The sequence below is a fragment of the Rhodopseudomonas rhenobacensis genome (assembly GCF_014203125.1).
GTDB classification, from domain to species: domain Bacteria; phylum Pseudomonadota; class Alphaproteobacteria; order Rhizobiales; family Xanthobacteraceae; genus Rhodopseudomonas_A; species Rhodopseudomonas_A rhenobacensis.
In genome coordinates this window covers 1-57,671 of record NZ_JACHIH010000005.1, presented here as the reverse complement: position 1 = coordinate 57,671, position 57,671 = coordinate 1, and the positions used below count along the sequence as shown (strand labels likewise).

The 57,671-nt window shown below is 66.0% G+C and carries 46 protein-coding genes (1 of these 46 running past the window's edge); 14 read left to right on the top strand and 32 right to left on the bottom strand.

From position 1 onward, the window contains the following. Positions 1-2,110: the 5' portion of an ATP-binding protein gene (locus tag HNR60_RS24380; RefSeq protein ID WP_184255632.1), read on the bottom strand. Its footprint begins 659 nt before the window's first position; 2,110 of the gene's 2,769 nt are visible here — the first part of the coding sequence; its start codon is at positions 2,108-2,110; its stop codon lies off the left edge, out of view. A 433-nt stretch (positions 2,111-2,543) separates the two neighbouring features. Here HNR60_RS24380 and HNR60_RS06575 point away from each other — a divergent pair, with 433 nt between their 5' ends. Beyond that, on the top strand, positions 2,544-4,514 hold the full coding sequence (locus HNR60_RS06575; protein ID WP_184255630.1) for an AI-2E family transporter: 1,971 nt from the start codon (positions 2,544-2,546) through the stop codon (positions 4,512-4,514). Positions 4,515-4,553: 39 nt separating this feature from the next. Here HNR60_RS06575 and HNR60_RS06570 read toward each other — a convergent pair whose 3' ends face one another. Further along, positions 4,554-6,416: a potassium transporter Kup gene (locus tag HNR60_RS06570; protein WP_184255628.1), complete on the bottom strand. Its 1,863-nt coding sequence runs from the start codon at positions 6,414-6,416 to the stop codon at positions 4,554-4,556. Between the two features lie 301 nt (positions 6,417-6,717). Between HNR60_RS06570 and HNR60_RS06565 the strand changes: the two genes are divergently transcribed. The 7 genes from HNR60_RS06565 to HNR60_RS06535 all read left to right on the top strand — a co-directional run bounded on the left by HNR60_RS06565 (position 6,718) and on the right by HNR60_RS06535 (position 16,640). After that, positions 6,718-7,413 carry a GntR family transcriptional regulator gene (locus HNR60_RS06565; protein WP_184255618.1) on the top strand — a complete coding sequence of 232 codons (696 nt, stop codon included), beginning with the start codon at positions 6,718-6,720 and terminating at the stop codon, positions 7,411-7,413. Between the two features lie 64 nt (positions 7,414-7,477). Continuing rightward, the gene (gene frc, locus HNR60_RS06560; protein WP_184255616.1) at positions 7,478-8,755 is read left to right on the top strand and encodes a formyl-CoA transferase; all 1,278 of its coding nucleotides are present in this window, start codon (positions 7,478-7,480) and stop codon (positions 8,753-8,755) included. A gap of 378 nt (positions 8,756-9,133) precedes the next feature. Beyond that, a complete protein-coding gene (oxlT, locus tag HNR60_RS06555; protein ID WP_184255614.1) occupies positions 9,134-10,420 on the top strand; it encodes an oxalate/formate MFS antiporter in 1,287 nt (428 codons plus the stop codon). Between the two features lie 152 nt (positions 10,421-10,572). Next, positions 10,573-11,547, top strand: a complete 975-nt coding sequence (locus HNR60_RS06550; RefSeq protein ID WP_184255612.1) for a 2-dehydropantoate 2-reductase — start codon at positions 10,573-10,575, stop codon at positions 11,545-11,547. 178 nt (positions 11,548-11,725) lie between these two features. Further along, positions 11,726-12,499 (top strand): fumarylacetoacetate hydrolase family protein, encoded by a 774-nt coding sequence (locus HNR60_RS06545; RefSeq protein ID WP_184255609.1) that lies wholly within the window; start codon positions 11,726-11,728, stop codon positions 12,497-12,499. Between the two features lie 227 nt (positions 12,500-12,726). After that, a complete protein-coding gene (locus tag HNR60_RS06540; RefSeq protein WP_184255607.1) occupies positions 12,727-14,109 on the top strand; it encodes a cation diffusion facilitator family transporter in 1,383 nt (460 codons plus the stop codon). Positions 14,110-14,315: 206 nt separating this feature from the next. After that, positions 14,316-16,640, top strand: coding sequence for a PAS domain-containing sensor histidine kinase (locus tag HNR60_RS06535; RefSeq protein ID WP_184255605.1), 2,325 nt, complete (start codon positions 14,316-14,318; stop codon positions 16,638-16,640). 201 nt (positions 16,641-16,841) lie between these two features. Here HNR60_RS06535 and HNR60_RS06530 read toward each other — a convergent pair whose 3' ends face one another. After that, positions 16,842-19,808 carry a bifunctional [glutamine synthetase] adenylyltransferase/[glutamine synthetase]-adenylyl-L-tyrosine phosphorylase gene (locus HNR60_RS06530; RefSeq protein ID WP_184255603.1) on the bottom strand — a complete coding sequence of 989 codons (2,967 nt, stop codon included), beginning with the start codon at positions 19,806-19,808 and terminating at the stop codon, positions 16,842-16,844. Next, complete coding sequence (locus tag HNR60_RS06525) at positions 19,805-21,265, bottom strand: ATP-binding protein (RefSeq protein WP_184255601.1); 1,461 nt, start codon at positions 21,263-21,265, stop codon at positions 19,805-19,807. The genes HNR60_RS06530 and HNR60_RS06525 overlap by 4 nt, the downstream gene beginning before the upstream one ends. A gap of 335 nt (positions 21,266-21,600) precedes the next feature. Here HNR60_RS06525 and HNR60_RS06520 point away from each other — a divergent pair, with 335 nt between their 5' ends. After that, entirely contained in the window at positions 21,601-22,977 is a 1,377-nt protein-coding gene (locus HNR60_RS06520) for a diguanylate cyclase (protein ID WP_184255599.1), read from the top strand. Positions 22,978-23,049: 72 nt separating this feature from the next. Here the strand turns inward: HNR60_RS06520 and HNR60_RS06515 are convergent, their stop codons facing one another. From HNR60_RS06515 to HNR60_RS06505, 3 genes are all read right to left on the bottom strand, one after another. Next, positions 23,050-24,756 (bottom strand): methyl-accepting chemotaxis protein, encoded by a 1,707-nt coding sequence (locus tag HNR60_RS06515; protein WP_184255587.1) that lies wholly within the window; start codon positions 24,754-24,756, stop codon positions 23,050-23,052. A 358-nt stretch (positions 24,757-25,114) separates the two neighbouring features. After that, positions 25,115-25,837, bottom strand: coding sequence for a response regulator transcription factor (locus HNR60_RS06510; RefSeq protein WP_184255585.1), 723 nt, complete (start codon positions 25,835-25,837; stop codon positions 25,115-25,117). Between the two features lie 208 nt (positions 25,838-26,045). Continuing rightward, positions 26,046-27,632 carry a Do family serine endopeptidase gene (locus HNR60_RS06505; protein WP_184255583.1) on the bottom strand — a complete coding sequence of 529 codons (1,587 nt, stop codon included), beginning with the start codon at positions 27,630-27,632 and terminating at the stop codon, positions 26,046-26,048. 328 nt (positions 27,633-27,960) lie between these two features. Here HNR60_RS06505 and HNR60_RS06500 point away from each other — a divergent pair, with 328 nt between their 5' ends. From HNR60_RS06500 to HNR60_RS06490, 3 genes are all read left to right on the top strand, one after another. Next, positions 27,961-28,869, top strand: a complete 909-nt coding sequence (locus tag HNR60_RS06500) for a ferritin family protein (RefSeq protein WP_184255581.1) — start codon at positions 27,961-27,963, stop codon at positions 28,867-28,869. Between the two features lie 175 nt (positions 28,870-29,044). Further along, on the top strand, positions 29,045-29,533 hold the full coding sequence (locus HNR60_RS06495) for a ferritin-like domain-containing protein (RefSeq protein WP_184255579.1): 489 nt from the start codon (positions 29,045-29,047) through the stop codon (positions 29,531-29,533). A 189-nt stretch (positions 29,534-29,722) separates the two neighbouring features. Beyond that, a complete protein-coding gene (locus HNR60_RS06490) occupies positions 29,723-31,210 on the top strand; it encodes an amino acid permease (protein ID WP_184255577.1) in 1,488 nt (495 codons plus the stop codon). Between the two features lie 70 nt (positions 31,211-31,280). On the opposite strand, the gene HNR60_RS06485 is transcribed toward HNR60_RS06490, so the two are convergent. The 15 genes from HNR60_RS06485 to HNR60_RS06415 all read right to left on the bottom strand — a co-directional run bounded on the left by HNR60_RS06485 (position 31,281) and on the right by HNR60_RS06415 (position 44,913). Then, on the bottom strand, positions 31,281-31,781 hold the full coding sequence (locus tag HNR60_RS06485) for a cytochrome c-type biogenesis protein (protein ID WP_184255575.1): 501 nt from the start codon (positions 31,779-31,781) through the stop codon (positions 31,281-31,283). Between the two features lie 91 nt (positions 31,782-31,872). Further along, on the bottom strand, positions 31,873-32,451 hold the full coding sequence (locus HNR60_RS06480) for a hypothetical protein (RefSeq protein ID WP_184255573.1): 579 nt from the start codon (positions 32,449-32,451) through the stop codon (positions 31,873-31,875). Then, a complete protein-coding gene (locus tag HNR60_RS06475) occupies positions 32,448-32,786 on the bottom strand; it encodes a hypothetical protein (RefSeq protein WP_184255571.1) in 339 nt (112 codons plus the stop codon). Before HNR60_RS06475 ends, HNR60_RS06480 begins: the two co-directional genes overlap by 4 nt. Before the next feature lie 131 nt (positions 32,787-32,917). Continuing rightward, positions 32,918-34,900: a heme lyase CcmF/NrfE family subunit gene (locus HNR60_RS06470; protein ID WP_184255569.1), complete on the bottom strand. Its 1,983-nt coding sequence runs from the start codon at positions 34,898-34,900 to the stop codon at positions 32,918-32,920. Then, positions 34,897-35,418, bottom strand: a complete 522-nt coding sequence (ccmE, locus tag HNR60_RS06465) for a cytochrome c maturation protein CcmE (protein WP_184255567.1) — start codon at positions 35,416-35,418, stop codon at positions 34,897-34,899. Before ccmE ends, HNR60_RS06470 begins: the two co-directional genes overlap by 4 nt. Positions 35,419-35,420: 2 nt before the next feature. Further along, positions 35,421-36,524 carry a c-type cytochrome biogenesis protein CcmI gene (gene ccmI, locus HNR60_RS06460; RefSeq protein WP_184255565.1) on the bottom strand — a complete coding sequence of 368 codons (1,104 nt, stop codon included), beginning with the start codon at positions 36,522-36,524 and terminating at the stop codon, positions 35,421-35,423. A 131-nt stretch (positions 36,525-36,655) separates the two neighbouring features. Continuing rightward, on the bottom strand, positions 36,656-38,059 hold the full coding sequence (locus HNR60_RS06455; protein WP_184255563.1) for a hypothetical protein: 1,404 nt from the start codon (positions 38,057-38,059) through the stop codon (positions 36,656-36,658). A 238-nt stretch (positions 38,060-38,297) separates the two neighbouring features. Continuing rightward, entirely contained in the window at positions 38,298-38,768 is a 471-nt protein-coding gene (locus HNR60_RS06450; protein WP_184255561.1) for an RT0821/Lpp0805 family surface protein, read from the bottom strand. A gap of 148 nt (positions 38,769-38,916) precedes the next feature. Next, positions 38,917-39,783, bottom strand: a complete 867-nt coding sequence (locus HNR60_RS06445) for a hypothetical protein (protein ID WP_184255558.1) — start codon at positions 39,781-39,783, stop codon at positions 38,917-38,919. A gap of 15 nt (positions 39,784-39,798) precedes the next feature. Continuing rightward, positions 39,799-39,978, bottom strand: coding sequence for a hypothetical protein (locus HNR60_RS06440; protein ID WP_184255556.1), 180 nt, complete (start codon positions 39,976-39,978; stop codon positions 39,799-39,801). Between the two features lie 179 nt (positions 39,979-40,157). Further along, positions 40,158-41,534 (bottom strand): sensor histidine kinase, encoded by a 1,377-nt coding sequence (locus HNR60_RS06435; RefSeq protein WP_184255554.1) that lies wholly within the window; start codon positions 41,532-41,534, stop codon positions 40,158-40,160. A 72-nt stretch (positions 41,535-41,606) separates the two neighbouring features. Beyond that, the gene (locus HNR60_RS06430; protein ID WP_184255552.1) at positions 41,607-42,290 is read right to left on the bottom strand and encodes a response regulator transcription factor; all 684 of its coding nucleotides are present in this window, start codon (positions 42,288-42,290) and stop codon (positions 41,607-41,609) included. Between the two features lie 97 nt (positions 42,291-42,387). Further along, positions 42,388-42,960 (bottom strand): 3TM-type holin, encoded by a 573-nt coding sequence (locus HNR60_RS06425; RefSeq protein WP_184255550.1) that lies wholly within the window; start codon positions 42,958-42,960, stop codon positions 42,388-42,390. Positions 42,961-42,962: 2 nt separating this feature from the next. Then, complete coding sequence (locus HNR60_RS06420) at positions 42,963-43,796, bottom strand: glycoside hydrolase family 19 protein (protein WP_184255548.1); 834 nt, start codon at positions 43,794-43,796, stop codon at positions 42,963-42,965. 148 nt (positions 43,797-43,944) lie between these two features. Further along, on the bottom strand, positions 43,945-44,913 hold the full coding sequence (locus HNR60_RS06415) for a class I SAM-dependent methyltransferase (RefSeq protein ID WP_184255546.1): 969 nt from the start codon (positions 44,911-44,913) through the stop codon (positions 43,945-43,947). Between the two features lie 273 nt (positions 44,914-45,186). On the opposite strand from HNR60_RS06415, the gene HNR60_RS06410 reads away from it, so the two are divergent. After that, entirely contained in the window at positions 45,187-45,921 is a 735-nt protein-coding gene (locus tag HNR60_RS06410) for a class I SAM-dependent methyltransferase (protein ID WP_184255544.1), read from the top strand. A gap of 329 nt (positions 45,922-46,250) precedes the next feature. Further along, positions 46,251-47,480 (top strand): acyltransferase family protein, encoded by a 1,230-nt coding sequence (locus tag HNR60_RS06405; protein ID WP_184255542.1) that lies wholly within the window; start codon positions 46,251-46,253, stop codon positions 47,478-47,480. Here the strand turns inward: HNR60_RS06405 and HNR60_RS06400 are convergent. The 10 genes from HNR60_RS06400 to gp17 all read right to left on the bottom strand — a co-directional run. After that, entirely contained in the window at positions 47,457-49,493 is a 2,037-nt protein-coding gene (locus tag HNR60_RS06400; RefSeq protein WP_184255540.1) for a DUF2793 domain-containing protein, read from the bottom strand. The genes HNR60_RS06405 and HNR60_RS06400 overlap by 24 nt on opposite strands. Positions 49,494-49,680: 187 nt before the next feature. Then, positions 49,681-53,520: a baseplate multidomain protein megatron gene (locus HNR60_RS06395; protein ID WP_184255538.1), complete on the bottom strand. Its 3,840-nt coding sequence runs from the start codon at positions 53,518-53,520 to the stop codon at positions 49,681-49,683. Beyond that, complete coding sequence (locus HNR60_RS06390; RefSeq protein WP_184255536.1) at positions 53,520-53,963, bottom strand: C40 family peptidase; 444 nt, start codon at positions 53,961-53,963, stop codon at positions 53,520-53,522. The genes HNR60_RS06395 and HNR60_RS06390 overlap by 1 nt, the downstream gene beginning before the upstream one ends. 5 nt (positions 53,964-53,968) lie before the next feature. Next, positions 53,969-54,868, bottom strand: coding sequence for a DUF2163 domain-containing protein (locus tag HNR60_RS06385; protein ID WP_184255534.1), 900 nt, complete (start codon positions 54,866-54,868; stop codon positions 53,969-53,971). 134 nt (positions 54,869-55,002) lie between these two features. Beyond that, positions 55,003-55,641 (bottom strand): DUF2460 domain-containing protein, encoded by a 639-nt coding sequence (locus HNR60_RS06380; protein ID WP_184255532.1) that lies wholly within the window; start codon positions 55,639-55,641, stop codon positions 55,003-55,005. A gap of 190 nt (positions 55,642-55,831) precedes the next feature. Then, positions 55,832-56,416, bottom strand: a complete 585-nt coding sequence (locus tag HNR60_RS06375) for a phage tail tape measure protein (RefSeq protein ID WP_184255530.1) — start codon at positions 56,414-56,416, stop codon at positions 55,832-55,834. Continuing rightward, positions 56,413-56,640, bottom strand: a complete 228-nt coding sequence (locus HNR60_RS06370; RefSeq protein ID WP_184255528.1) for a rcc01693 family protein — start codon at positions 56,638-56,640, stop codon at positions 56,413-56,415. Before HNR60_RS06370 ends, HNR60_RS06375 begins: the two co-directional genes overlap by 4 nt. Then, positions 56,637-56,975, bottom strand: coding sequence for a gene transfer agent family protein (locus HNR60_RS06365; protein ID WP_184255526.1), 339 nt, complete (start codon positions 56,973-56,975; stop codon positions 56,637-56,639). The genes HNR60_RS06370 and HNR60_RS06365 overlap by 4 nt, the downstream gene beginning before the upstream one ends. 37 nt (positions 56,976-57,012) lie before the next feature. After that, the gene (locus HNR60_RS06360; protein WP_184255524.1) at positions 57,013-57,420 is read right to left on the bottom strand and encodes a phage major tail protein, TP901-1 family; all 408 of its coding nucleotides are present in this window, start codon (positions 57,418-57,420) and stop codon (positions 57,013-57,015) included. A 14-nt stretch (positions 57,421-57,434) separates the two neighbouring features. Further along, positions 57,435-57,671 (bottom strand): DUF3168 domain-containing protein (gp17, locus tag HNR60_RS24080; RefSeq protein ID WP_246432837.1); only part of this gene is annotated, 237 nt, incomplete at its 5' end.

The following is a 57,671-nucleotide window of genomic DNA, read 5'->3' as shown; positions in this document are numbered from 1 at the left end:
CGAGCGCCGCCGCGGTCAAGCCGTGCGCCGCGTGATCGACGGTGTGGCCCATCTTCTGCAGCATCGCGCGCGCCACCGCGGCGTTCACCTCGTTGTCTTCCGCGAGCAGGATCGACAATTGCGGCATCGCCTCGAACGCGGTCGCTTCGGCGCCTTGCAGCACAGGCGGCGCCACCACGAAATCCAGCGCCACGGTGAACACGCTGCCGCAACCGAGCGTGCTCTCCACCGAAATCCTGCCGCCCATCGCGTCGATGATGCGCTTGCAGATCGCGAGCCCCAGACCACTGCCGCCGAACCGGCGCGTGATCGAGGAATCGCTTTGCGAGAACGGGTCGAACACGTGGCGAACCGCCTGCCTGGAAATGCCGATGCCGGTGTCGGTGACCTTGAATTCCATCCGCCCGCGATCCGGATGCTCGACGTCCGGCTGCCAGTTGACGCTCAGCACCACCTCTCCGGAATGGGTGAACTTCACCGCGTTGCCGACCAGGTTGAGCAGCACCTGGCTGATCTTCGCCGGATCGCCGATCAGCCGCGCCGGCAACGCCGGATAGTCGGTGAGGAACGCCAGCCCCTTTCCGGCGGCCTGCGGCGTCATCGCCGCGGCGATGGTGTGTAGCAGCTCGTCGGGGCTGAACGCGATCGACTCCAGCTCCATGCGGCCGGCTTCGATCTTGGAGAGGTCGAGAATGTCGTTGAGAATCGACAGCAGCAACGAACCGGATTGCGCCACCGCGTCGAGCCATTGCCGCTGCTGCGCCGACAGCGGGCTGTCGTCGAGCAGCTGCGCCATGCCGAGAATGCCGTTCAACGGGGTGCGGATCTCGTGGCTCATGGTGGCGAGGAAGTCGGTCTTGGCGCGGCTCACCTCGTTGGCGCGCTCGATTTCGACCTCCTGGGCTTTTTCCAACAGCCGCTGCAGGTGCTGCGCCTTCAACGCGCCGACGCGGAGGTCTTCCAGGGCGCCGGCCATCGCCCCCATCTCGTCCGGATAGCCGGTGGCGGGCACCGGCACGGCGAATTCACGACGCGACAGCCGGCCGATGGTGTCGACCAGCATCTTCATCGGCGCCGAGAGCCGGCGCCGCACCGTCAGAATCCAGAAGCCGACCAGCAGGATGCCCGCCGTCACGACCACCGCCATCGCCGCCAGCATCAGCGAGGCTTGGGTCTTGCGCTGTTCGGCGTGGGCGATCGCCTGATCGAGCGCGTCGTTGCCGAGCTTCAGGATCGGTCCATAGGCGGAGATGCACAGCTGCGACCATTCGGCGGCGGGCATCGCCGGCTCGCCGGAGCCGTCGAGGCCATACAGCACGTCATCCATCTGCTTCTGCACGGTCTCGGTGGCGATGCGGCCGTTGGTGACGTCGGCGACCAATTGCGGCGAGGCGCCGGGCCGGTTGAGATAGGATTCCAGATAGCGCCAGCGCGCGGTGTATTCCCCGACGCCTTCGCGCCAGCTGGCGAGCTTCTCGCGGTCGAGCGGCAGGCTGCGCTGGACGTTGGCGCGCAACGCCGAACACGGCCGCCCATAGCGCTCGCGGATCACGTAGGAGGCTTGCCGCAGCTGCACCAGCTCGGCGATCTCGGGATCGAGCATGCGGGCGCTGTTGCCGACTGCGATCGACGCCTGCTGCAGCCGCTCGGCGACGTCGTACATCGCCATCAGCCAAGGATCGGCGGTCGCCATGTCACGCGCGGCCACCGGCTGCGCCGTCATCGCCGACAACAACGGCCGGCTGCGCTCGAGGTCGGCATAGGCGTCCCGCGCCGCCGCCAGCAACTGGCCGCGGCTTTCGAGCTGGCTCGCTTCGATCGCGGCGATCGCCGATGTGAAGAGCCCGTCGACCTTGCGGTTCGAGGCCTCCACCATCGCATCGGGCTGATCCTGCGACAGCACCGCGACGCCGGCGACGCCGACTTCGAAACGAATCCCGGTCATCGATGTGAACAGCACGCGGTCGGCCCGGGTCAAGACCACGATGCGGTCGGCGTCGACGAAGGCGAACCATTCCTGCGCGGCCAGCAGCGAGGTGATGGTGACCAAGGCGAGGATCGACGTCCAGTGCAGCACCAGAACCAGTTTCGCCAGCGAGTGCTTGAACACGCAGATCCCTTCCGCCCGCGCGCCAGGCGCGCCGGCAACAGTGGCGCGATCGTCTGGGATGAGGTTTCGCGCCACGATCACGAGCGCGGCGATTGAGTCGGCCCGCGGCGACGCAACCGCAAAGATCGCCTTGCGTCGGTCCGCGGCCTTGTCGGCTGCCTTCGGCAAGTTTAGCAGCGACGCGGCGTTCGTCACAAGGCTAGGGCGGTCCCGGAGGCCCGTCGCCTGTGGCAGCGCAATTTCGCAACCGCGGGGAACAATCAGCCGCAGCTTCGATTGTCTGCCGTAGCCCATCTGAGCGCTTTGCATGAGACGTTTGATCCGCGGCAGCAGCCACGTAAGGAGACGCTGCGGGAGATCCCCGGCGACGCTCCCGACGCGCTGTGGCCCGGCGTCCGTCGATCCGAGCGGCCACGCGAGACGAGTCTAAAAAATGGTCGCAAAATTGCCGACGGCGAAGACGCTGGAAGACGTGGTGCCGTTGGTCGGCGCGGTGGCGCTGGCGATTCTGGCGGTGATCATCGTCATGGCGCTGTATCTGGGGCGCGAAATCTTCGTACCCGTCGCGCTGGCGATCCTGTTGAGCTTCGTGCTGGCGCCCCCGGTCGCGATGCTGCAGCGAGCGCATGTGCCGCGCGGCGGCGCGGTGGTCGGCGTGGTGCTGTTGGCGTTCGCGATCATTTTCGGCATCGGCAGCCTGGTCGCCAGCCAGCTCACGCACCTCGCCGACGAATTGCCGCGTTACGAAACCACCATTCAGTCCAAGATCCAGTCGCTGCGCGGCGCGACCGTGGGCGGCGGCACGCTGGAGCGCGCCGCCGACATGCTGCAGGATCTCAGCAAGGAGCTCGACAAGCCGAACGGCGCGCGCTCCGCCCCGGCGACGAAACTCGGTGCTTCGCCGTCGCGGCCCGCGGTGGCGCCGGTGCCGGTCGAAGTGCGGCAGCCCGATCCCGGCGCGCTGGAGAGCATCCGCTCCTTGATTGCGCCGCTGGTGTCGCCGCTGGCGACCACCGGCATCATCGTGATTTTCGTGATCTTCATTTTGATCCAGCGCGAGGATCTGCGAAACCGGCTGATCCGTCTCGCGGGCTCGCACGATCTACAGCGCACCACGGCGGCGCTGGACGACGCCGCCGGGCGGCTCAGCCGGCTGTTTCTCAATCAGCTCTTGGTCAACGCCGGCTTCGGCGTGCTGATCGGCTGCGGGCTGTGGCTGATCGGAATCCCCTCAGCGATCCTATGGGGCATACTCGCGGCGGTGCTGCGCTTCGTGCCGTATATCGGCTCGGTGATCGCCGCGGCGTTTCCGCTGGCGCTCGCCGCCGCGGTCGATCCGGGCTGGAGCATGTTGGCGTGGACCGCCGCACTGTTCTTCGTGATCGAGCCGGTGATCGCCCAGGTCATCGAGCCGTTGTTGTATGGACGCAGCACCGGATTGTCCGCGGTCGCCGTGGTGGTCGCGGCGACGTTCTGGACCGCGCTGTGGGGGCCGATCGGCTTGGTGCTGGCGACGCCGCTCACCGTGTGCCTGGTCGTGCTCGGCCGCCACGTCGAGAGCCTGGCCTTCCTCGACATCATGTTCGGTGACCGGCCGGCGCTGTCCCCACCGGAAATCTTCTACCAGCGGATGCTGGCGGGCGACCCGACCGAGGCCACCGAGAAGGCGGAAGAGTTTCTCAAGGAGCGATCGCTGGCGTCGTATTTCGACGAGGTGGCCATCAAGGGCCTGAAGCTCGCGCAGATCGATCTGGACCGCGAAGCCCTGGATCAGACCCGGATGCTGAAGATCCGCGATGCCGTCATCGAGCTGGCCAACGATCTGTCGGATCAAAAAGACCGCGAACCGACCGCCGGCGCCACCGAGGACGCCGAAGCCATCGCCGCCGTCGAGGAGGCGAAAGGGACGCGCGACGAGGATCTGCCGGTGTTGGGCGAAGCCGATCGCGCGCCGGCTTGGCGCGGCGAACAACCGCTCTTATGCATCGCCGGCCGCACCGCGCTGGATGAATCGGCCGCAACGCTGCTGGCGCAGCTGTGTAGCGCGCATGGGCTCGGCGCGCGGGTGGAAAGCGCCGATGCGCTGTCGACCAAGAACATCTTCCGGCTCGATCCGGCCGGGGTCGCGCTGGTCTGCCTGTCCTATCTGGACAGCAGCAGCTCCGCGCATCTGCGCTACGCGGTGCGACGGCTGCGGCGCAAGATGCCCGGAGTGAAGATCATGCTGGGGTGCTGGAACATCGACGGCGACGCCGGCCAGCTCGAAGCGCTGCGCGACGCCGCGGACGCGGATTTCGCCGCGGCGACGTTGCACGACGCCACCGCGATCTGCATCGCAGAAGCGTCGCTGATCAAGCCGGCGCCGGACAACGTTGTGCCGGTGATGGCGCTGCAGTCGGCTTAGTCAAGCGGCGCGCCAGCGCCGGTCGTTTCGTGTGCCGCGTCAGATTTCCAGCTGGGTGCCGAGTTCGACCACCCGGTCGGTCGGGATCTTGAAGAAGATGGTGGCCCGCGTGGCGTTCAGCGTCATGAAGGTGAACAGCCGTTCCCGCCACTGCGCCATGCCGGGCTTCAGGCTCGGCACGTAGGTCTCCCGGCTGAGGAAGAACGACGTCGCCATCATGTTGAACTCCTGACCGAACGCCTTGCACAATTCCAGCGCCGCCGGCACGTCGGGGGTCTGCATGAAGCCGTAGCGGATGATCAGCCGATGGAAGCCGTCGCCGAGATCGGTCATGGTGACGCGCTCGCTGTCGGGCACGTAAGGCGTGTCCGCGGTCATCACCGTCGCCAGCACGACGCGCTGGTGAACGGTCTGGTTGTGCTTCAGATTGTGCAACAGCGCCGGCGGCACGCCGTCGGTGGCGGCGGTGAGAAACACCGCGGTGCCGCGCGCCCGCGACACCCCGGGGCCGAGCGCGCGCATCACCACGTCGAGCGGCACCGCCAATTTCTTGACCTGCTCGCGCACCAGTTCGCGGCCGCGCCGCCAGGTGGTCAACACCGTGAACGACAGCACGCCGATGAACAGCGGAAACCAGCCGCCCTGCGCCACCTTGATGATGTTGGCGGTGAAAAACGCGAGATCGACCAGCAGCAGCGTGCCCACCACCGCCGCCACGGCGATCCAATGCCAGCGCCACATCAACGCCATCACGAAGGCGACCAGGATGGTATCGATCATCATCGTGCCGGTGACGGCGATGCCGTAGGCGGCGGCGAGATTGCTCGACGACTGAAAGCCGATCACCAGCGCCATCACCGCGATGTACAGCGTCCAGTTGGTGAAGGGGATGTAGATCTGACCCTCCTCCTCGCCGGAGGTATGGACGATGGTCATCCGCGGCAGCAGCCCGAGTTGGATCGCCTGGCGCGCCACCGAATAGGCCCCGGAGATCACCGCCTGCGAGGCGATCACCGTGGCGCAAGTGGCCAGCCCGACCATCGGCATCACCATCCATTCCGGAACCTGCCGGAAGAACGGATTCTGGATCGCGCCGGGATCGCTGAGCAACAGCGCGCCCTGGCCGAAATAGTTCAACAGCAACGCCGGCAGCACCAACACGAACCACGCCACCCGGATCGGGAAGCGGCCGAAATGCCCCATGTCGGTGTACAGCGCTTCGCCACCGGTGACCGCCAGCACGATCGAGCCCAGCGCAAAAAAGCTCATCAGCGGATGCTTGACGATGAAGTCTGCCGCGTAAATCGGATTGATCGCGCCCAGCACGTGCGGCGCAGCGACGATATTGACGATGCCGAGCACCGCGAGCACCAAGAACCACAGGCACATCACCGGGCCGAACAGCTTGCCCACGAGGCCAGTGCCGCGCTTCTGGATCATGAACAGGCCGGTGAGCACCACCGCGGTGATCGGCACCACATAGGGCGTCAGCCTCGGCGTCACCACTTCGAGGCCCTCGACCGCGCTGAGCACCGAGATCGCCGGCGTGATCATGCTGTCGCCGTAGAACAGCGCCGCCGCGATCACGCCGAGCAGCATCAACGGATAGTAGACGCGATAGCCCCGCGTCAGTTCGGTGACCAGCGCCAACAACGCCAGGCTGCCGCCCTCGCCGTGGTTGTCGGCGCGCATGATGACGATGACGTATTTCACCGTGACCAGCAGCATCACCGTCCAGAACACCAGCGACAGCACGCCGAACACATTGTCCGGCGTCACCGGGATCGGATGGTGGCCGGCGAAGGTTTCCTTCAACGCGTAAAGCGGACTGGTGCCGATGTCGCCATAGACGACGCCGATCGCGCTGATCAGCAGTCCGGCGCCCTTGGTGTTCTGGCTCATCGCGTGTCCCCGGCTGAAATCTTCGTGGCGTGGAGGGCTGATTCTGAAATCGGTCGGTTCTGAAAATCCAATGTGCCGACACGCTCTACATCGGAAAGTCGAAGCCTTGGTTTCGCTGAGGCGCCATTCTCATATCTCGGCAATAGGTCCCGCAGAGTTGCCACGGCCATTCCGTAGCGCGCCTGATTTAGATCACGGCCGCGCGACTGCCAACGCGACCTTCGCCCACACCCCGCCCGGCCGCCTTGACGCCGTGGCATCTGGTATGCCACAGAATGAAGCGAGCACGCGAGGGGACGAAATGGCGGAGGCAGAGCTTGCGATCGTGCGGATCGCGCCGGAGACCAGCTTCAAGGCCAAGGCCTATGACGCCTTGAAAGAAGCCATCCTCAAGATGGATATCTACGCGACGCCGGAGCCGATCATGCTCGACGAGCGGGCGCTATCGGAACGGCTCGGCGTCAGCCGCACGCCGATCCGCGAAGCCATCGCGATGCTGGAGCAGGATGGCTTCGTCAAGATCGTGCCGCGCCGCGGCATCGTCGTGGTGCGCCGGACCAAGAGCGAGATCGTCGACATGATCCGCGCCTGGGCGGCGCTGGAGAGCATGGCGGCGCGGCTGATCACCAGCATGGCGCGCAAGAAGGACATCTCGGCGCTGCGCGATTACTTCAAGGATTTCGACGCCGACCGGCTTCCGCAGGATCACATCGAGGAGTATTCCCGCGCCAATATCGCCTTTCACCAGGCGCTGATCTCGCTCAGCGAGTCGCCTACGCTGGTCGACATGACCACCGACATCCTGCTGCACGTCCGCGGCTATCGGCAACTCACGATCGGCCGCGCCGATCGCATCGCCGCCTCATTGCCCGAGCATCTCGGCATTATCGAGGCGCTCGAGGAGCGCGACACCGAACGCGCCGAGAACCTCTCGCGCGATCATACGCTGCGACTGGCCACCTATGTCGAGACACAGGGGCAGGAGCTGTTTCGCTGATGGGGCCGCTGCGCCGCCCCGCTTCCGCCCACCCGCTGGGCTCGACCGACCACGGAGCACGACGATGACCAAGGCGCTGAACGGCGTTCGCATTCTGGACTTCACCCACGTGCAGTCCGGCCCGACCTGCACGCAATTGCTGGCCTGGTTCGGCGCCGACGTGATCAAGGTCGAGCGCCCCGGCGTCGGCGACATCACGCGGGGGCAATTGCAGGACGTGCCGAACGTCGACAGCCTGTACTTCACCATGCTGAACCACAACAAGCGCTCGATCACGCTCGACACCAAGAACCCCAAGGGCAAGGAGGTGCTGACCGCGCTGATCAAGAGCTGCGACGTGCTGGTGGAGAATTTCGGCCCCGGCGTGCTCGACCGCATGGGATTTTCCTGGGAGAAGATCCAGAGCCTCAACCCGAAGATGATCGTCGCCTCGATCAAGGGCTTTGGCCCCGGGCCGTACGAAGATTGCAAGGTCTACGAGAACGTCGCGCAATGCACCGGCGGCGCGGCGTCCACCACCGGCTTCCGCGATGGCCTGCCGCTGGTCACCGGCGCGCAGATCGGCGATAGCGGCACCGGCCTGCATCTCGCGCTCGGCATCGTCACCGCTCTGTATCAGCGCACGGTCACCGGCCGCGGCCAGAAGGTCACCGCGGCGATGCAGGACGGCGTACTCAACCTGTCGCGGGTCAAGCTGCGCGATCAGCAGCGGCTCGCGCACGGTCCGCTGAAGGAATACAGCCAGTTCGGCGAAGGCATTCCGTTCGGCGATGCCGTTCCCCGCGCCGGCAATGATTCCGGCGGCGGCCAGCCGGGCCGCATCCTGAAGTGCAAAGGCTGGCAGACCGACCCCAACGCCTACATCTATTTCATCGCCCAGGCCCCGGTGTGGGAGAAGATCTGCGACGTCATCAACGAGCCGGATTGGAAGACAAACGCCGACTACGCCAAGCCGGCGGCGCGGCTGAAGCATCTCAACTCGATCTTCGCGCGGATCGAAGAATGGACCATGACCAAGACCAAGTTCGAGGCCATGGAAATCCTCAACAAGGATGACATTCCCTGCGGGCCGATCCTGTCGATGAAGGAACTCGCCGAAGATCCCTCGCTGCGCGCTACCGGCACGGTGGTCGAAGTCGATCATCCGACCCGCGGCAAGTATCTGTCGGTCGGCAACCCAATCAAGATGTCGGATAGTCCGACCGAGGTGACGCGCTCGCCGCTGCTCGGCGAACACACCGACGAAATCCTGCGTCAGGTCCTCGGCTTCAGCGATCAGCAGGTCGCCGAGATCCACGAGTCCGGCGCGCTGGAACCGCCGCGCAAAGCCGCCGCCGAATAGTCAAAGTTCGTACGGCGGAATGCTCTCACTACGGTGCGCAGCGTTCCGCGCCGCGCAGCTACAGATTTTTGGAGTTGGGTCGACGCGCTTCAAGAGTCCGAGACCGTCATTCCGGGGCGCGAGCAGCGACAGCTGCGAGTGAGCCCGGAATCCATAACCGCTGCAGGGGTTATGGATTCCGGACTTGCTCGTTCTAACGAACTCGCAATCCGGAATGACGACGGCTTTTTGGTTGGATGCTTCGATCCCAACCGAATCCAATGTCCCTATCAGCTAACGCAGCATCGATCTCTCAAAGAGCTTGCGCTCTGGCATAACGCATTCCAGAATGCCGCAGGCACGACCTCCCGACAGATGGAGGCGGCCAGGGGAGAAACGATGACGGACACGGTTCGAGCAGCCGGGCCGGCTGTGGGGCGCGTCAGCGACGCCTATCGTTGGACGCAGCTTGCCATCGGCGTCGGCGCCATGGTGATGATCGCCAATTATCAGTACGGCTGGACCTTCTTCGTCCCCGACATCCAGAAAAAATTCGGCTGGGATCGCGCCTCGATCCAGTGGGCCTTCACGCTGTTCGTGCTGTTCGAAACCTGGCTGGTGCCGATCGAAGGCTGGTTCGTCGACAAATACGGCCCCCGCCTGGTGGTGCTGATCGGCGGCGTGTTGTGCGCGGTCGGCTGGGCGATCAACGCCGAGGCCACCACGCTGAACGGTTACTATCTCGGCATGATCGTCGCCGGGATCGGCGCCGGCGGCGTCTACGGCACCTGCGTCGGCAACGCGCTGAAATGGTTTCCCGACAAACGCGGGCTCGCCGCCGGCATCACCGCTGCGGGCTTCGGAGCAGGCTCGGCGCTCACCGTGGCGCCGATCCAGGCGATGATCCGGGACTCCGGTTTCCAAACCACGTTCCTGTATTTCGGACTCGGCCAGGGCGTGATCATCGTGATCCTGGCGTTCTTCCTGTTTTCCCCGAAGCCCGGCCAGGTGCCGGCAGTGGTGCGCAATGCGCAAGTGATCCAGACCCGGCGCGACTACAAGCCCTCCGAGGTTATGCGCAATCCGATCTTCTGGCTGATGTACTTCATGTTCGTCATCGTCGGCGCCGGCGGCTTGATGATCACCGCCAATCTGAAACCGATCGCCGCGGACTGGAAGATCGACAACGTGCCGGTGACCTTGATGGCGATGACGATGACCGCGGTGACCTTCGCCGCCACCATCGACCGCATCCTCAACGGCCTGACCCGGCCGTTCTTCGGCTTCATCTCCGACAAGATCGGCCGCGAGAACACCATGTTCATCGCCTTCGGCATCGAGGGGCTCGGCATCTACGCGCTGTACATGTATGGACAGGACCCGGTCTGGTTCGTGCTCTTGTCCGGCCTGGTGTTCTTCGCCTGGGGCGAAATCTATTCGCTGTTTCCCTCGACCTGCACCGACACCTTCGGCAGCAAGTTCGCCACCACCAATGCCGGCCTGCTCTACACCGCCAAGGGCACCGCGGCGCTGCTGGTTCCCTTCGCCAATATCATGCAGCAAACTTCAGGCAGCTGGGACCGGGTGTTCCTGATCGCCGCCGGCGCCAACATCCTGGCGTCGCTCTTGGCTCTGTTGGTGCTGAAGCCATGGCGCCGCGCGGTGATCGCGGCATCGCAGCCGTGAGGTAATCCGATCAGGGATGGTCGACGCGCTCCAGGCCCGGGGCGGCCCGGCCGCCGCGTTGACAATTGGCATACTGTATACCACAGTCGCTTTGTCGAAGATCCATTCCGGACGCCGCCGCGGTGCCGCGGCGTTTCGCTCGAGGAATTTCCATGAAAGTCTGCATCTACGGCGCTGGCGCGATCGGCGGCTATCTCGGCGTGCAACTGGCGCTGTCCGGCGCCGACGTCAGCCTGGTGGCGCGCGGCGCCCATCTGGCGGCGATGAAGGCCAACGGCCTCAAGCTCTTGATCGGCGGCGAGGAGCGCGTCGCGCATCCGCGCTGCACCGACAATCCCGCCGAGTTGGGTGTGCAGGATTTCGTCATCATTTGTCTGAAGGCGCATTCGATCACCGGGGTGCTCGAGCAGATGAAGCCGCTGCTCGGGCCCAGCACCCGGATCGTCACCGCGGTGAACGGCGTGCCGTATTGGTACTTCTACAAGCACGGCGACAAGCTCGAGGGCTCAACGCTGGAGAGCATCGATCCCGGCGGCCGGCAGTGGCGCGAGCTCGGGCCTGAGCGCGCGATCGGCTGCATCGTCTATCCGGCGACCGAGATCGAGGCGCCGGGCGTGATCAAGCACGTCTATGGCGACAAGTTTCCGATCGGCGAGCCGAGCGGCGAAATCTCCGCGGATTGCGAGCGGCTGTCCAAGCTGTTCGAAGCCGCCGGGCTGAAGGCCCCTGTACTCGACCGCATCCGCGACGAGATCTGGCTGAAGCTGTGGGGCAATGTCTGCTTCAATCCGATCAGCGCGCTCACCCACGCCACGCTCGACGTGATCTGCACCGATCCCGCGACGCGGGCTTTGGCAAAAGCGATGATGCTGGAGACCCAGACGATCGCCGAGACCTTCGGCGTCAAGTTCCGCGTCGACGTCGAACGCCGCATCGAAGGCGCCCGCAAGGTCGGCGCCCACAAGACTTCGATGCTGCAGGATCTGGAGCGCGGCCGGCCGATGGAGATCGACCCGTTGGTCACCGTGGTGCAGGAGATGGGGCGGCTGACGCAGCTCCCGACCCCGGCGATCGACGCCGTGCTCGGCCTGGTGATCCAGCGCGCCAAGGTGGCGGGGCTGTATTAGGCGTTCTCGGCCGTCATTCCGGGGCATGAGCAGCGACAGCTGCGAACGAACCCAGAATCTCGCGCCGGACCTTGCAGCAAGATTCCGGGTTCGCTCGCAAGTGCTCGCGCCCCGGAATGACGAGCCCTCATGCAGAGGTGCTGCGTCATAGAATAGAAAACGAGAACGGAGCGCCACCGTGACCAAATGGGTTCGCTATCGCCACAACGACACGATCGGCTTCGGCACCATCGAGCACTCCGTCATCAGCGTGCACAGCGGCGAGATGTTCGGCGAGGCGGTGCCGACCGGCCAGACGCTGCCGCACGCCGAGGTCGAACTGCTGGCGCCGTGCGAGCCGTCGAAGATCATCGGGCTGTGGAACAACTTCCATGCGCTCGCCGCCAAGCTGAACCAGCCGGAGCCGGCCGAGCCGCTGTATTTTCTCAAAGCCCCGTCGAGCGTCATCGCGCCGGGCGCGCGGGTGGCACAGCCAAAATGCTATGCCGGCAAGGTGGTGTATGAGGGCGAACTCGGAATCGTGATCGGCAAGCGCTGCAGCGCCATTTCCGTGGCCGAGGCCGACGAGCACATTTTCGGCTACACCTGCGTCAACGACATCACCGCCGCCGACATCCTCAACCGCGATCCGACCTTTCCGCAATGGTCGCGCGCCAAAAGCTTCGACGGCTTCGGTCCGTTCGGGCCTGCGATCAAGACCGGCCTCGACCCCGCCGGGCTCAGCGTGCGCACCATCCTGAACGGCGCCGAGCGGCAGAACTATCCGGTGTCCGACATGATCTTCAGCCCGCAGCAACTGGTCAGCCTGATCTCGCACGACATGACGTTATTGCCCGGCGACCTGATCTGCTGCGGCACCTCGGTGGGCGTCGGGGTGATGAAGGAGCCGGTCAACAGCGTGATCATCGCGATCGAAGGGATCGGCGAACTCGGCAACGAATTCCATCGCTAGACGCCGCACTCTGAATCCTGCGACGGTCCATGCAAGCCTATGTCTGCAATGCGCGCACCGCGGCAAGATCGTGGTGACGCTCCGACGGCGAGAGCCGCAGGCTCGTGACACGCTGATGTCACGTCGCGCGTTTCAACTCGGAACGGTTCTCAGTCTGCCGCCGAGGCCCGCGCCGGAGATCTCCGCGCGGCTTTAATAGTCGGGTGCGTCCTGCTAAACCCCGCCGCATGAGCCAGTCCGTCGCCAGCATCAAAGCCCGCGTCGCCGCCATCTCGGTGTTAGCCAGCGCCTCGATGGCTGCGGCCAAATTCGTGGTCGGAATCGCGATCGGCAGTTTGGCGTTGATTTCCGAAGCGTTGCACAGCTCGGTCGATCTGGTGGCGACGCTGATCACCTGGGTGGTGGTGCGGGTGTCGGACCGCCCCGCCGACGAAGGCCATCATTACGGCCACGGCAAGATCGAGAGCCTGTCGGCGCTCGGCGTCATCGCGATGCTTTACGTGCTGGCCGGCGGCATCCTGGTCGAAGCGTACAGCCGTTTAAGCGAGGGCGCGCCGCCGCCGGTGCTGTCGGCGATCCCGTTCGTGGTGCTGGCGTTGGATATCGTGGTCAATCTGTGGCGCGCCCGCGCGCTGCATCAGACCGCGGTCGCGACCAAGAGCCAGGCGCTGGCCGCCGACGCGCTGCATTTCGCGTCCGACGTGCTCGGCTCGTTCGCGGTGATCGTCGGGCTGGCGCTGTCGGGGCTTGGCTTCGCCTGGGGCGATGCCGGGGCCGCCATCGGCGTCGCGGTGATGATTTCGGTGCTGGGGTTGCGGCTCGGGCGCTCCACCATCCAGACCCTGCTCGACCGCGCGCCGGACGGGGTGTCCGAAAAAGCGAGCGAGGCGATCAGCGGCGTTGCCGGCGTGGTCGGCATCGAGCGGCTGCGCGCGCGGATGGTGGGGCCGACCTATTTCATCGACGCCATCGTCCAGGTGCCGCGCACCTTTCCGATCGACCGCATCGAACAGATCAAGCGCAAGGCGCAGGCCGCGGTCACCGGCGCGCTCGACGACGCCGACCTCACCTTCACCGCGGTTCCGGTGGCGCGCGACAATGAGAGCGTGCGCGAACGCATCATGGTGATCGCGCGCAATTCCGGCCTCGCGATCCACCACGTCACGGTGCACGACCTCGGCGAAAAGCTGACGGTGTCGATCGACCTCGAGGTCGACGGCAACATGCCGCTGGTCGAGGCTCACGACATCGCCCACCAGCTGGAACGTCACATCGTCGACGAATTCGGTAGCGACGTCGAGGTCGACACCCATATCGAGCCGCTGGAGCCGGAACTGCCGCACGGCGCCGACGCCCCCGCCGCCCGGGTCGAAGAAATTCGCCAGGCGCTGATTGGGTTTGCCGGCGACGGCGCGATCAACGACATCCACAATGTGCGGGTGCGCGACACCGAGGCCGGCGAAGTGGTGAATTTCCATTGCCACGCCGCCGCGGCGATGAGCGTGATCGCAGTGCACGAGCACGTCGACGAAATCGAGCGCAGCCTGCGCCGCGAATTCCCCAGCGTGAAGCGCGTGATCAGCCACGCCGAACCGCCGAACGTCGATTGACGTCATAACGTCGCGACACGTTCCCGTTTCGGACTCACACCGCGTAGCATCACCAGCGACAAATCTACGCTGGAGAAGATTTATTTCGATTAACGATTCGTTGACTCTCGACAGCCCCCCAAAACTGGATTCAAATCGCCTCGATTCGAAGCGGCCGCAGCCACTCGAACGGGGTCAAGTTCAAGCATATGTTGGGGGCCAAAAGAATGGCGCGCGCACAAGCGGCGAGCGCCTGCGCGCAATCCGATTCCATCAAGGGATTGGCGCAGTCGATCGCAAAACCGGCCTATCACCGGCTGCTGACCGCGGAGCCCGCGCTCCGCCGTGCCGTCCCCACCCTGATCATCGCCTTCCTGATCACCATCTGCTTCGGCGCCTCGGTGCAGATCATCGATCAGACCCGGCAGAAGCGCACGGCGATGAACCGCGACCTCGCGGCGCTGGCCGATCTGCTCGCCGAGCGCATCGACCGCATCGCCGCCAATCGGCAGGACCGCGCGCCCGCCCTGACCCGACTGCAGAACCTGCTGCCCGGCCTGGTCCCGGCCTGGGGAATCTCTGCCGGCCGCCACATCATCGTGGTCGGCACCGATCAGGGCATTCTGGCGCGGCTGCCGGCCGATGCCGCGGTCCGCGACTCCACCCGGATCCTCGACGTGCTGAGCGCGGCGCAACCGCTCGCCGCATCGACGTCGCAGGCCGGCGTCACCGACATCACCCTGCCCGATGGCCGTACTGCGACCGCGACCCAGCGCATCATCCGCTCACTGCCGGGACAGGTGGTGATCATTCAGGAAAACATCGAGCCGATCTGGCGCTCGGACACCGCGCTGTCGATGACGCTGTCCGCCACCACCGGCTTCGTGGTGCTGATCCTCGGCTTCGCCTTTCACTGGCAGTCGACCAGGGCGCGCGAGGGCGACCTGATCAACGACGCGGTGCGCGGCCGGATCGACACCGCGCTGAACCGCGGCCGCTGCGGGCTGTGGGACTGGGATCTGTCGCGCGGCAGAATCTTCTGGTCGCAATCGATGTTCACCATGCTCGGGCTGGAAAGCCGCAGCGACCTGTTGACCTTCGGCGAGGTCAACGCGCTGGTGAAGTCCGACGACATCGATTTGTTCGCGATCGCCAATCAGCTGATCACCGGCACCATCACCCAGATCGATCACACCTTCCGGATGCAGCACGCCAACGGCCATTGGATCTGGCTGCGGGTGCGCTGCGAACTGAGCCGCGACGGCAGCGACGCCGGGCTGCATTTGATCGGCATCGCGGTCGACATCACCGAACACAAGAGCCTCGCCGAACGCACCGTGGAAGCCGATCTGCGGCTGCGCGACGCCATCGAGACCATTCCCGAAGCCTTCGTGCTGTGGGACGCGGAGAACCGGCTGGTGCTGTGCAATTCGCACTTCCAGCGCCTGCATAAACTGCCGGATTCCGCGGTGACGCCCGGCACCTCCTACGAGACCGTGGTCGAGGTCGGCACCATGCCGGAAGCCCGCACTCGGCTGCCCGAAGCCGGCCACTGCCCGCCCGGCGCCCGCACCTTCGAGGCGCAGCTCGACAACGGCAGTTGGCTGCACATCAGCGAGCGCCGCACCAAGGACGGCGGCTACGTCGCGGTCGGCACCGACATCACGCGGATCAAGGAACACGAGCAGAAGCTGGTCGAGAACGATCTGCGGCTGCGCGCCACCGTGGTCGACCTCAAGCGTTCGCAGGCGATGCTGGAGAAACAGGCCGTCGAGCTGGTCGACCTGGCGCAGAAATATTCCGAAGAAAAGAACCGCGCCGAGGACGCCAACCAGACCAAGTCCAAGTTCCTGGCCAATATGAGCCACGAATTGCGCACGCCGCTCAACGCCATCATCGGCTTCTCCGAAATCATGGGCAGCGGCATGTTCGGCTCGCTCGGTTCGGAGAAGTATCAGGAATACTGCCACGACATCCTGACCAGCGGGCACTATCTGCTCGAGGTCATCAACGACATCCTCGACATGTCGAAGATCGAAGCCGGCCGCATGAAGCTCGATCTCGAGGCGTTCGATCTCGCCGCGACGCTGTCGGAATCGCTGCGGGTGGTGTCGGGCCGCGCCGACAACAAGCAGCTGATGCTGCGGGCCGATATCGACAGCGACATCCCGGTGCTGGCCGACCGCCGCGCCATCAAGCAGATCCTGGTCAACCTGTTGTCCAACGCGGTGAAGTTCACGCCGGACGGCGGCCGGGTCACGGTGCGCGGCCGGGTGTTCGAGGACTCCATCGTGCTGTTGATCGCCGACACCGGCATCGGCATCGCGCAGCAATCGCTGCATCGGTTGGGCCAACCGTTCGAACAGGTCGAGAGCCAGCTGACCAAGACCTATCACGGCTCAGGCCTGGGGCTGGCGATCGCCAAATCGCTGACCAATCTGCATGGCGGATCGATGCGGCTGCGCTCGCAGCTCGGCGTCGGCACCGTGGTCCGCGTCGCGCTGCCGCGCGACGCCAGCAAGGCCGCCGAAAAGATCTCCGCCGCCGCCTGACGCCTCTCCAATTTCTGATTGAGTTCATCGCAAGACCGGGCCGTCATTCCGGGGCGCGAGAGCGATAGCTCGAGCGAACCCGGAATCTCGCAACACGCGGCGGACTCATCAGCGAGCTGCAGATTCCGGGTTCGCTGGCAAGTGCTCGCGCCCCGGAATGACATCTCGCTGTTTGTTGGACGCGTCCAACAAGAAAATCTGCTAACCTTGCCCCTGCAGCAGCTTCACAAACACCGCCCGCACCTCGGCCTGAGTCTCTTTCACCCGCGCCTCCAGCGACGAGAAATCCGGCGCGTCGCCGGCGCGGACCAGCACGCGCAGCAAATCTTCGCCGGCGGTGGCGGGTGCGAATTTCTCGCTGACGCACAGCCGCACGATCTGGGTGAGGTCGTGGTAGAGCCGCGCCGCGCTGCGCAGGATCTCAGCCTCGGACTGCGGCAGCAGGCCGAGCCGCGCCGCATTGTCCAGCACCTGCAGCGTGCCGACGTTGAGAATGTCCGGATGCTGCGCGGCGTGCACCAGCTGTAGATATTGCGCGATGAAGTCGATATCGACCAGGCCGCCGGATGCGTATTTCAGATCCCAGATGTCGTCCTCGCCCTTCTCCTGGGCGATGGCGCGGCGCATCTCGGCGACGTCGTTGGCGATCTCGGTGGCGTCGCGCGGACGCGTCAACACTTCGCGGATGATGCCTTCGATTTTCTCACGAAACGCCGGCGAGGCCGAGATCACCCGCGCCCGGGTCAGCGCCATGTGCTCCCAGGTCCAGGCTTCGTTCTGCTGATAGTCGGCGAAGGCGTCGAGCCGCGACGCCACCGGGCCGGCGCGGCCCGACGGCCGCAGCCGCATGTCGACGTCGTACAGCACGCCGTAATTGGTCCGCGTGGTGAAGGCGCTGATCAGCCGCTGGGTGAAACGGGCGAAATATTGCGAGCCGTGCAGTGAGCGCGCGCCGTCGGAATCCGGCTCCTCGGCATCGAAATCATAGATCAGGATCAGGTCAAGATCCGACGACGCCGTCATCTCCCGGCTGCCGAGCCGGCCCATCGCCAGGATCGCGGTTTCCTGGCCCTTGACGCGGCCGTATTGCGTGGCGAACTGATCGCTGACCAATCCATGCACCGTGGCGACGATGCCCTCGGCGACCGCTGCAAAGGCGATGCTAGCCTGCTGCGTCGACACCGTGCCGGAGAGAATCCGCGTGCCGATCAGGAACAGGCTCTCCTGGCCGAACATCCTTAAGCGATCGAGAAACTCTTCATAGGAGCCGGCGTCCGCCAGCGTCGCCTGCAGCCGCATCGACAATTCGCGCTGGTCCGGCATCGCGCCGAAGAACCGCGGATCGATCAGCCCGTCCATGATCTGCGGCTGCCGCGCCACCATGTCGCCGAGCCGGGGCGCGGCGCCGAGCACCAGCGCCACCAGCGCTACTAATTCCTTGTTCTGGCTGAGCAGCGACACCAGCCGGCCGCCGCGGTGCAGCGCCTGCAGCAAGCGGTCGAACGCGGTCACGGCGTTGTCGGGCTCTTCGGCGCGGGAAAGTCCGACGATGAGGGTCGGCACGAATTCGAGGAAAGCGCGCCGCGTCGAGTCCACCCGCAGCACGCGGTACTCCGCCGCCATCCATTGCCGCAGCGTCTCGGCGATCATCGCCGGCTTCTTGAAGCCGAGCGCCACCAGATGTTCGGCGAGCCGCTGATCGTCGGGGCCGGCGCCGTAGTCGACCGGCGGCAGCGTCGCTTCGTCGGTGGGGTCGCCGGCTTCGAACAGCTTGCTGTAATGGCCCTGCACGCAATTCAGATAGCCGAGCAGTTGCTCGGCGAAGGCGGCACGGCTGTCGAAGCCGAGAAACCGCGCGAAACGCTCCACCGCCGCGACGTCCTCGGGCAGCGCGTGGGTCTGTTCGTCGGCGATCATCTGCAGCCGATGCTCGACGCGGCGCAGGAACTGGTAAGCAACGGTGAGTTCGTCGCGCGCCTGATAGGTGATCCAGTTGGAGGTCGCCAGGATCTCGAGGGCTTGCAGCGTCGGCCGCACCCGCAATTCGCGGTGCCGGCCGCCGGCGATCAGTTGCTGGGTCTGGGCGAAGAATTCGATCTCGCGAATGCCGCCGCGGCCGACCTTGACGTTGTGGCCTTCGACCGCGATGTCGGTCTGGCCGCGGAAGGTCTGCATCTGCCGCTTCATGTCGTGGACGTCGGCGAGTGCCGCGAAGTCGAGATGTTTGCGCCAGACGAACGGCGCGATCTCGCCGAGCAGCGCCTCGCCGGCCGCGGCGTCGCCAGCGCAGGGCCGCGCCTTGATCATCGCGGCGCGCTCCCAGGTGCGGCCCTCGCGCTCGTAATAGTCGAGCGCCGAGGCGGTGGAAATCGCCACCGCCGTCGACGCCGGATCGGGACGCAGCCGCAGGTCGACGCGGAACACATAGCCGTCGGCGGTGCGGCTGTTCAGCATCCGCGACAGCCCCTGGGTGACGCGCACGAAGAACGGCTGCGGCGCGACGTCGGGCGCGAGCGTCGGCGCCGCGAGGTCGAAGAACACGATCAGATCGATGTCGCTGGAATAGTTCAGCTCGCCGGCGCCCATCTTGCCCATCGCCAGCACCACCAACCCGCTGCCCTCTTCGGGGCGATCGTCGCAGGGCGGCAGCAAGCGGCCGCGGCCGGCCTCCTGGCGCAGCAGAAACCGCAGCGCGCATTGCACCGAGGCCACCGCCAGATCGGTCAGCGCCTGGGTGACCCGCATCACCGGCCAGACGTCGCCGATGTCGCACAGCGCGATCAACAGCGCCGCCTCGGCTTTCATGCGGCGCAGCGTCCGCATCGCCTCGGCCTCGCTGGCGGCGGCGGCAACGTCGCGGCTGCTTGTCTCGATCAGCTCGGCGAGCCTGCGGTCCGGATCGCAGCGCAGCAGCCGGATCAGCCGCGCCGGGTCGAAGCGGATCAGATCGAACAGATAGGGCGAGGCCTCGGCGATCGATTGCAGCAGCACCTCGGCTTTGGGACAGCGCGCGGTGATCGCCGCGATCGCCTCGGCCTGCGCGGCGTCGAGATCGCCGAGCCAGCCGGCGAACCGCCGCGATGCCTCTTCGGGCGCGAACAGACGCGGCCCTGCTGCAAAACGGCCCGCCAGCTCGATATGGTCCGCGTCGGTCGCGGAAAGGGTCATGCCGTTGTCTGTTCTGGAGTGTGGGTTGGAACGGCAAGTCCATCACCCGCGCGCGCGGGAATTGCAAGCGTTGCGCGCAATCCCGGGTCGGCATCGCCGAGCCGCAGCTCGCCGCCATGCAGCGTGGCGACCGCAGAGGCCAGGCTCAGCCCCAATCCCGACCCCGGCTGGGTGCGGCTGGCCTCCAGCCGGACGAAGCGCTGCACCGCGTGCTTGCGGTCCGACTCCGGAATGCCCGGGCCGCGGTCGGTGACGCCGAGCAGCACCTGATCGCCGTCGCGGCGGGCCTCGATCACAATCTCGCCGCTGGGTGGCACCGTATCGGCGCCAAGCGGCTGCGGCTCGGGTGGCGGCCGGCCATATTTGATGGCGTTCTCCACCAGGTTGGCGAGCGCCCGACTGATCAACTCACGGTTGCCGTGCAGAGGAGCCGGGGCCGCATCGACCTTGAGGGTGAGACCGTTGTCCTCGGCCAAGGGCTCGTACAATTCATGGATACCTTTGGCGATTTCGGCGGCGTCGAAATCCGCCATGTCGCCGCGCGCCTGGCCGGATTCCGCGCGCGCGATCATCAACAGCGCGTTGAAGGTGCGGATCAGCCCATCGGACTCCTCGATGGTGCGTTCCAACGCGGCGCGGTATTCGGCCTCGTTATGCGATTTCGCCAGCGCCTCCTCGGCGCGGTTGCGCAGCCGGGTCAGCGGCGTCTTCAGGTCGTGGGCGATGTTGTCGGAGACTTCCTTCAGCCCCATCATCAAAGCCTCGATCCGCTCCAGCATGGCGTTGAGGTTCTCCGCCAGCCGGTCGAGTTCGTCGCCGCTGCGGCCGACCGGCAACCGGCCGGAGAGATCGCCGGCCATGATGCGCTGGGTGGTGCCGGTCATCGCGTCGATCCGGCGCAGCACCCGGCGCGCCACGAACACCCCGCCGCCGAGCCCGAGCACGATCACGATCAGCACCGACCATTGCGCCGCATTGGCGACCACGCCGAACAGCCGGCGGCGTTCCTCGAGATCGCGGCCGATCAACAGCCGGAAGCCGCCGCTCAGTTCCGCGACCCGGACCAGCGCGCGATGATGCGGCGCGTCGGAATCGTCGAGCCTGCGATAGAAGGTTTCCGACCAGCCGGTGGTTGCCATCACGCCGGGCGCCAATTGACCGACATTGCCGGCCACCGCCTGCCCGTTCGGCGTGGTGATGAGATAGAGATTGGCGCCCGGCCGCAGCGCGCGGTTCTCGATGGTGAACACCAGCCCGCGCAAGCCGCGGCGGGAGAAGATGTCGCTGATCTCCTCCATCTCGCCGTTCACCGTGGTGGTGATCTGGTCGGTGATCAGCCGGTGCGTGTTCCAGGCGAAATAGGCCAGCAGCGAGGCCGCGAACAGCGCGAACAGAAACAGATAGACCAGCGTCAGCCGAAACGCGGTGGTGCGGATCAGTTTACTGAATGCGGTCACAGGCAAAGATCTCGAACACAATTGAACGCCCGGTTGTACGCGGTTTGCTTCACCGCCTACAGTGACAAATTGTTCATGGCGAGGCCATCGGCGCAGCGCGGCCCCGGGTGATTCCTAGTATTACAACCGGGCGGGAAATTAACGGCTTGTAAGGCCGCCGTCTGGTAGTTCGCAAGTAACTGTGTAAACGCCGATGGCGCCTGCAGGCGCAGGCTTGCAGCGCCCGTTGAGCGCAGCCGCCGGCAGACACGGATTGGCGCAGCACCACCCGCTGTCGCGCTGCAGATTGCTCTCCCTTCCCCCGCGACCCGGGCCGACCGCCGAGAACAACCGCGATGCCTCTCAGCCAGCTCTCCATCCGCAACAAGATCACCGCGGTGATCGCGTTCCTGATCATTGCCATGACCGGCCTCGGCGTGCTCGGCGTGGTGAAGATGAAGGCGATCAACGCCGATGCTGCGGCCATTCAAAGCGAATGGCTGCCAAGCGTGGATGCGCTGGGCGAACTGCGTGCCAACGTGATCGCCCGCCGTACCATCGTCCGACAGCATCTGCTCTCGGACACCGCGGAAGCCAAGCAGGTCATGGAAATGCTGCTGGAGGACAATCTCAGGAGCAACGACGAGATCCGCAGGCGCTATGAAAAACTGGTCACCCTCCCAGCAGAGCGCGCGCTTTATGCCGAGTGGGGGCAAGTCTGGGAAGCTTATCTCCAAGGCGTGCGGCAGGTGCTGGCTTTGTCCCGCAACAGCCGCGGCATTGCCTCTCAGGAGGCGCGCGATCTCAACATCAACACCGTCAGTCCCATCGGAACGCGGGTCGATGAGATCCTGAAAAAGAGCATCGAGCTCAACAACCGGCAGGGCGACGCCGCCGGAAAAGAGGCTGCCGAGACCTATCGATCGGCGGTGAGATCGCTGGCGATCATTCTGGGAATCACGGTTCTGATCGGCACCGCCGTCGGCGTCTACATCGTCCGGGATGTCAGCCGCTCGATCACCTCGATCGTCACTCCGATGCGTGAGCTGGCTGCCGGGCACCTCGACGTCGTGGTGCCGCACCGCGGTGAAAACAATGAAATCGGCACGATGGCGGACGCGCTGCAGTTCTTCAAACTGACACTGATCGCCAAGAAGGCCGTCGATGACGACGCCGCGGCGGAAATGCGCGAGCGGGCGACGCGCCTGGCGGTGTTGGCCACCACCGATCGGCTGACCGGGCTCTACAACAGACTGAAATTCGACCAGGCGCTGGTCAGCGAAATCGCGCGGGCGAAACGCTATGAAATGCCGTTCTCGCTGGTGATGTACGACGTCGACCGGTTCAAGGATGTCAACGACGTCCACGGCCACCCGGCCGGGGATCGCGTCCTGGTCGGATTGTCGGATGCGATTTCCAGCCATCTTCGGGAGACCGACATGCTGGCGCGCTGGGGCGGCGAGGAATTCGCGATCCTGCTCACCGGCTCGGACTGCCACGATGCCTGTGTGGTCGCGGAGAAGCTGCGCACGGCGGTCGCACAGATCGTGTTCGATCAGGTCGGAAGCGTCACCTGCAGTTTCGGCGTCACCGAATATCGCGACGGCGACACGCCGGAAGTCCTGGTCGCCCGCGCCGACGCCGCGCTCTACCAGGCCAAGCTGAACGGCCGCAACCGGGTGGAGCTGGCGTTGCCCTGCGGGCCTGACACCGACCTGTCGAGCGCGGCCTGAACGAAGCGGGCCTCGCGCGCGGCCGGCGGCTTCGGCGGTCGCAGATCTTCCGCAACCGCCGCCGGTCGCCGCTCACGCGGCCCGCACCGTCTCCAGGAACCTGCTCACCTCGGCCTTGAGCTGGCCGCTGTCGCGCGACAGCGACTGCGCCGCCGCCAGCACCTGCGAGGACACCGAGCCGGTTTCGGCGGCGCCGCGCTGCATGTCGTAGATGTTCGCACTCACCTTGCTGGTGCCGTCGGCGGCGTGCTGCACGTTGCGGGAGATTTCCTCGGTCGCGGCGCCCTGCTGCTCCACTGCCGAGGCGATGGTCGAGGAGATTTCCGACATCCGCCCGATGGTGTCGCTTATCTCGTTGATGGCGTGCACCGACTCCTGGGTCGCGGCCTGGATCCCGGTGACCTGCTGGCCGATCTCGCCGGTGGCTTTCGCGGTCTGCTCCGCCAGGGCCTTGACCTCGGAGGCCACCACCGCGAAGCCGCGCCCGGCGTCGCCCGCGCGGGCGGCTTCGATCGTCGCATTCAATGCCAGCAGATTGGTCTGCCCGGCGATGGTGTTGATCAGCTCGACGACATCGCCGATCCGGGCGGCGGCATTGGCCAATTCGCCGACCCGGTCGTTGGTCTTGCGCGCCTGGTCCACCGCGTCATTGGCGATCCGTGCGGACTCCTGCACCTCGCGGCTGATCTCGTTGACCGACGACGCCATCTGATTGGTCGCGGAGGCGACCGACTGCACATTGGCTGAAGCTTCGCCCGACGCCGCCGCGACCGACACCGACAGCTGCTGGGTGCTGTCGGCGGTCTGCGTCAGCCGCCTGGCTTCGGCTTCGAGCTGCGTCGAGGCCGCCGACACCGTCTCGATGATGTTGCCGATGGCGCCTTCGAAATGATCGGCGAGCCGGTCGAGGTCCTGCTTGCGCCGCGCCGCAGCTTCCTGGTCGAGTTGCGCCCGCGCTTCGACCTCGGCGCGCGCCTTGCGCTCGGCGTTGTCGCGGATCATGCCGATGGCATTGGCCATGCTGCCGATCTCGTCGCCTCGTGCGAGGCCCGGAATGACGATGTCACACGCGCCGCCGGCGATCTTCTGCATCGCCGCGGTCATCCGCACCACCGGCCGGATCACGCCCAGCGCAATGCCGAAGATTCCCAGCGCGATGATCAGCACCACGATGGCTGAGACGCTCCAGACCCATGCCTTCACCGTCGCGACCTGATCGGCCGCCACGGCTTCCAGCGCCGCATTGCCGTCGTTGGCCGCCGTGACGATGTCGTCGACGATCGCGCGATGCGCGGTGTAGGCCGCGGCCACCTGCCCGTAGGCCTTGTCGGCGGCGGCGCGATCCTGCTTCTGCAGCGCCGGCAACAGATCGTTTTCCAGCGCCGCCCAGAACTTGCGCACCTCGGCGTCGGAGCTCTGCGTCAGTTTCCGCTTCAGCGTGGGCTCGAGGGCGGAGCCGAGCCAGACCGCGTGGCGCTCGTCGTATTCGTGATGCAGTTTGATCAAGCGCTGCCGATGCGCCGTCAAGTTGGCGGGGTCGTGCAGCGCCAGCGTCGCTTCGAGGAAGGATTCGATGACGTATTCCGGCGGCGGCAGAATGTCGGCGACCAGGTCGTTGCCGAGCTTGATCTGGGAGTACAGCGGACCGCCGACGCGGACCTGCTTGTTGCCGACCTCGCTGACGGCGAGGATGGCGGCGAGTCCGACGGCCGTCACCAGCCCGAACAGTACGATCGAGGTGGTCACCGAGATGCGGCGACGGGGAGCGGTCGATGTCATATCAAGCCTCTGGAAAATCCAAATCGACGAGAACGCGGTCAGTGGGTCGTGTCAGACTCGACGGGGAGTCTTTTCGCCAAGGCCGTTGGAATGCATCGATGGAGGATGGGGATCACTTCGCTGGTCCGGGGGACGCGCTTTTCGGACGCCTCAATGCGCCGCAATTCTTTCGAAAGAATTGATGGCCGCGTCATCGCGCGCGAGCCGGCGCGGAATTGCATCGGCTATGTCGGAATACGGACATGCAAAGAGGCGATGCAGCAGCACCGATGTCCTACTAACAGGTTGCGAACTGCAATTGCGAGGAGCACGCAAGCGGTGATCGCGAGCGCCCGGACAGCGCCGAGCGGACGCCAGTCTAGCCGCCGTCCCTGATCATATATCCCGCGCCGCGAATGGTATGCAGCAGCGGCCGCTCGAAACCCTTGTCGATCTTGGCGCGCAGCCGCGAGATATGGACGTCGATCACGTTGGTCTGCGGATCGAAGTGATAATCCCAGACGTTTTCCAACAGCATGGTGCGCGTCACCACCTGCCCGGCATGCTTCATCAGATATTCGAGCAGTCGGAATTCGCGCGGCTGCAGCGTCAGTTCGCCGTCGCCGCGGGCGACGCGGTGCGACAGCCGGTCGAGTTCGAGATCGCCGACCTTGTAGCTGGTCTCTTCGGCCGGACCGCCACGGCGGCGCGACAGCACCTCGACCCGGGCCAGTAGTTCGGCGAAGGCATAAGGCTTCGGCAGGTAGTCGTCGCCGCCGGCGCGCAGGCCCTTGATGCGATCGTCGACCTGGCCGAGCGCGGAGAGGATCAGCGCCGGGGTGCGGTTGCCCTTGTCGCGCAGCGTGCCGATCACCGACAATCCGTCGCGCTTCGGCAGCATCCGATCGATCACCAGCACGTCGTAGTCGCCGGAATCCGCCATCGCCAGACCTTCCTCGCCATCGCCGGCGTGGTCCGCGACGTGGCCGACCTCGCGAAACGCCTTGACCAGATAGTCGGCGGACTCGCGGTCATCCTCGATGATCAGCAGGCGCATCTCGGTTTCGGATTGGGGCAAGGCGGTGTTGCTTTCTGTCACCATGGCGCGGCCGGGCGCCCCTTGCAAGCCAGGGGCGGCGAAAGAAACGGGCGGCGAGGTTGGGGGGAACCTCACCGCCCGCCGCGCCTTCCGACGGAGGGGGGCGTTTTCCACCGGAAGGGATCAGTGGGGACGGATCGAAACCCGTCCCCGGGGGGCGAATCGTCGGCGGGGGGACCCACGACACGCCCCATTCGAAAAGCCGGGCCGATCAGCCCTTGGCCAACGGCACCGCGACGAAGCGCGAGGAGCCGCCGCTGCGCACCCGGATCAGCACGCTGTTCTTGTTCTCGGTCTTGGCCGCAGCCAGCACTTCGCGCACCTCGGAGGGGCTGGCGACGCTCTTGCCGGCAACCTCGAGAATGACGTCGCCTTCCTTGAAGCCACGCTCGGCGGCGGGGCTCTTCGGATCGACCTCGGTGACCACCACACCATCCTTGCCGGCGCCGGCCACGGAGCCCGCGGGCGCCAGCGTCAGGCCGAGCCGCGGAATGTCGGAGCCGCGCGTCGCGTCGCCACGATCGCCGCGGTCGACGTCGGCCTTGGCTTCGATTGTATTCGGCAACTGCCCGAGCGTGAGGTTGACCACCTTGTCCTGGCCCTTGTGGATCACGGTGAGCTTCACCGAATTGCCCGGCGCAAAGCCGCCGATGGTACGGGCCAGTTCACGCGCGTCCTTCACCGGCTGATCGTTGACGCCGGTAATGACGTCGCCGGACTGGATGCCGGCCTTGGCGGCCGGTCCGTCGGCCTGCGGTTCGGCGACCAGCGCGCCGTCGGCCTTCTTCAGTCCGAGGCTGTCGGCGATTTCCTGGGTCACAGGCTGAATCTGTACGCCGATCCAGCCGCGGCTGACCGAGCCCTTGTCCTTGAGCTGCGCGACCACCGTCTTCACGGTCGACGCCGGGATCGAGAACGCGATGCCGACGCTGCCGCCGGACGGCGAATAGATCGCGGTGTTGACGCCCATCACCTCGCCGGCGGTGTCGAACGCCGGTCCGCCCGAATTGCCCTTGTTCACCGGGGCGTCGATCTGGATGAAATCGTCATAGGGGCCGTTGCCGATGTCGCGGCCGGAGGCCGAGACGATGCCGGCGGTCACGGTGCCGCCGAGCCCGAACGGGTTACCTACCGCCAGCACCCAGTCGCCGATCCGCGGCTTGCCTTCGGCCAGCTTGGCGAACGGGAAATTGTTGCCGCCCTCGACCTTGATCAGCGCCAGATCTGTGCGCGGATCGGTGCCGATCACCTTGGCCTTGAAGGTGCGGCCGTCGTCAGTGGTAACCTCGACCTTATCGGCGCCGTCGACCACGTGGTTGTTGGTCACCGCATAGCCGTCGTCGGAGATGAAGAAGCCGGAGCCCTGCCCGGTCACCGCGCCGCGGCCGCCACGACCGCCGCGCAGTCCGGGGGGCATGCCATCCGGGCCGCCGAAGCGACGGAAGAAGCGCTCCATCGGCGAACCCGGCTGGAACGGCGAATCCTCGGCGCTGTCGTCGTTCTTGGCGACCTTCTCGTTGATGTTGACCTTCACCGAGATCACCCACGGCTTCACCCGCTCGACGATGTCGGCAAAGCCGACCGGCTGCGCGACCTTGCGCACCTCGTTGTTGACCTGGGCGTGGGCGGCGGTGCTGAGCACGTTGAAATGGTCGGGCGCGGGGCTGAAGCCGTAAAGCCCGGCGCCGAGGCCTGCGACCACCGAGGCCATCAGCGCGAATTTGCGCGCCGACAGCAGCGAGCGGCGGACCGGCTGGGGCGTGGGGGGCGAGGACAAATCGGTGGGACGGTCGGTCATTCGATATCTCTCCAGAACCTAGAATTCGATGGTGCGAGGGGCAGCGCACCTTGTGGCTCTGAAGATGGGGGCTCGCGCCTTACCGCGCGCTGGCGGGGGAATTAAAGTTTTGTAATTTTGCTGCGCGCCGCGGCAGAAGGCCGCGGTTTGTTCGCCTTCGTACAAGGATGTCGGGAATCGCAGCGAGATTGTCGGAGTCATCGATTTCCGACAATGCACTAAGTTACTGATACCGCTTAGTTTCCCATTGGCCTGGTTCTTGCCTAGCAGTGATCGAGGCACGCCCCCAGGCGGTCCGCGTCATCGTCACCAAGAAACGGAGAGCGTTGTGGCCAATATTACCTTCTCGTCGCCTGTCATGGCGAGAGACGTCACCGTCTATGCGGTCGCAGGCGACCGCGGCACCATTCTGGCGGTCGCCAAGTCGCACAAGATTCCGATCCCGTTCGATTGCCAGGACGGCGAATGCGGCTCCTGCCTGGTGCAGGTCGAACATTTCAATCCGCAGGCCAAATACGCGGTCGCGCTGACCGAAAAAGAAAAAGAGGTGCTGAAGCAGCTCGGCAAGATCACCAAGGACGAAATCCAGAACGCCGAAGTCAACGACATGCCGCCGCGCTACCGGCTGGCGTGCCAGTGCTTCGTCCGCAACGAGGACATCCTGGTCAGCTTCGAGGGCGATAAGACGCTGCCGCCGCAGCGGATGCACGTCACCAGCGCCGCCAAGACGTTCAAGGGCGGCACCGAGATCAACACGCTGGATGAGTTCTTCGGCTACGCCGCCAAGGTCGAGGAAGACGCCGCGCTGAACTACGATCAGCTCGCCGCGGCGATGGACGGCGTCGGCAACATCGAGGTCGCCAAGCTGTTCAAGCAGCTCGCCGACTTCTCGCGGCTGCATCTGGCGGAAGTGAAGTCGCGCGCCGGTTCGATCGATCTCGCCAAGAACGTGCCGCCGGACTACGTCTGGCCGAACCACGCCACCCCGGAAAGCACCGCCGCGTGGGCGGCCGATCTGTCGATGTCGCGGCTCGGCGGCCTCAAGGTCGCGCTGCAGGGCGAGCGGCGCGGCTACGAATTCTATCGCGCCGTCGAAGCGACGACGAAAAATCCCGAGGTTGCCGCGGCGGCGAAGCAATTCGTCGCCGAAGAGGCCGATCACGTCAAGATTCTCGAAGCCTGGATCACCCAAGAAGAATGGGCGATCAAGAACAGCAAGGTGAGCGAGAACGCCTGATGCGAGGCTCGTGGCGCCGTTGCGGCGCGGCGAGCTGCTAGCAAAGCCTGAGCGCGATTAGCACGCCGACGTGCTTTTCGCGCTCGCGCTAATTTTTGTGCAGGATGCCTGTGCTAACCGCTACCCCTTTTGGCGGAACCTGAGCTAAGAGGGACTGAACCGCGGAGGGACTACTATGGATACCGTTGAAGAATTTCTGGCCCATTCGATCAAGCTCGAACAGGAAGCAGCCCTTCGGTTCGGACAGCTCGCCGACGCGATGGAGTCCTGCGGCAACCGCGAGGTCTCGAAGCTGTTCCGGCAGTTGTCGGACTACTCGCGGATGCATCAGGCCGACGCCCAGGCCCGCGCCGGCTTCCGCAACATTCCCCAGATCAAGCTCGACGAATTCGAGTGGCCGGGATTGGAAAGCCCGGAGACCGCGGCGATCTGGGGCACCGACCCGTTCATCAGCCGCGACCTCGGCCTCGAGATCGCGCTGGAAGCCGAGACCAGCGCGTTCGACTGGTACAAGAACGTCCTCGACACCACGACCAACCCCGAGATCAAGGCGTTGGCCAAGGAATTTGTGGCCGAGGAAGCCGGCCACGTCGCCGAGCTGCACCGCTGGATCGCGATCCACAAGGCCGGCGAGGAACTGCCGAAGGAAATCGTGCCGTTCTGAGGGGCGGGCCGGCGCGGTTCTGAGGGGCGGCCCGGCGCGCTGACGCTGGGACGCGCAGCCTCGCTGCGCCATCGTTTGGTGGATCGTCGCGCCCCGCCCTGACGAATCGACTGCCGCTGGTCTATGGAACTGAGCTATCGTCGCGGCGCTTGACGTCCGGCAACTCGGTTTCCAGGCAAGCAGGCGTCGATGGCGGATATTTGGGTTCGGAAGTCACTGAGCGACCTTCGCGAGGAAGCGGCTGTCGCCGAGTCGGAGGAGCACGGCGGCGGCCACCTGAAGCGGTCGCTCTCGGCGCTCAATCTGGTGGCGCTCGGGGTCGGCGGCATCGTCGGGGCGGGCATTTTCGTGCTGACCGGGCACGCCGCCGCCGCCAATGCGGGTCCCGCGGTGTTGCTGTCTTTCGTGCTCGGCGCGTTCGCCTGCGCCTTCGCCGGGCTGTGCTATGCGGAGATGGCCTCCACCGTCCCGATCTCCGGCAGCGCCTACACCTACGCCTACGCCACGATCGGCGAACTGCCCGCTTGGATCATCGGCTGGGATCTGATCCTCGAATACGCCGTCGGCGCGGTCACGGTCGCGATCGGCTGGTCGGGTTATTTCGTCAGCCTGCTCGCCGATTTCGGCATCCATCTACCGCCGCAACTGACGGCGGCGCCGCTGGCCTACGACTCCGCGTTGCGGACCTGGTCGTCCACCGGCGCGATCGTCAACCTGCCAGCGATGGCGATCGTCGCTGCGATCTCCGCGCTGTTGGTCGTCGGCATTCAGGAATCGGCGCGGTTCAACACCGTGATCGTGGCGATCAAGCTCGCGGTGATCGCAATTTTCCTGGTCTGCGCCGCGCCGATGGTCAGCACGGCGAACTGGGTGACGGCGGGCAACCCCGACGGCGCGTTCATTCCGCCGAACGCCGGCACCGGCATCTTCGGATGGTCCGGGGTGCTGCGCGGCGCCGCCGTGGTGTTCTTCGCCTACATCGGTTTCGACGCCATTTCGACCACCGCGCAGGAGGCCAAGAATCCGCAGCGCGATTTGCCAATTGGCATCCTGGGCTCGCTGGCGATCTGCACCCTGCTCTACGTCGCGGTCGCCTTCGTGCTGACCGGCATCGTGCCCTACGACCAGCTCAACGTCCCCGATCCGATTGCGGTCGGGATCGACGCGGCCGGCATCGGCTGGCTGTCGCCGATCGTCAAGCTCGGGATCGTGACCGGACTGACCTCGGTGATCCTGGTGCTGCTGTTGGGGCAGACCCGCGTGCTGCGCGCGATGGCGCATGACGGCCTGATGCCGAAGCGCGCCGCGGCGACGCATCCGCGGTTTCGCACCCCTCACGTCGCCACCATCGTCATCGGCATTCTCGTCGCAGGCTTGGCGGGCGTGCTGCCGATCGGCCTGGTCGGCGAGCTGGTCAGCATCGGCACGCTGTTCGCGTTCGCGGTGGTCTGCGTCGCCGTGCTGGTGATGCGGATCCGGCATCCCGAGTATCATCGCCCGTTCAGGGTGGCGGCGATCTGGCTGGTGGCGCCGGCGGGCGCCGCGGTGTCGTTCGTCCTGATGCTCGGGCTTCCGCTCGACACCTGGCTGCGGCTGGGCGGCTGGCTCGCGATCGGGCTGGCGATCTACGCGGTCTACGGCCGCCATCACAGCAAGGCCGCGCAGCGGGTGAAGTAGCGGGTGCTACGAACGCGCCGTTCTCAGCGCGTCGCGTTGATGGGGGGTTGCAAGCCGGCGCGGGCCGAACTTAAGCCGGCTCGCGCGGCTGTGGCGGCTCGTCGATCAGCCGCTCCACCCGCGCCTGCTCGTCCGGCGTGAGCTTCATCAGCGTGTCGCTGTCACCGGCAGCGGCCGGCGATTTGCGCCGGCTGTTGAGCCACAACGCCAGCACGCCGCCGCCGAGCAAGAGCGGCGGCAGCAGCCACAGCAGCAGCGTGTGCAGCTCGAACCGCGGCTTCAGCAGCACGAACTCGCCGTAGCGCGCCACCAGGAAATCGATCACCTGGGAATTGCTGTCGCCGGCGCCGATCCGCTCGCGCACCAGCACGCGCAGATCCTTGGCGAGCGGCGCGTCGGAATCGTCGATCGACTGGTTCTGGCACACCATGCAGCGCAATTCGCGCGACAAATCGCGCGCCCGGCTCTCCTTGACCGGATCGGCCATGATCTCGTCGGGCTGCACCGCATGGACGGGCGTATTAATCAATACACACGCCATGATCACCAGAAACGCGCGTACTAAATCCATCTTCGACGTAATCCTAGATCTTCCTTGATAAGAAATTTGAGAGGCCAGCGAGCAAGTTACAGATGCACGCGTGGCTTAAGCAGAGGCCCTTCTAGGCCAATGCAGCCTCAGCGCCGAAGCCATTTGAATTTTTCGAACCGTGATTGCCAGCGCGATCGGCTTTGATCGCGCCGGCGAAGAAAGCGAACTCTTTTCGCGGGTCTGCAATCATTTTTGCCATCCGCGCCTCTACTAATTCGCTTGCGTCTTGATGACGCAGCATCATTGCCACGACGATCGTACTGACAGCAATTTCAAAGCACCGGGACAACTCTTCGTTTTGTGCTCGAAGCTGAGCTACCTGCCGTTCGTATGTTTTGGCCTCGGACGAATTGCCCATTCGACCTGGTTCATTACAAACCATTTCAAGCACCTTCATGAAGGCTCCACGGTCAGAAACCACCTTACTGAAAATAAGGAGCTTCTCCTTCATCTTCGAAGGCGATTGCGGATGATCAATGAACGTCTGCAAAGCCGTCAGATGGTCGCGCAATAACCCTGCGGACGTCCTAAGCTGTGCCGCGCGGCGCCTGAACCGGACGCACAAGCGCCCGGAAATAACGGCAATCAATCCCAAAAGCGCGGCTACGGTCACAAGGGGCGCTAGATCAATATCTAGTATCTGGATCATTTTTTGCCCTCTCTCGATCTTGCGGGCGGAAGCGCCTTCAGTTTTTCCCGTTCAACCTTCATAAGCTGACGATCACGGTAGATCTTCAGTTCCAGTTCTCTCTTGGCAACCTCTTGTTCCGCACTTCGTTCCTGGTGCTTCTCCGCAAGGGAGCGTCGGACGGCATATATGAGATATATCCCAATGCCCACAAGACCGGAAAACCAAAGATCTAATCCAGCAAGTCCGGCGCCAATAACTCCAGCGAATATAACAAAAGCCAGCAGGGCGTCTGGGCCGTGGGGACCTAGGTAGTTTACAATCGTCTCATAGGCTCTGGCACTCGGCAACGCCACGAAAATCCATCCCGCCACACTTTGATCGCAATTCGTTAATGGTCTGACACACTGACATTGCGATTACAACCTTGCCGAGAGCGGAAAAAACAGTACCCTATTACCGTCAACTATTTACATCGGATCAATTATTACTCCGCCGCCTGCAGGCCGCGCGCCTGCCGCGCCGGCTTCGGCGCACCGACCCGCAGCCGCCGGTCCGACAACGACAATAGCCCGCCGAACGCCATCAACAGCGGCCCGAACCAGATCAGCAGCACCATCGGCTTGTGATAGATCCGCACCGCGATGCCGCCGTCGGCGGCGGGCTCGCCGAGCGAGACGTAGAGCTGGCTGACGCCGCGGGTCAGCAACGCCGCCTCCGAGGTGGAAGAGCCGCGCGCGGCAAAACTGCGCTTCGACGGGTTCATCACCCCGATCGGCCGGCCCGCCTCGGTGACGGTGAACTGCGCCAGCAACTCGCGGAAATTCGGTCCCTGCCGCGACTGCAGGCCGTCGAGCTTCAACTCGTAGCCGGCGAGCTTGGCGCTCTGCCCCGCACTCATGGTGCCGATATATTCGCTGTTCCAGGTGGTCTCGCAGACGATCCCGATCAGCGCCACGCCGACGCCGGCATGCGCAAAGGCGGTGCCCCAGGTCGAGCGCGGCAGGCCTCGGGCGCGGCGCCAGACGATACCGAGCGGATTGCGGAACAGGCCGATGCGCTCCACGAGATCAACGCCGGCTCCGGCGATCACGAACACCGCAAGACCGATCGCCAGCGGCGCCAGCGTGCTGCCGCCATGTACGAACGACCACAGCAGCGCCATCGCGATCAAGGCGGCGACGCCGGCGGCGATCAGCCGTTGCGCCGCGCCGGCGAGGTCGCCGCGTTTCCACGCCAGCAAGGGGCCGAACGGCACCGCCAGCAAAAGCGGCACGAACAACGGCCCGAAGGTGAGATTGAAGAACGGCGCGCCGACCGAGATCTTGTCGCCGGTCAGCACTTCCAGCGCCAGCGGATACAGCGTGCCGATGAACACCGTGGCACAGGCGGTGGTGAGGAACAGGTTGTTCAGCACCAGCGCGCCTTCGCGCGAGATCGGCGCGAACAGCCCGCCCTGCTTCAGGCTGGAGGCGCGCGAGGCATAGAGCGACAGGCTGCCGCCGATGAAGATGCACAGGATCAGCAGGATGAACACGCCGCGGGTCGGATCGGTGGCGAAGGCGTGCACCGAGGTCAACACGCCGGAGCGCACCAGGAAGGTGCCGAGCAGCGACAGCGAGAAGGTCAGGATCGATAAGAGGATGGTCCAGACCTTCAGCGCGTTGCGCTTCTCCATCACCACCGCCGAATGCAGCAGCGCGGTGCCGGCCAGCCACGGCATCAGCGAGGCGTTCTCGACCGGGTCCCAGAACCACCAGCCGCCCCAGCCGAGTTCGTAATAGGCCCAATACGAGCCCATCGCGATGCCCAGCGTGAGGAAGATCCAGGCCACCAGCGTCCACGGCCGCACCCAGCGCGCCCAGGCGGCGTCGACGCGGCCTTCGATCAAGGCGGCGATGGCGAAGGAGAACGAGATCGAGAACCCGACATAGCCGAGATAGAGCATCGGCGGATGCACCGCGAGGCCGATGTCCTGCAGCACCGGGTTGAGATCGCGGCCCTCGATCGGCGGATCGTCGAGCCGCAGGAACGGATTCGAAGTGATCAGGATGAACAGATAGAACGCGGTGGCGACCCAGGCCTGCACCGCCAGCACGTGGGCGCGCAGGCTGAGCGGCAGGTTGTTGCCGAACGCTGCGACCAGGCCGCCGAACAGCGCCAGGATCGACACCCACAACAGCATCGAGCCTTCGTGATTGCCCCACACGCCGGTGATCTTGTAGAGCAGCGGCTTCATCGAATGCGAGTTCTCGAACACGTTGGCGACGGAGAAATCCGACGTCACGTGCAGGAACACCAACGCGGTGAACGAGAGGCCGACAAACAGCAATTGCGCCAGCGCGGCCGAGCGCGCGACATTCATCAGCGCGGGATCGCGCAGCCGCGCGCCGAGCACCGGCACAGTCGCCTGAATCAGCGCGAGGCCGAGCGCCAGCACCAGCGCGTAGTGGCCGGCTTCGGCGATCATCGCACGGCCCCCTGGGCGTTGGTCGGTGTCGCGTCGGACCGAACGTCGGGCTTGAGTTCCGGCTTGGCGTCGGACTTGGCGCCGGACTGCTCCTGCCAGCGGCCCTGCTTCTTCAACGCGTCGGCGACTTCCTTCGGCATGTAGTTTTCGTCGTGCTTGGCGAGCACGGTGTCGGCCTTGAACACGCCGGCGGAATCCAGCGCGCCTTCGGTCACCACGCCCTGCCCTTCGCGGAACAGATCCGGCAGGATGCCCTTGAAGGCCACCGGCACCATGGCGCTGCCGTCGGAAATCTTGAACGTCACCGCCAGATTGTCGCCGCGCACCAGCGTGCCGGGTTCCACCAGCCCGCCGAGCCGGAACCGCTTGCCGGGGGCGATGTGCTGTTCGGTGACCATCTGCGGCGTCGAGAAGAACACGATGGAATCGCGCAGCGCGTTCAATACCAGCGCCGCGGCGACCACCAGCACCGCCGCCGCTCCGCCGATCATCGTCAACCGCCGCTGCTTGCGCGTCATGTCTATCCGTCCAGTCCGAGGTTCTTCAGGCCCGCGTCGAGCTGCTTCAGCTGTTCGGTCTTGCCGGCCAGCGCCTGTCGTGCTTCGGCGAGAGCGCCCTTGGCCTTGTCGCGATCGCCCATCACCATATAGGCGCGCATCAGCCGCAACCATCCCTCGACGTCATCACCGTTTTGTTTCAAGCGCGTCGCGAGGCGGTCCACCATGACCTGGATCATGGCGCCGCGGTCGGCTTCGCTCATGCCTTGCGCTGCGGCAACCGCTTCGTCGGGCGGCGCCGGCATCTTGGCGCCGGTCACCCGCGCCAGTGCGCTCTGCACCAGAGGCCGCCACGGAGCATCTGCCGGCGCCTTGTCGAGCATCGCGCGCCAGATTGTAGCGGCGTCGTTCGGGCGGCCGTCCTGTTCGGCGGACAGGCCGAGGAAGTAGCGCGCCTTGACCTCGTTGGCATCGAGCGCCACCGCGCGCTCGAACTCCACCTTGGCTTCGGCGGTGATCACCCCGCCCGCGGCGGAGGCGATAGTTTCGCCGAGATCGGCGCGGCGCTCGGCGCTCTCCGGCCCATAGGTCAGCGCATTGCGGTAGGCCTGCACGGCGTCGTCGAAGCGACCGAGCCGCGCCAGCACCGGCGCCAGCACGGTCCAGCCGCGGGCGTCGGTCGGGTTCTTCTCCAGATGCGCCTCGACCTTGGTCACCAGATTGTCGAGCGGCTCGGTAGCGCTCGGCGTGCGCGCCCGCTCCGCCAGCGGGAAATCGGGCAGTCGCGGCGAGCCGAGCGGCAGATAGAACGCCACCGCCAAGAGCGGCAATCCGAGGAGCGCGACCACCGAGACCGCGCGTCGCGCGCCGGTGCGGGCCGCGGCCGGCGGCGCCCGTTCGGCATCGGCGGCGCCCAGCAGCCGGCGGCTGATCTCGACCCGCGCGGCATCCGCCTCAGGCGCGCCGATCAGCCCGACCGATGCGTCGCGTTCGACCTCGGCGAGTTGATCCTTGTAGACATTGGCCTCGCTGCCCTCGCGTTCGGCCCGCGGCTTGCGGCCGAGCGGCCACACCACCGCGAAGATCGCCGCCGCCGTCATCATCGCGAATACGAACCACAGCGTCATGCTACGAGTTCCAGTCGAGGGTACGCCCCGCTTGGGCGCCGGACCCGGGTTACACCATGCCGAGGCCTGCGGCGCAATTGGCTTTTACGTCGCTGAACCGGGTGAAAATACTTGTGAATGAAGGCGTTAGATCAGCCGGCCCGGTTCGGCTTGCGTTCCACCACGACCATCGCATTGTCGGCCGCCCGGCTCATCAGCGAGGCATAGTCCTGGCCGAACAGCGCCTCGCAGAACCGGATCGCCGCCTTGACCTGCATCTGGCGGAAGCCGCGCACCCGCGGATCGCCGCCGCGCAACGCCTGCACCAGCGCTTCGGTGGATTTCTCGACATATTGCTGCAGGTCGGAATAGGTCCGCAGCGTCACCTCGTTGATCGCCAGTTCGCTGGCATAGGTGCGGCACACCGCGACGAAGGCGATCAGCGCCAGCACCTCGTCGACCTCGTCCGGGTCGATCTTGGTGGTGGCGGAGATGTCCTTGTCGGGACGCTGCCGCAGCAGACGGCGGACCCGGCCGGGAACGCTCTCGATCTCGGACTGCAGTGAATTGGAGATGTCGACCCGGATCGCGGCCATCTGCCGGCCCCACACCGAGTCGTTGCGCAGATCGAGCTCGGTGCGGACGCCGCGCATGCCGTCATGCACGAGCTTCAGCCGTTCGGCGAAATTGTCGAACTGGCCGCGCTTGATCTGGGCGCGCAGCTCGGCGGCGAGCTGCGCCAGATCGTGCAGCGCCATGGTGACGGCGACGCCGAGCGGGATCGCCGCAACCCTGACCTCGTCGTCGGAGGCGGCGATCCGCACCGCGATCCGGATCACCTGCCAGGGTGCCGACAGCCGCTGCATCACCAGCGACAGCGCGAATGGCAGCACCTGCGGGGTCTGCAGCGACGGCACGTTGAGGGTACCGATCACCGAATTGACCTGGCCGTCGCCGAACGCGCCGAGGCTGCCGGGCAATTTGTCGGACAAGGCGTCGAGCGCGTCGCGGTTCTTCAGCACGGCGCCGACCCCGCGCAAATCCTCCACCACCGCCGCCGAGCCGATCCGGGCCAGGATGCGCTGATTGTCGGTGCCGGGGCTGGCCGTGGTGGCCTCGGCGATGGCGTCGGCGGCCGCCATCTGCAGCTTGCGCACCGCGTGGGCGATTTCGGAGCGCGTGCCGGCGCCGCGGAGATTGGCCAGCGTCGCCTCGAACTCCGCCGCGGCTGCGGGCGCGCCGTCGCGACCGAGCCATTGCCAGATCGGCAGCAGCGAGGCGCGACGGATCTGCCCGGGCCGCACTGCGCCGGAATGTTCGAGCAGGAACGGCTCCAACGGGCGGAACAGCAGCCGGGCCGGATCGTCGGTGCGCGGCGGCGCCTCTTCGTTGGTGCCGCGGACGATCTGCCGCAACTGGCCGAGCACGAAATTGGCGACGGTGACGTCCTCGCCGCGCTCGAGGGCGCGCTCGAATTCCCGGATCAACAGCGCCTGCGACTGCGGCGGCAGCTGCGCGAGATAGTCTCTGAGACGCTCGGTCGATGTCTGGCTCATGCGCCCAAATCTGCAGGCTCAGGCTCCGCACGCCCATCGGCGCGCGCCGGTCCGCACGTTTCCATTGTGATCGACGCCCCCACGGCGTCACCGCTTGTTCTAGCAGGATCGTCGTTAAGAAGCTCTTGAGGAGCGCATAACTGCGGCGGAGTCAACGACGCGGAGGCGGAATCGCCATGCGGCGGCGGCCCGGTCGGGCGATCTCCATACCGCGGAAGCAGGGATACGAACGATGGCGTTAGCTGGTGGCGACCGTCCAGGCGGCGTCCGGACCATGGCAGGCGGTGCCGCGCGCGATCTCGATCTGGCCGGCGATGGTCACGGTGTGGGAATAGCCGCGGCAGGTCGCGCCCTGGCGGGCATAGGCCGGCCCCGGCACGATATTGCCGTAACGCCCGGACGCCGGATTGCGCCATGGCACCGGCGCCCCGGGCGCACCATCGTCCAGCGCCTTGAGCTGCGCCTGATAGGCCAGCCGCCGGTCGTCGTCATCGAGCCTGCTGCCGATCTTGGACCCGATCATGCCGCCGAGCGCGGCCTCGGTCACCGCCGCGGCGGCGTCCCGTTCGGCCGCCCGGCCATTGGCCGGCGGCGCGGCGCTGAACGCCCGGCTGAGGCTGCCGCTGCCAAGCTCGCCAGTGGTCACGTCGCAGCCGCCGAGCAACAGCGCGGCGAGCAAGACCAAGGTGGAGGCGAAGTGGCGGATCATGGCGGGTCCTGATCACTCTTGGCCAGCCGGGCACTGGGAAGCAGCCATATCCAGCCGAAAATCTAGGCGGGAAAGCGGCGGGGAACCTAAATCGGTGGGCCCGAACTCGGCGCTCAAGGTAACAGCAGAAGCGGCACGGTCGCCACCATCATTCCGGTAGCCCGGTCGGCCTGGTATTGGTCGGGGGCCCCGGACACCGAACAGAAGACCCATCTGGGACTTGCGCCCCCGTCCTTGGCCGCTGTCGAATATCCTGCAATGCCTGCTCAAGGGCCTTGAACCCCGGCGCCGTCGCTTGAATGGTTTCCGAACTCGGGTCGAAGAGAATGTTGGCAATATTGTCGCCGTCGATCAAGAGGTAGTCCCAAATACGCCGCAACGGGTTTTGTCCGGCAAACAGATCGACAGGATCTCCCGTTTCCGGCACCGCGCCGGCGAAGCTCATAAAGTACCTGGAACAGTTCTTCAGCGTGACGTAGGCAATCTTCCCATCTGGTCTAAGAAAGACGTCGTGCAGACGTCCACGATACATCAAAGCCTTTCCGTCTTCGATCGTCGTTGTCATGACAAAGACGGTAACGATGCCTCCCTGTCGATCGCGATCGACGACGTCGTAAATCCATTTGTGTCGGGCCAGAAACCGTAGCCAACCGCTGACGATGCCACGCGAAGTGATCGCCCCCAATCCGAAGCCCAGGGCTGCCGTCGCCAACAGATAAAGCGCCGCCGGCATCAGCCGTTGCGACACTAGCACCACCTGTTCGGGACGGATGTGGGCATCATATTGGGCGAACGGCATGACAAACTGACTGAGCCTGAAGCCCGTGGCGCTAAGCAATGACAGGCAAACAACGTGCAGAATGACTGCGACGGCGGTGGCCAGCGCAATCTCGCTGATCACCCCGCTGCGAATGATCTCCCGCGATAGCCGCTCATAGGTGGAGAGGCCGATGAAAAAGAATACGCCGGGGAAGAGGAACGCGATAATCGCTACCGTTGTCCATATGACGGACAACGGGGTCGGTCTCGGCTAGGCTGCCGCCGGAACGCGGCGGTGTCGGACGACATAGGCGACGACTTTTTCCAGGTCGGCCTTACCGTCAGGCCCGCCCGCGCATTCGCGGATGGCTTCGCTGACCAAATCGATGTCGCCCTCGGCGACAATGACCAGCTGATCGATCAGCTCGGAATTTCTCATGGTGACAAGCATGTCCCTCTCCCGTCACCCTAAACCCAAAGATCGCGAATTCGTTCAGCGGAACGATACACAGGACCGATCGGAACGCAACCAGGCCGCCCGACGAATGTGTCGCGGATTGGCCAAGATATCGTTAATTCTTGTGCTATGGCAATAGCCTGGCCAGTATTGCAGCTTCCTGCGGCATCCCCTCACACCCCCGGCAACAACAGCTCCGCCCGCAGCCCGCCGATCGGGGCTTCGCCGAGCTTGAGGCTGCCGCCGTAGAGTGCGGCGAGGTCGGTGACGATCGACAGCCCGAGTCCGGAGCCGGGCTTGGACTCGTCGAGCCTTTGGCCCCGGCGCAGCACCTGGGCGCGTTCGGCGGCGGATAGCCCGCGGCCGTCGTCGTCGACCATGATGCGCAGCACGGCCCCCGGATCGGCGGCACCGGCCGGCTCCAGCGCGACCTCAATGAACACCCGCGCCTCCGCCCATTTGCAGGCGTTGTCGACCAGGTTGCCGACCATTTCCTCCAAATCCTGCCGCTCGCCGCGGAATTTCGCCGCGGCGGCGGCCTCGACGTCGATGGCGATGCAGCGCTCGCGGTGGATCTTCTCCATGGTCCGGCGCAGCGCCTCGATCACCGGCGCGACCTCGGTGACGGTGCCGACCACGGTCAGCCGCGCCGCGATCCGCGCCCGCTGCAGATGATGCGTGACCTGGTCGCGCATCACATCGGCCTGCTCCAGCACCTTGGCGGCGAAGGCGTCGCCGGGGTGCGCCGCGGCCTCGTTGATGATCACCGACAACGGCGTCTTGATCGCGTGCGCCAGATTGCCGACATGGGTGCGGGCGCGCTCGACGATCTTGCGGTTGGCGTCGATCAGCGCGTTGGTCTCGCGCGCCAACGGCGCGATCTCGACCGGGAATTCGCCCTCCAGCCGCTCGGCGCGGCCGGAGCGGATGTCGGCGATGGAATCCGAGATGCGTTTCAGCGGCGCCAGGCCGAAGCGGACCTGGAAGATCGTGGTCAGCACCAGCCCGATCGACAGCGCCAGGAAGGTGCCGGCGAGGTAGTAGTCGAAGGTGCGGGTTTCTTCGAAAATTTCGGTGGCGTCGCCGGCCACCGTGACCAGGAATTTGCCGTCGGCGCCGAGATCGACCGGCCGCTCCACCATGCGCAGGTTCTGGCCTTCCGGGCCGTCGACATAGCCCTGGCGAACGCCGGCGGCGGTGAGTTCGACGCCCTGCTCCTCCAGCCGCGACAGCTTGCGGTCCCACAGCGAGCGCGAGGCGCGCAATTCGAGCTTGTCGGTGTCGGTACGCGCGATCTGCCAGTACCAGCCGGACAGCGGCAGATCGAACAACGGCTCGCCGAGCGATTGGAACTGGCGCTCCGGCGGCTCGTCCGGGGTCGCCACTTCGGCCACCAGCGTGCGCAGATAGAGGTTGAGCCTGCGGTCGAAGGCGCGCTCGGAGGCCTGCCGATACACCGACGACAGCACGATGCCGGTGATCGCCAGGATCACCACCACCCAGGCGGTCGCCGACAGGAACAGCCTTGTGGCGAGCGAACTGCCGCGCATCAGCGCACGATCCAGAGGCACATGAGGGGGTGGCGCGTCATGCCCTCACCACAGACCAAGCCGCCGCCCGGATCAAGGCCGTTGATCGGCCGCCGGCGCCGGCGGCGTCAACAGATAGCCGAGCCCGCGCACGGTCTGGATGATGTCGACGTCGAGCTTCTTGCGGATGCGGCCGACGAACACCTCGATGGTGTTGCTGTCGCGGTCGAAGTCCTGGTCGTAGAGATGCTCGACCAGTTCGGTGCGCGACACCACGCGTCCGGAATGGTGCATCAGATAGGCCAACAGCCGATATTCGTGCGAGGTCATCTTCACCGGGTTGCCGTTGACACTGACCCGTCCGGTGCGGGTATCGAGCACCACCGGGCCGCAGGTCAATTCGGACTGCGCGTGACCGGCGGAGCGGCGCAGCAGCGCGCGCAGCCGCGCCAGCACTTCCTCGAGATGAAACGGCTTCGCCACGTAATCGTCGGCGCCGGCGTCGAAGCCCTGCACCTTGTCGCTCCAGCGATCGCGCGCGGTGAGGATCAAGACCGGCATGGCGCGGTGGTTGCGCCGCCAGGCTTCCAGCACCGAGATGCCGTCCATCTTCGGCAGCCCGATGTCGAGCACCACCGCGTCGTAGGGTTCGGTGTCGCCGAGGAAATGCCCCTCCTCGCCGTCGAAGGCGCGATCGACCACATAGCCGGCGTCGGTCAACGCGGTGGTGAGCTGACGATTGAGATCGGGATCATCTTCAACGACGAGCAGGCGCAAGACCGTCTCCGCAATGTGTTAGTTTCGGGCGACATCGCCGCCCTGCAGATGAGGCGCCGCGGCGTGAATGTCCGATGAACACGCCGTGAAGAAAAGATTACTTTTTCTTCACCACCGCCTTCGCCAGCCGCTCGATCACGCCGGGCACGTCCTGGCCGGTGGCGGCCGAGACCTTTTCGCGGGTGCGTCCGCCGATATAGACGCCTAGCACGCCGAATCGAAAGCCCCAATAGGTCACCAAGAGCGCGGTGGCGCCGACCAGCGCATTGATGGTGGCGACGTCGCCGGTCCAGAACTCGTGGATCAGCACCGCCCACAGCGCGGCGCATTCCAGCGTCAGCTCCCAGGCATAGGCCGGCCGCCACCAGCGCTGCACGACGTCGTCGCTGCCGATCTCGGCGCGGATCGTCGCCTGGGTCTCACTGATCGCGGTGCGCTGGGTTTCGGCCTCGGCGCGGATCATCTCGACCCATTGCGCTTCGGCCTCGGCGAGCTTTTGCGGATCCGCCGCCGGCAGCGCCGCCTGCACCGCCGACGGCGTCGGCGCCGCCGAGCCCAGCACCTGCGCCAGAATGCTTCCCGCGGCGCCGCCGAGCGGGCCGCCGAGCGCAGTGCCGAGCAGCGGCGCGCCCGCCGCGATCACCTGTTTGGCGAGATCGTTCCAGTCCATGCTCAACTCCTCTTGAAAGCCGCGGCCAGCGCGGCAACCAGACGTGCGACGGCGGAGGTCTCCTGCGCGGGCGCTGCGGTGACCGCCGGCACCGGATCGCGCGACGGCGGCAATTGCGGCGCCGACGGCGACCGCGGTTGCGGCGGCGGCTCGGGCGCCAGCGGCGGAGCGTCGATCACCGCAATGCTCGCCGCGGCGCGGGGCGCGCTGCCAAGCGCCGCCTTCCATTTCGACAGCCAGGCCTTGCGCTGCGCCAAGCCGATGCTGCCGCCGTTCAGCCGCCTGGTGACGCCGACGATATCGTCGGCCTTGGCGAACGGCAGACAGCCGCAAGCGATGAAATCGGCGACGCCGCAGGCCAGGAAATGTCTTGGCGACAACACCAGTTCGGGCTGGTTGACGAGGTCGAGCCCGGTCAGCTTGGCGAGCCGCGCATAGCCCTCGCGCCCGGTGGTTTGCGCGGCGCCGCGGCCGCGGAAAATCCAGCCGTCGTCGGAGCCGGCCGCATTGCCCATCCGGCCGTTGTAGACCTTGTTGGCGAGCGCCTTCGGATGGTGCGCGTAGGGCTGCGCGCTCGCCATCGAGGGAAACCGCGACGGCCACACCTGCATCATCCGGCCGGCGGTGTAGTTGAGGTTTTCCACCACCTCATGGCCGGCGCCGCACTCGTGCGAGATCTGCGCCATCACATGGGCGAGGAGAAGCGGCGAATCGATCTGGTATCTGGCAAACACCTGCGGCGCGGTCTCGATCATCCCGGCGCGCAGGCCCGCGACGCGCCGATCCGCGTCGGGCCACAGACGCGTCAACGCCTCGCCGAACGACGATTGCTTCATGGTGATCTCCATGGATAGGTGAGGCTATGACGCCCACGCCGAAAAGCCGTGCCCAAGCAGGCGCCGCCTGTCCGCAGTTACGTCGAGGGCTGCTTTGGCCGGTCCGGCGCCGGCGGCTCCGACCGGCGATGGCAGCGGGTAAGCGCGCTCAATGCCGCTTCCGAAGCCACAAGCTCGAGCCGCCGGCCGAGCCTCGCAGCAAGTTGAACTCGTCTTCATCCCGCGAGACGCCGCGGGTCAAGGCATCGAGCATCAGCCCGACCTCGCCCAAGTACGCGTTGGCAATCAGGACCTCCCATTTAGGATTGTCCGCCAGCAGCGCCGCGATCAGGTAATTTTCGTTAAAGTGCCATTTGCAGGCCGTATAATATGGCCTGCTGTAGCCCTTGGGAATGAACATGTCGTGGATGTGCACGATCACCCCGGCCTTCAAGACCGGCAGCACCCGGAAGACCAGGTATTCGAGATCGCTGCCCGGCCGCACGATATGCGAACTGTCGATGAACAGCACGTCGCCTGCGTCCAGACCGGAGAACACCTCCAGCGGCACGTCCTGCACCTTTTTCTCGATCAATGAAAAGCCGACTTGATCGCGCAGATGCCGGTTGTGAAAATCGGTCGGGTACGGCTCAATGCACCGTACTGTAGTATGGCCGTTCGCCGCCGCGGCCCGCGCCGCGATAAGGGTTGAAAAACCAGACCCCACTTCCAACACCTGCCGCGGCTTATAGAACCGAACGATGCCGTAATAGGTGCAGGCGTCCTGCACCGGGAACATGCCGTTCTTCCAACTGAACGAACCCTGCCGCGCGTCCTTTTCCGGGATGCCGCGCAGTTCCGTGGCGAACGGCAGAACCTGTTCCGCCAGCGTCCGATATTGCGCCGCCCGATCGAGACCGATTCCGAAGTCGCCGCCGAACAATTCCTGGTCGCCCACCGCGTCGATCTCGGCGACGGTTGCCACCGGGCTGTAATAGGAGACCGGCAGAAGGCTGAGCCCATGGCGCTCGGCAAGGTCGTAGGCCTTGAGCATGAACTGGTAGTCGGTGAGATAGTCTTGACCGAGGGTCTTGCAGAAAGTCTCGAACGCGGCCAGACGCGGATCGTCGGATGACATAATCCACCTTGCTGTCAGAGAGCCTTTTGACTACCAGTAACAGTCGCAATTGCTATCCGCAACCATCCCTGTTGCCTCCGAACGCCACCAAGCTGCAAAGAGGCGTTCGGAGTTCCCTTGTCACATGAAACGACTGTGTTGCCACCGCGCCACCTAGCATGGCGCGACCACACCGCCGACCATCTGAACTTCCCCCGCCGACGTGCGGGGGCGAACCAATCAACGACGAAGCTGCGAAATAGCGATTAATGATACGGAGTCGGGAGCGAACCCATGGAGCAGCCGTCACCGGCGAAAATCTTGCCGTCAAAAGCGATCTCGCCGAACGATACGATGTGCGAAGCGGGCAAGGAGGACGAATACTTCTCGGTCGGCCGAGCGGCTCTGGAAATCTGCAAGCGCGCTTTGCGAGGCGCAACCCCTGAGAAAGTAGTTGATTTCCCCAGCGGATACGGCCGAGTCACGCGTTGGTTTCGGCACGAATGGCCGTCAGCCGAGATAACCGCGGTTGAGCTCGATGCAGCTGCCCTGAATTTCGTCCAATCAACTTTCGCGGCCATTCCCGTCACCGCCGACTCGCACCTGACGTTCAAACTCGATCCCGGCGCCGACCTGATCTTCAGCGGATCACTCCTCACGCATTTCGATGAGTGGCAATGGGATCGGTTCTTGCGTATCGCGATCGACGCGCTGGCGCCGGAAGGGGTTCTTGTGTTCACCACTCATGGCAGAATTGCCGCCCTGCTAGCGGAGGCTGAACACCCGATTTACCACAACGCGGTTGACACCAAACAACTATACAATGCGTACAAAAAGACCGGCTTTGCGTTTCTGCCTTACGCGCAGGATTATCCCACATTCGGATTGTCGCTATCGTCACCCGGCTGGGTGATGCAAAAGCTGCAAACCATTCCGGACATTTCCATTATCGCCTTCGAGGAAGGCGGCTGGGGGCAGGATGTGGTGGCAGTCAGGCGGCATCCTTGGCCAATGGTACTTTCCGATTAACTACTGCGCGAGCGCCTCCCAGCGTCGTGAGTCTGAAAGCAAGGCCGGCGGCGACCTTCATTCAGATACCGCTCTCGCACGGGCACGGACCGTATTCCGTTCACCAGCTCACTGAAATTGACACCCTAAATCCAGATATTGTTGTTCGTCTGTGGCCGCCTCTAGATTTTGATCTAGCTTAAGCCCGCTGCAAACATGCGACATGATCGCGATACGTTGCAATCCTGCCACAACGCGAACTACAATCTGTAGTTACCGTCCACGCCCTCTTCACAACCCACCACTTTCGTATCAAGATGAATCGGCTTGTGGGTGTGCGGTGCCGCTTTATGAAACAGAGAATTTTGGCAGACTGTCTCGGGGGCCGAAATAACAATTTCGACATTCTGCGATTGACCTTTTCGCTCTTTGTACTGGTCGGCCATAGCTTCGTTTTGGATCCTCCAAGTTATCCTGTCCCCTTCCACTCAATCTTGAAGTCCACTTGGCTCGGCAGCCTGGGGGTACTTGGGTTCTTCGCTATTAGCGGCTTTCTGGTTGCAGACAGCGCGGCCCGCCACACCACGATCGGATTCACCGCAGCCCGAGTTCTTCGGATATTCCCGGCCTTGATCGTCAGCCTGCTTCTGACGATCCTCCTGATGATGAATTATTCTTCATTACCAGCCCGCGCCTTTCTCACTCATCCAGAAACCGTCTGGTATTTTGTCTGCAACGTCATTTTCTACAAGCAGACCGTGACCCTGCCCGGCATTGTCGACGGCATTCCTAATGTGATGAACGGGGCTCTGTGGACCCTGAACTCCGAAGTACGGGCCTATTTCCTGTTGGGCTTGGTCGCCGCTTTCAACGTGATGTCCAACAAAGTCTTGGCGACGACGTCCGTCGTATTGGTCATGTTGGTCGGCTACTTCAATTTTGGCGATCTTCCCACCCAATTGAATTTGCCGCTTTGGAAGTCGGTGAGCATTTATTTCGCGGTCGGCGTCCTCTTTTGGATCTACAGAAGCTCGATCATTCTGGATTGGAAAGTCGCAGCATTGTGCGGCGCTTGGTTCATTTGGTTCCAGGGCGCGCCCTATTTCGATGTGATCGCTCCGATTCCGTGGTGTTACTTCGTTCTATGCTTGGCTTACCTGACGCCGCCACTGCCGTTGGCGCAACGAATTGGCGACCTGTCTTACGGACTGTATATTTATGCCTGGCCCATTCAATTGCTCGTCAGCTATCACGTGAAAGGCATTGGGCCTTGGACCCATGTCTTCATAACTCTCGCGATTGCCGCCTCCATTGCGTGGCTGTCTTGGACTTTGATCGAAAAGCCCAGCCTCGCCCTCAAGCGATATTTTATGAGACCGCTGGATTGGCAGGCGGCGGGCCTCTTCTTCGTCCGGAGTCTTGCGGGACTACTGAGACGGGTCTTCCCCTCCGCATCCTCCAAGGTAGTAAATCCGCCGAATGCTGCGGCTGGTCGCGAGGCTGTCGAGGATCCGGCCGACCCGACATATAGTGATGGCTTTTCGGGCGTCCCTGTCTCAAAGTCTCGCGCTCACGGTTAAATGAGCGATTAACCCACTAGTCCCTCCCACCAACACATTGTTCACATTGGGTGAGCAGCTCTTCGAGCTGATCCCGTTCACCACGCCGCTGACGTCGGCGACGGCGGTCATATTGAAGATCTGGCCGGTGGCGCCGGTGGCCTGCGAATACAGCGTCACCGACGGCGCGGCGCGCATTTCGACCGGGAAGTGCCAGGTCGGCAGCGAGGCGTAGTTGCTGGCGGCTTCGACGACGTGCTGCAACCCGCCGCCCGCATAGGGGGTGCCGGGCGCGACTCCGGTCGCATAGGTCTTGGCGTAGTAGCGCAGGCAGTCCGCGAGCACCGCGTTCCAGCGCGGCGCCACGAACGGCGTCGGCACGCCGCCGCGTTCCAGCTTGACCTTGGCGATATCCAGCGTGACGTTCTGCGGCTGTGCCGCGTCGGTCCAGAACAGCACCGCGAGATTGTTCATCGCCGACGACACCGTGCCGGTCAGCGGCGCGATGTCGCTCAGCACGTTGGCGGCGAGCGCGGTGGCGCCGGTGCCGACCACCGTCGTATAGGCCGCGGTGAAGAAGCCGCCCGCGGTCAGGCTGGCGCTGCTCCAATCGTTGACCACGTCCTTGGCGATCGCGTCGGGGGTGCCGGTCCACTCGACGATGGCGTAGCGCAGCGTCGCCGCCACCGAACTGCGCACCCGCGCCGACAGCACCACGGGCTGGCCGCGCAGCTCGCGGCAGAACAGCCGTTCCAGCCACTGCAGCCGTCCGAACCGCTGCGCCGCGGCGCCGGCCTGCAGCGACCGCATCATGAACGGCGTGCCGTTCTCCGCGTCGGCCACGCTGCTGACGCTCACCGCGGCGGCCTGGGTCAGCGTCAGCCATTGATCGAAATCGTAGCTGGCGTCGGCTTGGCTGCCGATCGCGCTTTGCGCGATCTCGCCGCTCGGGTTGATCAGGTAGTTGCGGTTCGGCACGCCGGCATTGGCCCGGGCCCGTGCCTGCTGCGTCGCGCTCAGCGCTTGCGCCGCGCCATAGGACAGCGCGTAGGACGCGCCGCCGGCCAGCGCCTGCCAGCGCGCCGCGGTGCCGTCGTAGCGCAGCGTCACCGCCTGCCGCGGCAGCATCGCGATCGCCGCGCCGAGCGCAAATCGATTGGCCGCCGCCGACGCTGCGCCGTCGTCGAGCAGCGTGATCGGCTGGCCGCCGACATTGATCAGCACGATGACGCGGCCCTCGGCGCCGCCGCTGAGGCCGCTGAGGCTGCGCGCGGCGTCCGAGGCAAGCTGCAGCACCGCGGCCGAGGCGAGCCCGGCCGGCGCGTAGTCGTTCTGGTTGGCGGCGAGCTGCGGCGGCGCGACGACGCCGGACAGCGTCAAGCCGCGCGGCAGCGCCAGATTGCCGCTGGCCGGATCGATGGTGAAGGCCTCGACCCAGGCCGCGCCATCGGCGGAGACCTTGAGCTTGAATGCATCCGAGCCGACCAGGCCGAACTCGGCGCGGCCGGAGTAATTGTCTGAGAACACCACCGAGGCGGTGCGCGCCGCGCTCTCCTTGGAGAGCTGCAGCCGGACGTCGCCGCTGCCGGCCTCGGCGGCGGCGATCGCCGCCAGCAGCGCGGTGTTGGTCTTGACGCTGAGCCGGTTGCTGGCGTCGGCGGTGGTGTTGACGCCGAGATGCGGCAGGTTGTCGAGGCTCTGCAGGCTGCGCCAGACGGCGCCGTCGAACGCCAGCAGCGCGGCGTCGGCCGCCGACCACACGCACCAGCCGGCATTCGGCGCGAGGAACAGCCAGGCGCCGCCCTGCCAGGTCGCGATCGCCTGGTCCTGCCCGGCCCAGGCGCCGCCGGCGCCGGCCGCAACGACGTGGCGCACTCCTTCCGCCGGGCTCGACGGCGGCGTGGTGCGATTGCGGTCCTGCACCGCGATCTGGATCACCGCGTCGAGGATCTGCAGCGCCTCGTTGTGGGTGACGTGCTTCTGCGCCTGGCTGGCTTCGATCAGCGGCAGATGCAGATGGGCGGTCTCGGTCATGGCCTTTTCCTCGCGCTCGCTGCTGACTGCTGGTCGTTCATCCGGCGTGCCCCGGACGCAGCGCACGACGCCGCGTTTGCGGCGTGGTGCGCTGCAGAGCCGGGGCCGTTACGGAACTCGGCATATGTAACGGTCCCGGTTCTGCGAAGCGGCCCTGCGTGCCGCATCGCGCCCGGGACACGGCCCCTTACACGGCGAGCGTGCGCTCGGCGGGAAAGCCGGCGCCGACGGTGCTGGACAGCTGCGCGACGCGAATGTGCAGCGCGGTCTGCGCCGCGCCGAAATCGGCGAGCTCGTCGGCGTTGGCATAGAGTGCCTGCGGGGCGTTGCAGGCGATGCTGCGCACCACCACCGCGCCGGACACAATCTGCAGCCGATAGGCCTCGATCTCCTCGCCGAGCGGCACCTCGTCGTTCCAGCCGTCGCCGTCAAGGCGAGTGCGGCGGATCCAGCTGATGTGGATGCCATCGGCCTGCCGTGCCGCGCGAAGCTGCACCGGCGCCAGCGGCCGCAACGCGGTGGCGCCCGGCGTCGCCGTCAGCGCCACCGCCATCGCGTCGTCATGGCTGCGGCCGCTCGCCGCCAACCGCAGCTGCAGCGGCCGGCCGAGCGCATCGAGCCCGCGCGCGATCGGCACCAGATGCTGGTTGAGCAGTACGAAAGCCGCGCCCGCCGGCAGCGTCTCGGCGATCGCGTGCTCGCTGCCGAGCTGGCCGCGCAACAGCCGCGACAGCAGATAGGTGTTGCCGCCGACCAATTCGGCGTTGGCGAATTGCACGATCTCCCACGCGCCGGTGGGCGTCTGCAGCGCCGCGGCGTTGCCGCCTTCCAGCACGCGGGCGTCGCTCAGCGAGCTCAGCGTTCCGCGCGCCAGCTGCACCCGGAAGCGGCCGGCGCGATCCCAGCGCGCCGGTGCCGCGGCCGGCAGCGGGTCGAGCGTCTGGCCGATGGTCGACGGCGCCGCCGCAATTGCACTTGGCGTGAAGCTGGTGCCGTCGGACGACGACCAGATGGTCACCGATCCCGGCCACGGATTGGCGGCGACCGCAAGCCGCATCAGCGTCGGCGGAGTCTTATTATCGAGCGACGGCAGTTCGAGCGGCAACGCCAGCACCGGGCCCAGCGCCGGCGGAATGCTCGGCCGCGGCGGCGAGATCGCCGGCAGCGGTGCGGCGAACACCTCGGGATCGATGCTGCGCGCCTTGATCTGCCGCGCCATGGTATCGACCAATTCCTCGATCTCGAACAGCCGGCGGCGGCCGCTGAGCGTCAGCGCCACCACGTCGCCCGGTGCCAATGCCAGCCGGTCGAGCCCCAGCCCAAACAGCGCGGTCTCCCGCCCGGCCCACAGATCCTGCAGGAAGATCTCGGCGCGGCGCCTGGCGGCGGCGGCGTTGCTGATCACCGCGAGGTCGGATTGCACAATGCGGTTGGCGCCGCCGACCAGCCGCCGCGAGGTCACCGCGGAGCGCCGATAATCCGCCAGCGCGTCGCTGAAGCCGAGCGCCACTTCGCGCGGCAGCTCGGTCTCCTGCGCCCGCGTCAGCCGGCTCGGCGCGCCTTTGTCCGGCAGCACCAGATCGTCTTCGCCGAATTCGGCCACCGGCAGCCCGCCGCGCGGCACAAATCGCAACAAGCCCGCGGCCGCATGGGCATCGAACGCATAAGCCGCGGCGAGCGGCTCGATCATCGCCCGCGGCGACATCGGCCGGTCGACCACATAGCCGTCGCAGATTTCGCGCAACGCTGAACTATCGACGCCGGAAACCCCGGCGTCGCGCAGCTGCGCCGCCACCAGCGCGTCGAGCGGCGCGCCGCCGAGCCGGCCGTTCAGCCAGTGCCCGGTCGACCAGTTCGGGGCATCGCCCCACACATCATCGGCCGCCGGAAACACCGGATAGGGCCGCGCGTCCCAGGTCCACAGATGGATCGCCGAGACCTCGATCATCCGCCCGCCATAGACCGGCGACAGCGGATTTTGCGCGTCGCTGGCGCCGAACGCCGGATCGAACGCCGAGATCAGCGCTTCCAGATAGCGGCGCTGCATCAGGTCGTCGCGCTCGCCGCTTGAAAAATACGGAATGAAATTCTCGCTGGATTTCGGATCGGGAAACACGCTCGGCTGGTTGGCGCCCTTGTCGACCGCGGGGCAGCCGACCTCGGTGATCCAGATCGGCTTGCTGCGCGGCACCCACGCCGTCGGCGCCGCGAGTTCGCTGCCGCCGCTGCGCTCGTAATGCGGATTGCTCCACCACGCCCACAGATCCTTGACGCGAAACGTCCATGGCTTGCCGCGGCCGTCGGTGATCGGCGCCCGCGCTTGCGCAGCGCGCGCGGCGTCATCGGCGTAGTACCAGTCGTAGCCCTCGCCGGCCCGGACATTGCCGGCGAGATAGCCGCGATCGTAGATCGACGGCGCGATCGCCGCGTCGCGATGCGCGCCGCCGTCACGCCAGTCCGAGAGCGGCGCGTAGTAATCGATGCCGACCGCGCCGATCGCCGGATGCGCCCACAACGGATCGAGCGGAAACCGCAGCTCGGATGCGTCCGCCGTCACCGCGTCGGCGCCGTATTCGGTCCAGTCGGCGCCGTAGGTCACCAGCGCGCCGCCGACGATCGCCTTGACCTCGGCGGCGAGCGAGGCCAGCGCCTGCACCGCCGGATAGACGCCGACGCCGGAGCGCACCCGGGTCAGCGCCTTCAATTCCGAGCCGATCAGGAACGCATCGACACCGCCGGCCGCGACCGCGAGCTGCGCGTAGTGCAGCACCATGCGGCGATAATTCCAGCTCCCGCCGGTGAAGAACTGCTGCACCTGGGCCGCCGCCGCCGCGGTGCCCTGCGGCGAACCCGGCCGGCCCGGCGCCGGATCGCAGCTGATGCGGCCGCGCCAGGGATACGGCGGCTGCGACGCCGCCCCGCTCCACGGATCGGGCCGGCCATTGCCGGCCGGAATATCCATCATCACGAAGGGATAGAACGTCACCTTCAAGCCGCGCGCCTTCAGCTCGCGGATCAGATGCACCACGCTGTCGTCGGACGGCGTGCCGCCATAGGCCGGCCGGCCGTTGACCTGCGACACCACCGGCGCGGTGGCGCGGCTTACGCCGTCCACCGACCATCGCATCGGGGTGGTCACCTTGCTGGCGTTCTCGATCGCCGGACGCACCAGACATTGTCCGGCGCGCAGGTCGGAGCCGAACCAGGCCACCACCAGCGCGACGCGTTCGAGGTTGGGGCAGACGCCCTGCAGATCGTCGAGCGCGGCGTCGACGTCGCTGACCGCGTGGCTGACGTGGCGATTCTCCTGCGCCGAGGCGCCGAAGCCGACGCTGCGCACCACCGCGGAGGGCTCGTAACCGAACTCGGTGGTGCCGGGGATCAGCGTCACCGCGCGCACCATCTGTTCGAGCGCGCCGATCGGCCGGATGATCTCAAACGACAATTGCGGAATCCGGTTGCCGAAATCCTTCAGCGGCAGCCGCTCGAACACCACATAGGCCAGCCCGCGATAGGCCGGCGCGTCGGCGGCGCCTTCCTTGGCGACGATCAGTTCGTCGGCGCTCTGCTGTTCGGTGCCGCGATGCACCCGGATGCTGAGCTGGGCCAGGTCGAGCGGCTTGCCGTCGGCCCAGATCCGCCCCACCCGGCCGATCACGCCCTCGCACAGCCCGACCGCGAAATTGGCGAAGTAAGCGTAGGTGGTCGTGGTCGTGCTCTGACCGCCCGATCCCTTGCCGCCGGAGCTGGTTTCGCTGGAGATCACCTCTTCGAGGTCGGTGGCCCAGATCACCTGGCCGGACAGCCGCGCGCGGCCGTAGACCCGCGGGATCGGCGCGCCTTCGGTCGAGGCCATCACCTCGAGATCGGCGAGCCGCGGCCCTTCGACCTTGCGGTCGCTGCCGAACAGCGAGCGATCGACGGCGTTGCCGACCAGCGCGCCGGCGAGCCGCCCGGCGATGGCGCCGACCGGGCCGAACAGCGCGCCGACGGCGCCGCCGGCAATCGAGAGCACCAGTGCGGCCATCACTTCACTCCGGGAAACGAAAACGCGAAGGCCAGTCGCCGCCGCCACCACGGCGCGATCGCGACCTCGCAGACTGCGGCGCCGTCATGGGCGTGGATCATGCTGTGCGCGGAGCCGGCGATCGCCAGATGCTTGGCGACGCAGTCGTCGCGCCAGCGGAACAGCAGCACGTCGCCGGTGCTGAATGCTTCGGGCGGAATCGGCACGAGATGCCGTAGCGCCGCCGCGGCAAGCGTGTCCTCGCCGCCGGCCTCGGCCCAGTCCGGTGCGTAGGCCGGAGGCGTCTCCGGCTCCGCGCCGAGGCAGCCGCGCCACACCCCGCGCACCAGCCCTAAGCAATCGCAGCCGACGCCCTTGCAGGAGGCCTGATGCCGATAGCGCGTGCCGATCCAGCTGCGCGCCTCGGCGACGATCGCGGCGCGGGTCAATGCTGTCGAGGTCATGAGCGTCATCCGATGAGTGGTGGCATATCGTCGGTGCTGCCGCCGGAGCCCGCCACCGGATAGCTGATGACGAAGTCGTTGCCGGGGATCTGCGGGAAGCCGCGGAAATTATCCGCGTTGCCGAAGCGATCGCGGCAGGTCGCGAAACGCTTGTCGCAACCCGCGGTGACGGTGAAGCCGTCGCCGAGCGCGATCGGCTCGGCGGCTGCCTGCCACAGGCTGAGCTGCACCGCGCCGGCAAGCCTGCGATGCAGCTTGATCTCGACGCCGGTGCCAGCATTGCCGCCGCTGGTCCAATTCAATCGCCCGGCGCTGAACAGCGCATCGGCGAAGCCGTCGAGCCCCGACACCGCGATCAGCGACACGCCGAGGATCGCGGTGACGACGCCGCCGCCGCGCCACGCGGGATTCGCCAGATCGACGCGGCAGCGCGCGTCGCCGAGATCGGCGCCGCAACTCGCGGTGTAGAGCCGGCCGCTCTCTTGCGACAACAGATCGGCCAGCCCGCGCAATTCCGCGGTGAAGGCTTCGCCCTCGCGCTTGACCTCGCCGAGCGTGCCGCGTGCGGTGAGCACGCGCAGCGCCGGCTCCGACCAGTCGACCAGGTAGCTCGCGACCGAGGCGGCGTCGTAGCGCCCGGCGGCGAGGTCAGCTTCGCGCAAACTGTCGTCGCTGAGCGCGCCGGAAATCTCGCTGCCGTCGACCGACAGATCGAAGCGCTGCGAGGCTTCCGAGGCGGTGAAGCCGGTGCCGGCGAGGCACGCCACGCCATCGATCACAAGATCCTGGTCGTGATCGGTGAAGCCGAGCACGCCGCCGTCGCGCCGCGTCACGATCCAGCACTGCGCCAGCGTGGTGGCGCCGCTATCGAGCTTGGCCTGCAGGGCCGCGGGGATGCTACGCATATGGATCTCCTTCACCCTTCCCTGGAAGGCCAACTCGTAGGGTGGGCAAAGGCGCTCTTGCGCCGTGCCCACCACGAGCGCCCGGCAGTGTCAGGTGGGCACGCTGCGCTTTGCCCACCCTACGGTTTTTCAGCTCACACCCTGATCTCGACCAGCGGGATCTTCGGAATCGCGCCGGCGGCGAACGCCGACAGATCGACCTCGAGATAATCGGTGTCGAACCGCACCGGCACGTCGAACGTAAACCCCGCGGTGATAGCAGCGCCCGGCGGCGGAATGTGGCCGGCGAGAAACCGCACCTGGCCGGTGGTGGAATCGCAACTGAACGCGCCGGCGGCGAGTTCGCTGCCGCCGACCGCCACCCGCACCGAGCCCGCCACCGGCTTTGCGATCGGCCGCGCATACGGCGCAAAGCCCGCCCCATAAGTCTTCACCAATTGAAACGCCGCGGTGGTGCCGTCGCCGATGCCGATGCCCTGGTCGAGCGGGGACGGCGCCCCGCCCTGCGCGTTTGAGGCATGATCGAGCCGGTCGCGCCAGCGAAAGCCGTAGAGCTGGCCGCGGCGCTCCTCGAAGAACGCCACCACCGCCTGCAACGCCTGCAGCGTCTTGACGCCGTAGCCGGCGTCGTAACGCCGCCGCGACTGCGCCCAGCGCGCGTTGCGCTGTTCGCGGCCGGAGCCGAACGACACGATGTCGGTGCGCCGCTCCGGCCCGCCGGCGCTGTTCAGCGCGACGTCGAGCGGAAACAGGATCTCGTGAAAGCCGGTCATGGATCGCTCTGCTTCAGTCGCGGAAATTCATGCGCCGTGTCCCGGACGCGACGTGGCGCCTTGGCGCTGCGTCGTGAGCCGGGACCGTTACGGAGGCTGTGTTCGAGACGGCCCCGGCTCACACTGCGTCACGCCGCTGGCGCGGCGCGGGGCAGCGTGTCCGGGGCACGCGATGATGGGTGACCGCCGCTCACAGCCCGCGTTGGCCGCGCGACACCGCACGCGCGATCTGCCCGGTGATGTAGCTCTCGGAGCGGCGGAAGCTGTCGACGTCGGGCGTGGCGATCTGCACATTGATGCTGTTGCCGCCGCCCTGGGCGGCGACGCCGAGCCGGCCGTCCGCGCCGCGCTGGAGCGGCATGATCGCTTCGGGGCCGGCCTCGCCGGCGAGCCCGACGCCGCCGCCCAGCATCGGGAAGTAGCTCGGCGTCCCGATCACCCCGCCGGCAGCGAACGGTTTCACGGCGCCGAGCGCGTTGCCTTGCAGCAAGGTTGCGCCGCTGCTCGTCAATCCGGATATCAGGCTCTGCAACCCGCTCGACAGCGCGCCTTCCAGCGGCTTGAACGCCATCCGCACCGCGAGATCCGAGATCCGCAAGGTCAGCGATTTCAAGACCTCGTCGAACTGCTTGCCGCCGGTGATCGAACTCGAAAACGCGGCCGTCATCGCCCGCGCGAAGCCGTTGGCGGAGCTCGAGAGCTCGCGGGTCTTCAGGTCCAGACTGTCGAGCTCGGTCGCGGTGTCGAGCAGAGTGGTGTCGGTGGTGTCGGTCATGCTCGCTCTCCCGAAGCATCGACGCGATCCGGAAATCGCCGCAGCAACGCGTCGAGCGTTGCGCGGTCGAGCGGCGCGGCCGCCACGCCGCGCACCGCGACGATGGCGTGGGCCAATTCGCGCGGCGTCATCGCCCAGAACTCCCGCGGCGCCAGACGCAGCACGCCGAAGCCGAACCGCATCGCCTCGGCCCAGGGAAACGGCTTTGGTGCAAACGCCGTCATCGCGCGGTGCCCGCGTCGGCGACGCCCGTATCGTCGAAGGTCGCGGCGATCAGTTCGGCGGCGATCCGCACGAAGCCGGCGGCGCCGCGCTCTGCCGTCATCGCCGCGACCTCGTCATCGCTGATCGGCTCGCCGGCGCCGCGCAGACCCGCGCCGATGATCCGCACCAGGTCGCGCGCGCTGAGGCGGCCTGCGCCGAACCGTTCCGCCAGCGCAACCAGATCGGCGGCGCCGAACGCGGCTTCGAGTTCGGCCAGCGCGCCCAGCGTCAGCACCAGCGTGCGGCGCCGGCCGCCGAGCTCGGCCTCGATCTCGCCGCGATATTTGTTGGGCATGGAAATTCCTTTCTTTCCCCTCCAGAGAGGTCCAGCCTCACACCGCCGCGAACGTCAACGCGCCGGCCGATTCCAGCGCCACATCGAACGTCACCTCGCCGTTGTGCTCGCCGGCGAATTCCAGGCTGGCGATCTGAAACGCGCCTTCGATGATGCCGAAATCCGGCACCACCACCTGGCACGGCTTGATCGCGCCGTCGAAGAACGCCTGCCGCACCAAAGCGTCGGAGGCGGCGTCCTTGAACAGCCCGCGGCCGGAGATCGCGGCGCGGCGCACCCCGGCGCCGGCCAGCAATTCGCGCCAACGGTCGACCGATTCCGCATGGGTGATGTCGACCAATTCGGCGTTGAACGCGATCTTGCGGCTGCGTAGTCCGGCGACGGCGACGAAGCCCGCGCCGTCATGAATCTTCAACAGCAGGTCCTTGCCCTTTTGCGCGCCCATGAAACTCTCTCCGATCAGGTGGTGGGTTCGGTGACGGCGCGAAACCGCACCAAGGCGTGATAGCTGCGGCCATCGGCCTCGCGGCGGATGTCGGCGAGCACGAAGCGCAGATGGACCAACCGATGGCCGCCCAGGGGAATCGCATGTGGGAATTTGTAAGCTGTTGCGAAGCGGAGGGAAATTGATTCTGAAGGAGGCTCCCGATTCGGATGGAGCAGCCGATGGATCGATTTGCGGAGTGCTTCGAAGAC

Excerpts from the sequence above, each read along its gene's own strand:
- HNR60_RS06365 (WP_184255526.1), bottom strand. The coding sequence starts at position 56,975 with ATGCCCAACAAATATCGCGGCGAGATCGAGGCCGAGCTCGGCGGCCGG.
- HNR60_RS06420 (WP_184255548.1), bottom strand. The coding sequence starts at position 43,796 with ATGAAGCAATCGTCGTTCGGCGAGGCGTTGACGCGTCTGTGGCCCGAC.
- HNR60_RS06520 (WP_184255599.1), top strand. The coding sequence starts at position 21,601 with ATGCCTCTCAGCCAGCTCTCCATCCGCAACAAGATCACCGCGGTGATC.
- HNR60_RS06570 (WP_184255628.1), bottom strand. The coding sequence starts at position 6,416 with ATGAGCCAGAACACCAAGGGCGCCGGACTGCTGATCAGCGCGATCGGC.
- HNR60_RS06410 (WP_184255544.1), top strand. The coding sequence starts at position 45,187 with ATGGAGCAGCCGTCACCGGCGAAAATCTTGCCGTCAAAAGCGATCTCG.
- HNR60_RS06565 (WP_184255618.1), top strand. The coding sequence starts at position 6,718 with ATGGCGGAGGCAGAGCTTGCGATCGTGCGGATCGCGCCGGAGACCAGC.
- HNR60_RS06370 (WP_184255528.1), bottom strand. The coding sequence starts at position 56,640 with ATGACGGCGTTTGCACCAAAGCCGTTTCCCTGGGCCGAGGCGATGCGG.
- frc (WP_184255616.1), top strand. The coding sequence starts at position 7,478 with ATGACCAAGGCGCTGAACGGCGTTCGCATTCTGGACTTCACCCACGTG.
- HNR60_RS06385 (WP_184255534.1), bottom strand. The coding sequence starts at position 54,868 with ATGCGTAGCATCCCCGCGGCCCTGCAGGCCAAGCTCGATAGCGGCGCC.
- HNR60_RS06480 (WP_184255573.1), bottom strand. The coding sequence starts at position 32,451 with ATGATCCAGATACTAGATATTGATCTAGCGCCCCTTGTGACCGTAGCC.
- ccmI (WP_184255565.1), bottom strand. The coding sequence starts at position 36,524 with ATGACGCTGTGGTTCGTATTCGCGATGATGACGGCGGCGGCGATCTTC.
- HNR60_RS06425 (WP_184255550.1), bottom strand. The coding sequence starts at position 42,960 with ATGGACTGGAACGATCTCGCCAAACAGGTGATCGCGGCGGGCGCGCCG.
- HNR60_RS06575 (WP_184255630.1), top strand. The coding sequence starts at position 2,544 with ATGGTCGCAAAATTGCCGACGGCGAAGACGCTGGAAGACGTGGTGCCG.
- oxlT (WP_184255614.1), top strand. The coding sequence starts at position 9,134 with ATGACGGACACGGTTCGAGCAGCCGGGCCGGCTGTGGGGCGCGTCAGC.
- HNR60_RS06400 (WP_184255540.1), bottom strand. The coding sequence starts at position 49,493 with ATGACCGAGACCGCCCATCTGCATCTGCCGCTGATCGAAGCCAGCCAG.
- HNR60_RS06470 (WP_184255569.1), bottom strand. The coding sequence starts at position 34,900 with ATGATCGCCGAAGCCGGCCACTACGCGCTGGTGCTGGCGCTCGGCCTC.
- HNR60_RS06540 (WP_184255607.1), top strand. The coding sequence starts at position 12,727 with ATGAGCCAGTCCGTCGCCAGCATCAAAGCCCGCGTCGCCGCCATCTCG.
- ccmE (WP_184255567.1), bottom strand. The coding sequence starts at position 35,418 with ATGACGCGCAAGCAGCGGCGGTTGACGATGATCGGCGGAGCGGCGGCG.
- HNR60_RS06550 (WP_184255612.1), top strand. The coding sequence starts at position 10,573 with ATGAAAGTCTGCATCTACGGCGCTGGCGCGATCGGCGGCTATCTCGGC.
- HNR60_RS06435 (WP_184255554.1), bottom strand. The coding sequence starts at position 41,534 with ATGCGCGGCAGTTCGCTCGCCACAAGGCTGTTCCTGTCGGCGACCGCC.
- HNR60_RS06415 (WP_184255546.1), bottom strand. The coding sequence starts at position 44,913 with ATGTCATCCGACGATCCGCGTCTGGCCGCGTTCGAGACTTTCTGCAAG.
- HNR60_RS06530 (WP_184255603.1), bottom strand. The coding sequence starts at position 19,808 with ATGACCCTTTCCGCGACCGACGCGGACCATATCGAGCTGGCGGGCCGT.
- HNR60_RS06490 (WP_184255577.1), top strand. The coding sequence starts at position 29,723 with ATGGCGGATATTTGGGTTCGGAAGTCACTGAGCGACCTTCGCGAGGAA.
- HNR60_RS06360 (WP_184255524.1), bottom strand. The coding sequence starts at position 57,420 with ATGGGCGCGCAAAAGGGCAAGGACCTGCTGTTGAAGATTCATGACGGC.
- HNR60_RS06440 (WP_184255556.1), bottom strand. The coding sequence starts at position 39,978 with ATGCTTGTCACCATGAGAAATTCCGAGCTGATCGATCAGCTGGTCATT.
- HNR60_RS06450 (WP_184255561.1), bottom strand. The coding sequence starts at position 38,768 with ATGATCCGCCACTTCGCCTCCACCTTGGTCTTGCTCGCCGCGCTGTTG.
- HNR60_RS06390 (WP_184255536.1), bottom strand. The coding sequence starts at position 53,963 with ATGACCTCGACAGCATTGACCCGCGCCGCGATCGTCGCCGAGGCGCGC.
- HNR60_RS06405 (WP_184255542.1), top strand. The coding sequence starts at position 46,251 with ATGAAACAGAGAATTTTGGCAGACTGTCTCGGGGGCCGAAATAACAAT.
- HNR60_RS06380 (WP_184255532.1), bottom strand. The coding sequence starts at position 55,641 with ATGACCGGCTTTCACGAGATCCTGTTTCCGCTCGACGTCGCGCTGAAC.
- HNR60_RS06375 (WP_184255530.1), bottom strand. The coding sequence starts at position 56,416 with ATGACCGACACCACCGACACCACTCTGCTCGACACCGCGACCGAGCTC.
- HNR60_RS06505 (WP_184255583.1), bottom strand. The coding sequence starts at position 27,632 with ATGACCGACCGTCCCACCGATTTGTCCTCGCCCCCCACGCCCCAGCCG.
- HNR60_RS06510 (WP_184255585.1), bottom strand. The coding sequence starts at position 25,837 with ATGGTGACAGAAAGCAACACCGCCTTGCCCCAATCCGAAACCGAGATG.
- HNR60_RS06485 (WP_184255575.1), bottom strand. The coding sequence starts at position 31,781 with ATGGATTTAGTACGCGCGTTTCTGGTGATCATGGCGTGTGTATTGATT.
- HNR60_RS06395 (WP_184255538.1), bottom strand. The coding sequence starts at position 53,520 with ATGGCCGCACTGGTGCTCTCGATTGCCGGCGGCGCCGTCGGCGCGCTG.
- HNR60_RS06535 (WP_184255605.1), top strand. The coding sequence starts at position 14,316 with ATGGCGCGCGCACAAGCGGCGAGCGCCTGCGCGCAATCCGATTCCATC.
- HNR60_RS06515 (WP_184255587.1), bottom strand. The coding sequence starts at position 24,756 with ATGACATCGACCGCTCCCCGTCGCCGCATCTCGGTGACCACCTCGATC.
- HNR60_RS06455 (WP_184255563.1), bottom strand. The coding sequence starts at position 38,059 with ATGAGCCAGACATCGACCGAGCGTCTCAGAGACTATCTCGCGCAGCTG.
- HNR60_RS06495 (WP_184255579.1), top strand. The coding sequence starts at position 29,045 with ATGGATACCGTTGAAGAATTTCTGGCCCATTCGATCAAGCTCGAACAG.